This is a genomic window from Comamonas sp. NyZ500, from assembly GCF_016772095.1.
Classification (GTDB): Bacteria; Pseudomonadota; Gammaproteobacteria; order Burkholderiales; family Burkholderiaceae_C; genus Comamonas; species Comamonas thiooxydans.
Window position 1 is genome coordinate 56989 of sequence record NZ_JAEIJE010000015.1, and the last position, 55297, is coordinate 112285.

Sequence of the window (55297 nt, forward strand, 5' to 3'; positions counted from 1 at the left end):
CTGCTGTTCTGGAAGAACATCGCCGTGGTCGGGGGGCTACTTGGCTACGCCGCCCATGGGGCAGGCGCCTGGAGCGTGGACGGCCGCAAAGGCTGAAGCATGAGGCAGCGCAGGCTGAAAGTGCGCAAGCGGTCATAGCTTTGTTAAGCTAGCGCGCTCTCGAAAGACAAGGCCCGCCGGGTGTCAATCCGGCGGGCCTTTATTTGGCACAGATACAGGATGGCGCGGCGGATGGCTGCGCCGATGCAAGCAGGAAAGAAGAAATCATGAGCAATATCGTTGTGGTCTACCACTCAGGCTACGGCCATACCCAGCGCATGGCGCAATCCGTGGCCCAGGGCGCGGGCGCACAGTTGCTGGCCATCGACGCCGATGGCAATCTGCCCGAGGGCGGCTGGGAGCAACTGGCCGCGGCCGATGCCATCGTCTTCGGCGCGCCGACCTATATGGCTGCTCCGAGCTGGCAATTCAAGAAATTTGCCGATGCCTCGTCCAAGGCCTGGTTTGCCCAGGCCTGGAAGGACAAGCTGTTTGCCGGCTTTACCAACAGCGCGAGCGTGCAGGGCGACAAGCAGGTCACGCTCGATTATTTCTACCACCTGGCCATGCAGCATGGCGGCGTGTGGGTGGGACTGGGCCTGCTGCCTTCGAATACCAAGGCCGCCCAGCGCAACGATGTGAACTGGATGGGCAGTTTCTGCGGTGCCATGGCGCAGTCGCCCTCTGACTCATCGGCTGGCGAGATGGCCGGCGGTGACCTGGAAACCGCACGCCAGTTTGGCGAGCGCGTGGCCAAGGCCGCAGCACGCTGGGCCAGATAAGCGCTCAGCTCAGTTGGGTGCTATCCAATTCAAAGCGGCTAGCGCTAGTCCTGCATAGGTTTCAGTGATGAATGTTTCTGAAATTTAGCCTGAGTCAGCGCTAGCTGCTTAGTTTTTGATAGTGGCGTTGAGCACCATCTTGGCGCTGCTTACTCCGCGTCCTGTTCCATCAGATGCTTTTTGATGGGGCGGGGGTGAACCAGCTCGGTGCGCGACAGATCGGTGCCCAGCGAGTCGCGACCGTCAAAGACGAAGCAGCTGCCGTCGTAGAACTTGCCGTCGGTCTCCTCGAAATATTTGAGGATGCCGCCTTCGAGCTGGTAGACGTTTTCGATGCCTTCGTCCTGCATGAGGATGGCGGCCTTTTCGCAGCGGATGCCGCCAGTGCAATAGCTGACCACGGTCTTGCCGGCGAATTCGTCCTTGTGCTGGCGCAGTGCGGGCGGGAATTCGGTGAACTTGCTCAGGCGCCAGTCGATCGTGCCGGCAAACGCACCTTCGTCCACTTCGTAGTCGTTGCGCGTGTCCAGCGTCACCACCTCGCGGCCCTCGTCGTCATGGCCTTGCTCCAGCCAGCGGCGCAGCGTGGCCGGGCTGACCGATGGCGCACGGCCATGGGCGGGTCGAATGGCGGGATGATCCATGCGGATGATCTCGTTCTTGACCTTGACCAGCATTTTGCGAAAGGGCACGGTCTCGGACCAGCTTTCCTTGGGAGCCAGGTCGGCAAAACGCGGGTCTTGCTTCAGCTGGTCCACAAAGCTGCGCACGGCCTCGGCTGGGCCGGCAAGGAAAAAGTTGATGCCTTCTTCGGCCAGCAGCACCGTGCCCTTGAGGCTCAGGTCATGCGCACGCTCCAGCAGCGTCTGGCGCAGCTGGTCGGCGTCGGGCAGGGGCGTGAATTTGTAGCAGGAGATGTTGAGTATGTCGGCCACGTCGATATCCGGGGGGGCGGCCGCGCGGCTGCTGCATCGACGGTGATGCAGCTCAGACCGGGGCCGTCAGCTCTGCCTTGATTTTATTGGACAGCTGTGCCACTGCGAGGGATGCGGGTGCTCCGGGCATGGCCTGCAGCAGCAGCTGGCGGCGCATCACGGCCTCGCGCACGGCGGAGTCGACCGGAATATCGCCCCAGTGGGTCAGCTGCAGCGGCTGGCCGGACTCGGTGGTCACGAAGCGGTTGAGCACCTGCTGCAACTGGCCCGTGATGGCGCGGCCATCGCCGGGGCGTTGCGCCTGGTTGATGACCAGACGGATCTGCTGGCGCTTTTGCTGCAGGGCCAGCACCTTGATGGCGGCGTAGGCATCGGTCAGCGAAGTGGGCTCGGGCGTGGCCACGACCAGCACTTCGGTTGCCAGAGAGACGGAGAACAGCACCACATCCGAGATGCCGGCACCGGTGTCGAGCAGGATGATGTCGTAGCGCGGGCGCAGCAACTCCACCGTGCGCATGAACTGGGAACGAATCTCGGGGGTGAGGCGCGAGTACTCGATCATGCCCGAGCCTGCCAGCAGCACGGAATAGCCGCCCGGCGTGGTCAGAATGGCATCTTCCAGCGTGGAGCGACCCGTGAACACATCGTGCAGCGTGACCTTGGGGTAGAGATTGAGCACCACATCCAGATTGGCCAGGCCCAGGTCCGCGTCCAATACCAGCACGTTGAAGCCATGGCGCGTCAGCGCAGCAGCCAGATTGGCCGAGACGAAAGTCTTGCCGACACCGCCTTTGCCGCTGGTGACGGCAATGATGTGGGCCTGCTTGTTGCGGCCAGGCGCCCGCAGGGCATCTTCCATGGATATATGAGCGGGCAAAGTAGGGTGAGGGGCCAAGGTGTCCATCGTCTCAAGGCGTTATGACCTGGCTTGCGGCGTCGGTGTTTACGTCTGGTGCTGTATTGTCAGAGACATTTTCCTCTAACGAAGCGGCAGGCAAAGGGCTGAAAAGCAGGCTTTTTTCCTCGGCACTCACCGTACTGTCGGGCGGATCCTCCACGCAGACGCAGTTGCGTCCCGCCGATTTGGCCAGATAGAGCTGGCGATCGGCACGCTCGGTCCACAGTTGCGCCGTGCTGCGAATCCATTGCTGGGCGTAGACCCCGCCGATACTCACAGTGATCTTCAGCGACTGGCCAGAGGACAAAGCGATGGAGTTGCTTTCGATGGCCTGGCGCAAGCGCTCGGCGACCGCGCGGCCCTGATGCGCAGGGCACACCGGAAGCACTATGGCGAATTCTTCACCACCGAAGCGCGCCAGGGTGTCCATGGGGCGAATGATTTCGGACAGGGTCTGTGCCACGGATTGCAGCACCATATCGCCAGCAATATGACCGTGCTCGTCGTTGATCTGCTTGAAATGGTCGATGTCCAGCATCAGCAGCAGTGCGGTTTCTCCGGAGCGGGCCACGCGGTCGATTTCGCGCTCGATCACGGAGCGGAAATGGCGTCGGTTGGCCAGCCCCGTGAGGGGGTCGCGCAAAGACAGTGCGCACAAGCCATCAATGAGTGCTTGCAGGTAATGGGTGGGAGTGTCAGTGGGCAGACGGTTATCGCTACCGCCCGCGCGAGTCACCAGATTGTGTGCGGTGGCAAGGCGCAGATCGCGCAAAAACACGGATTGGTGGGGGGCGGATGAAGTCACGACAAACTATCAATGATGACCGTCAGTGTAGCAGCGACCCCTAGCTTTTTGTGGATGTAGGCTTTTCGTCAGCGTTGATCCGGGTCAGTTCTGTGGGGAAATTGCCAAGCGTTCGCAGAAAGTCGGCATCCGTGCGATAGAGCCTGATGGGGCTGCCTTCCTTGTGCAGCAGTCCGGCGCGTTCCAGTCTTTGCTCGGCCGGCAACTTCAATCCCACCACGTGCAGCAGACCGCCGCGCAATGCGACCAGGCGTTCCAGTCGGGCAAATGTTTCGACTCCGGTGATGTCTATGCTGTTGATGGACTGCATCAGCAGTGCCAGGTCTTTGGCCTGGGGCGTTTGCTGCAGGGCATCGGCCGCGTAGCGCTCAAGTGCCGTGGCCGTGGCAAAGTCCAGGTCTGCATCCATGCGCAGAGCCACGACTTCAGGTGCCAGGGGCGGCAATTGCCAAAGCAGGCGGCTGCGCAGGCTGCCGTCGGGATGCTCGCCGACCTCGATGATGCGCGGGTGCAGATGGTGATAGAGGTAGTAAGCCTGGCTGAGCATGATGCCCGCGAACACACCCCAGTACATGCGCGGGGCGGTGACGATGGTCAGCACCAGCGTGGCGACGCTGATGCAGGCTTCGACCTTGGAGATCCTGAAAAGCTTGAGAATCGCGCTGGGCTTGACCAGGTTGAGCACGGCGGTGATCACGATGGCAGCCAGCGTTGCCTGGGGCACATGGTAGAGCCAGGGAATGAACCAGAGCACGACCACGACCACCAGCAAAATGGAAAAGACGTTGGCATAGCCGGTCCTGGCACCTGCGAGCAGATTGACGGCAGAGCGTGAGAAAGATGCGCTGGTGGCAAAGCTGCCGAACAGGCCGGCGCTGATCTTGGACAGGCCCTGGGCGATCAAATCCTGGTTCTCGTTCCAGCGCGTGCCGGCCTGCTGATGCTCGACCTGGGCGCTCGAGGCAGTTTCCAGAAAGCTGACCAGGGAGATGACCAGCACGGGCATGACCAGGGCGCCGAACTGCTCCCAGTCCAGCATGCCGGGCCATTGGAAGCTGGGCAGTCCCGCAGGCAGGTGGCCGATCACGGCTCCGCCCGCATCGGCGAAGCCCGTGAGCCAGCTGATGAACCCGCTCAGACCGATGATGAAAATGGCCGAGGGAAAAGCAGGACGCCATTTCTTGGCCAACATCAGCAAGCCCATGCTGACCAGACCGTAGGCGATGGATTGGATGCTGAACAGATAGATGGACGGCGAATGCCAGACGGTGGACCAGTCAGCGCGCATGCCCAGCAGGGTGGGCAGCTGCGAAGCCAGAATCAGCAGCGCAGCAGCCTGGGTAAAACCTGCCAGTACCGGCGAGGTGACCAGATTGAGCAGCCAGCCCGCGCGTACCACGCCCAGACTCCATTGAACCAGGCCCGACAGAATGGCCATCCATGCAGCGAGCACCACCCACTGGGCCGAACCCGGTTCGGCCATGCCGGTCAGAGAGGCGCCGATCAGCAAGGCGCTCAGCGCCGTCGGCCCCACGCCCAGGCGGGGCGACGGACTGAAGAGGATGGCCACCGCAGCAGGAATGATGGAGGCATAGATGCCAGTAATCAGCGGCATGCCCGCCAGCGCGGCGTAAGCCACGCCCTGGGGCAGCAACATCAGGCCCACGGTCAAGCCGGCCCAGAACTCGCCGCGCAGCAGGCCGAAAGTCGGTTTGGGCCAATTAAGAAAGGGCAGCCATCGGGCCAGGGATTGCATGGAAGTCATGATTGCGGCGAACTAAATCGTCTGCAAGCTTAGTCGGGCTTTGTTGTGCAGGGATTAAAACAGGACGAGGCTGCGACCTTGGCCGAGCGGGACGCCTTGTTCCAAAGTGACTCGAGGCGTTGTTCGAACCGGGCCCGCATGGCAGCGATGGCGGCAAGGGTGTCGGCGGATGGCCGATGAGTCCGGAAGGGGTCGCCCGCCAGATCCGTGCCCTGCCATGCGACCGGGTGGGTCGTTGGCTGCTTGTGAATGATGTTCACGTTGAAATCGACTCGAAGACAGAAAAAACGACGCCAGCTGCTATGGTTTTCAATGCTGGCACCGTGTTTCATCCTAGCACGCAGCCCGCGCATATGCCGGGGTGCGCACCAGTTTCGGGGCGGCAGCGGCCATAAAAAAGAGAGGCTCATGGCCTCTCTTTGCACCTTGCGGTGCGGTGCGCGCGGTGGCTGAGCCACCTGTTGTCTATCAGTTGCCCAGGTTGCGAATCGCCTCGGGAGTGTACTGGCTGGGCTTGAGGTCGTCCTTGCCCAGAATCGGTGCCTTGGGGCGCTCCTGGACCAGATTCATGCTCACATAGGAGCCGGCATTCAGGTCATAGTAGAACGATGTGCCCGCATGCCATTTCTTGATGTCGTAGGCATAGTAGTAATTGATTTCACCGTGCTGCCACAACTGGCCGCGTGCGTCGTAGAAGTCGCCCGAGACGGCGTGACCGGTGTCTTCGTCGATGAACATCACACGCTTGGAGTACAGGTGACGGAAGCCGGGCTTGAGCTTGCCCTCCAGTACCCAGACGCGGCGCAGTTCATAGCGGGTGTAGGCAGGGTTGGGATGACCGGGCTTGAGCAGATCGGCGTATTTCATCTGCTGGTTGATGCGGAAGGTGTTCGCAGGAATGAACATCTCGCGCTTGCCGTGCATGGTCCACTCGTAGCGCTCGGAGCCGCCGTTGAACAGGCGCTCGGAGTCGATGGTCGCCTTGCCGCTGGTGCCGGGGGAGGGCTGGTCATAGCCGAACTCGGGCAGTTGGCGCACGCGGCGAGTGCCGGGATCGTAATTCCAGGCCAGGCGCTTGTCCGTGCCGAAGTTCATGGGCTCGATGGACAGAATCACTCCGCCTTTTTCGCGCTCGGGCAGGATGGAGAAATTGGTCACATAAGCGTATTTGCCTTCGTTGGGCTTGCCCAGATTTTCCTTGGAGTCATAACGACTGAGCTGGATATAGCTGGTGCGGCCCCAGGCGATATCGCCGCTTGCGCCCACCAGTGCCATGTCGCGTTCCACCTCTTCGGTGCTGGCGCGGCTGGGCATGAGGTTGTTCCATAGCAGTTCCAGGCCGGTCTTTGGAATGGGGAAGGGCAGAGCGCCCATGAAGCCCTTGACTCCATTGCCGTCGTTGACTACCTCGGCTTCCAGTGCATTGCGCTTGATGACGGCGCAGATGTCGTCGTCATAACGGAAGTCGCGGTGGCCCGGATAGACGGGAATGCGCATGGTGGTGGGGAACTTGGCGAGTAGCGCCTTCTGGCCGGCGCTGAGCTTGTCGCCATATTGCGCCATGTTGGCGGCCGTGATTTCGAACAGCGGCTTTTCGTTGGCGTAGATATCGGGCTGGAACTGTCCCACTGACTTGGTGAACTTCACGCCGGGAGGAACGCCCAGGATCTTGCCCGTGAATGGCGGGATGCTGCCGTCGGCATTGCCGGCTTTGATGGCGCCGGTGCAGGTCAGCTCCTTGCCCAGCTTGTCGGCTTCCGTGGCGGGAACCTTGGCACAGGCGGCTCCTGCGCTCAGCAAACCTATGCACAGCATCAGTGCTGTGCTCATCGTCTTTTGTTGCATTGCTCTTGTTTTCCTAGTGAAAAAACCTTGCAGGCCGTTGCCTGTGAGCATTTATTCTTCAGATATTTGTCATGACATGAATCGTCTGTTGGGACTAATCGACGGCATTCGAGGCAGTCCCAGGACGCAAAAAAGGCAGCGCCGTTGCCGGCGCTGCCTTGGGTGGGATCAAAAATGACTAGGTATTAACGCGAGCCGTTCAGATCCATTTCCGAGTATTTGACGATCTTGGTGCCTTTGACCCATTTGTAGCCAAACCAGATGACCAGGAAGAGAGGCAGGCCGATATAGGTGGCGATGGCACCGACCCAGTCGATCTGGTCCTTGATCAGGTTTTCATAGTTCTGGCCCAAGGTGATGATCAGGCACAGCACAAAGGCGAAGATGGGGCCGAAGGGGAAGGCCGCTGCCTTGTAAGGCAGCTGGTTCATATCGTAGTTCTGCACTTCGCAGCCCTTGCGGAAACGGTAGTGGCTGATGGCAATGCCCAGCCAGGCGACAAAGCCGCACATGCCGGACAGATTCAGCAGCCAGATGTAGACGACTTCGGGGCTGAAGATATTGGTCAGAAAGCACAGGGCGGCAATCACGGTGGTGGCGATCAATGCCAGCACGGGAACGCCACGCGTGTTGACCTGGGCAAACAGCTTGGGCGCCATGCCCTGCTTGGCCAGCGCATACAGCATGCGGGTGGAGGCATACATGCCGGAGTTGCCGGCCGACAGCACGGAGGTCAGCACCACGGCGTTCATCACGGCAGCGGCACCCAGCAGGCCGGCACGTTCGAACACCAGTGTGAAGGGGCTGACGGCGATATCGCCCAGATCGTTGCGCAGCAACTTGGGATCGGTATAGGGAATCAGCAGGCCGATGATGAGGATGGCAAAGACGTAGAACAGCAAAATGCGCCAGAACACCTTGCGCACGGCCTTGGGCACATTCTTGGCGGGATCTTCGGATTCGCCGGCAGCGATGCCGATCAGCTCCGTGCCCTGGAAGGAAAAGCCCACCACCATGGCCACGCCGATCAAGGCTGCAAAACCACCCGCAAACGGCGCGTCGCCTGTGCTCAGGTTGGCGATATTGCCCCAGATACCGTCAGGCGCGCCGCCTTGCAAAATACCGAAGATCATCAGCACGCCGATGGCGATGAAGACCAGCACCGTTGTGACCTTGATGGCGGCAAACCAGAACTCGGACTCGCCAAAGCCCTTGGCGGACAGTGCATTCAGGCCGAACATCAGTGCCAGAAACAGTGCACTCCACAGCACGCCGTTGGTGCCGGGGAACCAGTAGGCCATCACCAGCTGCGCCGCAACCAGGTCCACGGCAATGGTCACGGCCCAGTTGTACCAGTAGTTCCAGCCTAGGGCGAAGCCAAAGCCTTCATCCACGTACTTGGCGCCATAGGTGGCAAAAGAGCCGGAGACTGGCATGTGTGCAGCCATCTCGCCCAGACTGGTCATCAGGAAATAGACCATCAGGCCCACAATCATGTAGGCCAGCAATGCGCCGCCGGGGCCTGCTTGCGAGATGGTTGCGCCAGAGGCGACAAAAAGGCCGGTGCCGATGGAGCCGCCGATGGCGATCATCGACATATGTCGGGCCTTGAGGGAACGGTGCAAGCCACCGTTGTCAGTTTTTGCTTGGCTATCGCTCATGAGAGATATTGGTTTTTTGCGGATCATGAAGCCTTGGCGGTCCTGGCTGGTAAAAGCCTGGGCCCCATGCCCGTTTGTTGCGCCCTGATATCAGGAGTCCCCGGGTATCAACGCGGTCAGCGTGAACGGCGATGACATGCATCGTGCTCAGTGGCTTCCGATAGGGTGCAGATTGTGAGCGATTTGCGCATGAGCCGTACAGCGTGAGCTGTGGATTAGGGCAGCCATGGCTTGAATCGATATCTAAGTGTTTGATATTTCAGAATTAATGACTGGATCAGGAATTCCAAAAAATATCCTTAAATCTTCGTCAAATCGTCGACGAGAGCGGCTTCATACTTGGCGTGCATTCGGCATGGCTCTGTCTATTTGATTGTTTTATTGTCAATTTCGTCAAAAATAAATGCCGAAATGTCAATGTTGGTTGTCGATAGTTTCTATCTTGAGATGAAAAAAGCTGCCAGCCAATGGTTATCAAGGACTGGCAGCTTCTTTTTTGATAGTGAACTGTGTGCGGTCAGTCCGTCCGGCCTCCATCAGCTGAGCAGCAAGGCGTCATCCGCGAGCTTCTCGCCACGTACCTTCTCGAACATATGCAGCAGGTCGGGCACGTCCATTTTGGAGCGCTCTTCGCCGCTGACGTCCAGCACCACATTGCCCTGGTGCAGCATGACGGTACGCGTGCCCACATCCAGCGCCTGGCGCATGCTGTGCGTCACCATCATGGTGGTCAGATTGGCTTCCTGCACGATGCGTGCCGTCAGCTGCAGCACAAAGTCCGCGGTGCGCGGGTCAAGAGCGGCCGTGTGTTCGTCCAGCAGCAGAATGCGCGAAGGCTGCAGCGCCGCCATCAGCAGGCTCACGGCCTGGCGCTGTCCGCCCGAGAGCAGACCGATGCGGTCGGTCAGGCGATTTTCCAGACCCAGGCCCAGCGTGGCCAGACGGTCGCGGTACAGCTCGCGATTGCTGGCCTTCACTGCCTTGGACAGGCCGCGGAGGTTGCCGCGCTCGTGCGCCAGCGCCATGTTCTCTTCGATGGAAAGGTCTTCACAGGTGCCGGCCATGGGGTCCTGAAACACGCGGGCCACCTGCTTGGAGCGGGACCATACCGGCATGCGCGTCATGTCGATGCCGGCAATTTCGATCTTGCCCTTGTCCACGCTCTGGTCGCCCGAGACGCAGTTCAGAAATGTGGACTTGCCTGCGCCGTTGGAGCCGATGACGGTCACGAACTGACCGTCGGGGATGGACAACGACAGGCCGCGCAGGGCGCGGGTTTCGATCGGCGTGCCGGGATTGAAGGTGAGTTCGAGGTTTTGTGCGTTCAGCATGATGTATTCCGATCAGTCACTGAGGGCGCAGCATTTGTTAGTGCTGCAGTTCCTTGGCGAGAGGGCCAGCAAGGGCCGCCCCGCAGCAAAGGCCATCGTCCCCCTTGGGGGACGCGGCAAAGCCGCTCAGGGGGTTACTTTCTTTTCAGCTTCTTCTTGATTTGCGGAATCACCAGTGCGATGGTCACCAGCACTGCCGTCACCAGATTCAAGTCCTGTGCCTTGAGGCCGATGGCATCGATATTGAGGGCCGCAGCGATGAAGAAGCGGTAGACCACGGCGCCGAGCACCACGGCCAGCGTGGCCCAGATGATCTTGCGCGAGGGCAGGATGGTCTCGCCCACAATCACGGCCGCCAGACCGATGACGATGGTGCCGATGCCCATGGAGATGTCGGAGCCGCCCTGCGTCTGCACGAACAGCGCTCCGGCCAGCCCGACCAGGCCATTGGAAATTGCCATGCCCAGCAGAATCATGGCGCCGGTGTTGACGCCCTGGGCGCGGGCCATGCGGGCGTTGGAGCCCGTGGAGCGGATGGCCAGACCACGTTCGGTGGCAAAGAACCAGTCCAGAGCCAGCTTGGCCACGATGACGAAGCCCAGCATGATGAGAGGGCGCATCACATAGTCGTCAATGTTCGCCGGCTGCAGCATGGTGAACAGCGTGGGTTCGTTGATCAGCGGCACATTGGGGCCTCCCATGATGCGCAGGTTGACCGAGTACAGGCCGATCATCATCAGGATGGAGGCCAGCAGGTCCATGATCTTGAGCTTGACGTTGAGCCAGCCTGTGATGAAGCCCGCCACGGCACCGGCTGCCGTGCCGGCCAGCGTGGCCAGCCAGGGGTTGGTGCCCGTGGAAATCAGAATGGCGCACACCGCACCGCCAAGGGGAAAGCTGCCGTCGACCGTCAGATCGGGGAAACGCAGCAAGCGAAAGGAGATGAAGACGCCCAGCGCCACCAGGCTGAAGATCAGGCCAATTTCAATGGCACCGAGGATGGAAAATAGAGACATAGAGAGAGCGACAGGCGCGGCAAACGTCTAAAAAAATCGGCAGGGCCATGTTGCCACGGCACCTGCCGCTGTGCTGGCACCGCCTGAGAGCGGCAGTGCTGGCGACAGGGAGTGGATTACTTGACCACGGTAGCGGCGGACTTGATCAGCGCGTCGGACAGCTTCACGCCTTGCTTTTCAGCGGCGCCGGGGTTCACGAACAGTTCCATCTTGGTAGAGACTTCGGGCTTGATGTCGCCGGGCTTCTCGCCCTTGAGAATGCGCACCACCATGCGGCCGGTCTGCTCGCCCAGATCGCGGTAGTTGATGCCGTAGGCGGCCACGGCGCCGCGCTTGACGGAGTCGGTGTCAGAAGCCACCAGAGGAATCTTGGCGTCCTGGCCAACCTTGACCAGCGATTCATAGGCCGACACCACGTTGTTGTCGGTGTTGGTGTAGATCACGTCCACCTTGCCCACCAGCGAGCGTGCGGCGCTGGAGACGTCCACCGAGCGGGGAGCCGCAGCAGTCACCAGAGTCCAGCCCATCTTGGGCAGCAGGGCCTGCAGTTCCTTCACGACCACGGCGGAGTTGGCTTCACCGGGGTTGTAGACCATGCCGATGCGCTTGGCATTGGGCACGACCTGCTTGACCAGATCCATCTGCTTGTCCAGGGCCAGCAGGTCGGAAACGCCGGTCACATTGTTCTTGGAGGGTTCCCAGCTGGCGACCAGCTTGGCGGCCACGGGGTCGGTCACGGCAGAGAACACGACAGGCACGGTCTTGGTCGACGCGATCACGGCCTGGGCGGAAGGCGTGGCGATGGCGACGATGGCATCGGGCTTGTCACCCACGAACTTGCGCGCGATCTGGGCAGCCGTACCGGTATTGCCCTGTGCACTCTGGTACTGCCACTTCAGGGACTTGCCTTCTTCGTAGCCGGCTGCCTTCAGGGCATCCTTGACGCCGTCGCGCACCGCATCCAGGGCGGGGTGTTCAACAATGGCGGTCACGGCCACGGACTTGGTATCGGCGGCATAGGCACCCGACATGGCGGAAATTGCCAGGGCCAGTGCGCCCATGCGGGCCAAGGACAGCTGCTTCATGTGTATCTCCAGCGTTTGTTGTGTGTTGCAGGTGAATTAAGACGGCAGTGCGTGATGCGCGTCGCCTCGCGGCAAAGTCTACTGCACCGATCTGGCTGTCTTCGCGATTGAGATAACCTTGTTTATCCCTATACGATGATCGCGAAAAAATGGCATGAAAGCTGCGCAAAGCGCTAATTGGCAGGAGTTAGTGTGTGTGGAAGCAGGGCTATGGCGCGCAATATTGCGTTGAGTGGTGCCTGATTTTGGTTTTGTGCCGCATTTTTCCTGCGCCTGATGCGATATGGGCAGGCATATTGATGCAATTGCCTGTTTTTTGAACATGGCTCTTTCTGCGCCGTCAAGCGATCTTCAATGAGTGATTCGCGGCGATTGCGGTGGCATGCGTTTTTTCTGTGATGCTGCAAATTTGTGGACATTTGGCGGCCTGCGTTGCTAAAAACATTCAGCCCATGAAAAAAGCCTGCCCAGCAATGGCTGGCGCAGGCTTTGTGGCGCAGCATCCGGAGCAGCGGCTGCCGAATGCAATCGCGGACGTGTTACATGCCTGAGTAGTTGGGGCCGCCGCCGCCTTCGGGTGTCACCCAGACGATGTTCTGTGTCGGGTCCTTGATGTCGCAGGTCTTGCAGTGCACGCAGTTCTGTGCATTGATCTGCAGGCGCTGCTTGCCGGCATTGGCTTCGTCCTCGACGAATTCATAGACGCCTGCGGGGCAGTAGCGCTGCTCGGGACCGGCGAACTTGGTCAGGTTCACGTCGACAGGAACGCTGGCGTCCTTGAGGGTCAGGTGAGCTGGTTGGTTCTCTGCATGATTGGTGCTGCTGATGAACACGCTGGAGAGACGGTCGAAGGTCAGCTTGCCATCGGGCTTGGGATACTCGATGGGCGTGCAATCGGCCGCAGGCTTCAGATAGGCATGGTCGGGCTTGTTGCGATGCAGCGTCCAGGGGATGTTGCCGCGCAGAACGAACTGCTCCAGGCCGTTCATGATCGAGGCGGTGGTCAGGCCCTTCTTGAACCAGGCCTTGAAGTTGCGTGCCTTCCACAGCTCCTCATACAGCCAGCTGTTCTCGAACGCATAGGTGTAGGCGGTCAGTTCGTCGCTCTGGCGACCTGCGACGATGGCGGCGTAGGCAGCTTCTGCGGCCAGCATGCCGGTCTTGATCGCGGCATGGCTGCCCTTGATGCGGCTGACGTTGAGGAAGCCGGCTTCGCAGCCCACCAGCGCGCCGCCGGGGAAGACAAAGCGGGGCAGGCTGGAGATACCACCGGCCGTGATGGCACGGGCACCGTAGGAGATACGCTTGCCGGGCTTGATGCCATTGGCTTCGTCGCCTTCCAGGTAGTAGCGGATATTGGGATGGGTCTTCCAGCGCTGCATCTCCTCGAATGGAGACAGATAGGGGTTGGAGTAATCCAGGCCGGTGATGAAGCCCAGTGTGACCAAATTGTCTTCCAGGTGATAGAGGAAGGCACCGCCGTAGGTGTCGCTCTTCATGGGCCAGCCTGCGGTGTGCAGCACCATGCCGGGCTTGTGACGCTTGGGGTCGATTTCCCAGAGTTCCTTGATGCCCAGACCGTAAGTCTGCGGGTCGCGGTTGGCGTCCAGGGAGTACTTGGCGATGATCTGCTTGCCGAGGTGGCCGCGCGCACCTTCGGCAAAGATGGTGTACTTGCCGTGCAGCTCCATGCCCAGCTGGAAGTCGCCTGTGGGCTCGCCTTCCTTGCTGATGCCCATATTGCCGGTGGCCACGCCCTTGACGGAGCCGTCTTCGTTGTAGAGCACTTCGGCCGCGGTGAAGCCGGGGAAGATTTCCACACCCAGGGCTTCGGCCTGCTCTGCCAGCCACTTGGTGACAAAGCCCAGGCGCACGATGTAGTTGCCTTCGTTATGAAAGCACTTGGGCAGCAGCCAGTTGGGCGTGCGCAAGGAGCTCTTCTCGCCGAGGAAGACCATGGCGTCTTCGGTCACCGGCTGGTTCAGGGGAGCACCCTTTTCCTTCCAGTCGGGGATCAGCTCGGTCAGCGCGCGAGGATCCATGATGGCGCCAGACAGCGTGTGTGCGCCGGGCTCGGAGCCTTTTTCCAGCACGACTACGGAGACATCCTGACCTTTTTCGGCCGCCAGTTGCTTGAGGCGAATGGCAGTGGCCAGGCCACCGGGGCCACCGCCCACCACCACCACGTCATATTCCATGGCCTCTCGCGGGCCGTACTGGGCCAGGATCTCTTCGTTTGTCATCGGGAAAGTCTCGCTTGATATTGGATTGGGAAAACTGGCGTGCGCGGCCTTGGCAGGTGCGTCTGCAAAAACCGCGATGCGGGCGATTCTATGCTGACAGCCCGGCACGACCGTGCAGATTTGGCGACAGCGCATCAATCGGTGTTGCGGCAAAGTCCATAGGCTAGTGATCGCCCCAGGGCGTGCCATCCCTCAAAGAAACTAGAACAAGGTGGTGATGCAGTTGCAAATCTCGTTCAATCAGGAGACATACCGGCATGAAAATCGAGCTGCCAGAGCTGAAGAAGCAGGTCTATGAAACGCGCTTTCCCGTACGCTGGGGCGATATGGACGCCATGGGGCATGTGAACAACGCCCAGTACTTTCGCTATCTGGAAACTGCGCGCATCGACTGGATGCGCGGCATGGGCCTGAATCCGGACCCCGCGGGGCAGGGGCCGGTCATCGTCAACGCCTTTTGCAATTTCTATCAGCAGCTTGCGTATCCCGACGAGGTGCTGCTCAAGATGTTTGTCAGCGATCCCGCGCGCACCACCTTTGAGACCTGGGCCACCATGGAGCGTGTGGCGCAGCCGGGAGTCATCTGCGCCGCTGGCGGAGGCACGGTGATCTGGGTGGATTTCCCCCGGCAGAAAGCCGCTGCGCTGCCGGACTGGATACGTTCGGCAGTAACGGCCTGAGTCCTGTTCGGAATTCCGTACATCAATCCAGATGTCGTCCGGAAAACCGATTGCGGTTATGCAAAAAAGTATTTTGAATATAAGCAAATCAAAGACTTGGACGTGATTTTTTGGCTGGCACGGTATGTGCTTAAAGGACGGCACGCCGCTTCACTGCGGCTGACCAAGTGAGACTGGGGCTGGACCTTGCTGACGAAACCTCGGTTCCGTCGGCGGTCCGTCTCGGTTTGTTGTCGCTGCCGGAACCCGGTGCCTTCAAGGCCTGGATTGAGGCAGCGGCTCAAACAACGCATACCAAGATTCCAAGAAATGAAATCCAACCGCCTGACCATCATGGTTCTGCTGGCCATGGTTCTGGGTGTGGTTGTGGGCTATCTCGTCCACGCCAACGCCGCGACACCGGAGACAGCCAAAGACATTGCCGGCTATTTCGGCATTCTCACCGACGTATTTCTGCGCATGATCAAGATGATCATTGCGCCCCTGGTGTTTGCCACGCTGGTGGCGGGGCTGGCCAATATGGGCGATGCCGGCTCTGTGGGCCGCGTGGGTGGTCGTGCGCTGGGCTGGTTTATCGCGGCATCGTTCTGCTCGCTGTTTCTGGGTCTGGTTTTTGCCAATGTGTTGCAGCCCGGCCACGGCCTGACGGTGGAGCTTCCCACGAATGCCGAGAGCCTGGGTCTGAAGACCGGTGCGCTGAATTTCAAGGATTTCATCACCCATGTCTTCCCCAAGAACATCTTCGAGGCCATGGCCACCAATGAGGTGTTGCAGATCCTTGTGTTCGCGCTGTTCTTCGGTATCGCTCTGGGCTACCTGAACCATCAGAAAAAGCACATGCTGGTCGATCTGATGGAAGAGACCTCGCATGTCATGCTGCGCGTGACCGAGTACGTGATGCGCTTTGCGCCCGTGGGCGTGTTCGGCTCTGTCGCCGGCACCATTGCCACCCACGGACTGGGCATGCTGCTGGTGTTCGGCAAATTCCTGCTGGGCTTCTATATTGCGCTGGCCGCGCTGTGGGTGCTGCTCATCGGTGCCGGCTATCTGGTGCTGGGCAAGGATGTCTTCCGTCTGCTGTCGCTGATTCGCGGCCCGGTGCTGGTGGGCTTTTTCACGGCCAGCAGCGAATCCACGCTGCCCAAACTCATGGAACAGCTGGAAAAATTCGGCATCAAGCCACGTATCACAGGCTTTGTGCTGCCTCTGGGTTACTCGTTCAACCTCGATGGCTCCATGATCTACACCACCTTCCTGGCCATCTTCATCTCTCAGGCCTATGGCATCGAGATGTCGCTGACCGCGCAGCTGACCATGCTGCTGGTGCTGATGATCTCCAGCAAGGGCATTGCCGGCGTGCCTCGTGCTTCGCTCGTGGTGGTTGCCGCCGTGCTGCCCATGTTCGGTTTGCCGGAAGCGGGCATCCTGCTGATTCTGGGTATCGACCATTTCCTGGACATGGGCCGTACATTGACCAATGTGCTGGGTAATGCCATTGCCACGGCCGTGGTTGCCAAATGGGAAGGCGACGAAGAGCAGGAGTCGTGCGCAGATCTGGCTGTCGAGCCACAGCTGATGCCCGAGCCCATTCGCGCCCGAGCCTGATCGTCCCCTTGCCCGGATTCCTGTCCCCTGCGGTGTCGGGCGCTGCTACCATGGTTCGCACCATGTTAGCTTTCCTGCCTCCGCGCCTGCGTGCTGTTTTGCTGATCCTGCTCTGGCTGGCTGCAAGCAGCCTGGGGGGCTGGCTGGGCTATCAGGGCTTTGTCAAGATCGGTCTCGAGACCGTGGTGGCTGCCGGCAACAACCGCCTCGATCTCTATGCTGCCAGCCTGCGGCGCGAGATCGACAAATTTGCCTTTCTCCCCGATGTAGTGGCCCTGCAGCCCGAGATCCTGTCGCTGCTGCAATCGCCGGACGACGAAAGACTGCAGTCTCGCGCCAATCTCTATCTGGAGGAGTTGAGCCGTCGTGCGGGCACCCTCAGCGTCTACATGCTCGATCGCGACGGTCATGTGCTGGCTGCCAGCAATTGGCGTCGTGCCGACAGCTTTGTGGGCGAGAACCTCGGTTTCAGGCCCTATGTCCAGCAGGCATTGCGAGAAGGGCGCGGGCGCTACTTCGGCGTGGGCACCACGCGCGGCGAGCCCGGCTATTACCTGACCACTACCCTGGGGCAGGGCGAGATGCATGGCGTGGTGGTGGTCAAGGTCGGGCTGGCGCAGCTCGAGCAATCCTGGGCCAGCGCAGAGTCTCCGGTACTGGTCAGCGATGAAAATACCGTGGTCATTCTCAGCAACATGCCGGCCTGGCGCTTTGCCACTTTGCTGCCGCTGGATGAGGCAAGGCGTGCCGAGCTGGAAGCTTCGCAGAAATACAACCGCCTGAACCTGCGGCCTCTGGGCTGGCGTGGCATGAGCAGTGTCACGGGCGTCAGGCAGGTGAGCATTCCCGATGTCAAGGACGCTGCGGCAGACCAGAGCGCTGGCCGCTTTCTGGCCCAGTCCAGACCCATGGCCGGCACGCCCTGGCAGATTACCGTGCTCTCTCCCTTGAGTGTTGCACTGCAGTTGGCGGCCAGTCGCGCCTGGGTGACGGGGGTGTTGATTGCGTTGATGCTTTTGCTGGGAGCTTTGCTGTACCAGCGGCGCAGACATGTGCGTGAGCAACTGGCGGCCCAGCAAGCTCTGAAGCAGGCCAACGAGGTGCTGGAAAACAAGGTGCAGCAGCGCACAGCCGATCTGCAGAGTGCCAATGTGGCGCTGCAGCAGGAGGTGATGGAGCGCATGCAGGCCGAGACCACGCTGCGCGCGGCGCAGGACGAGTTGGTACAGGCGGGCAAACTGGCCGTCATCGGTCAGCTCTCCACGGAAGTGGCCCATGAGCTGAATCAGCCCCTGGCGGCCTTGCGGGCTCTGGCCGGCAACAGTCAGCGCTTTCTGGAACGCGGTCAGAGCGAGATGGTTCAAAGCAATCTGCAGCGCATGGCGGAGCTGACCGAGCGCATGGGGCGTATTACCGGGCAGTTGCGCAACTTTGCCCGCAAGTCCGCAGGCCGGCCCGAGCCGGTTGAACTGGCCAAGGTGGTCGATGGCGCTCTGTCCCTCATGGAGCCGCGCATTGCCCAAAGCGGCGTCATGATCGTGCGACAGCCCTCGGATCTCGAGCTGAGCGCCTGGTGCGATGCCAATCGCGTACAGCAGGTGTTGATCAATCTCTTGAGCAATGCGCTGGACGCCGTGCAGGGCGGCAATACGCGGTGCGTGGAAATTGCCTGCAACCGTTCCGGGGCCTGGGCGCAGATCACGGTGCGCGACCATGGTCCCGGACTCAGCGATCAGGCGCAAGCGCGACTGTTCGAGCCTTTCTTCACGACCAAGCCCGAGGGACTGGGCCTGGGTCTGGGCCTGCCTTTGTCGGCCGAGATCGCCCAGGCCGCAGGCGGCAGCCTGACGGGCGGCAACCATCCGGAAGGCGGGGCCATCTTCACGCTGAGCCTGCCCTTGGTGGATACTCGGCCGCTGTCCTGATTGCCTGCAGCCCATGAACCCTTCCCTCAAAGTCCTGATCGTTGAAGACGATGTCGATGTCGCCATGGCCTGCGAGCAGACCATGCGCCTCGAAGGTCTGGACTGCATCTGCGTGAGCAGTGCCGAGCAGGCGCAAAAGCACCTATCCCCGGATTTTGCCGGCATCGTGGTCAGCGACATCCGCTTGCCGCAGATGAGCGGCCTTGGGCTGCTGGCAGCCGCGCGCGTGCTGGACGCCGAACTTCCCGTGATTCTCATTACCGGGCACGGCGATATCTCCATGGCCGTGCAAGCCATGAAGGATGGCGCCGCCGATTTTCTGGAAAAGCCGTTTGCGCCCGAGCGCCTTGTGGAAGCCGTGCGCCGTGCGCTGGAGCGCCGTCGCCTGGTGCTGGAGGTGCGCAGCCTGCGCCAGCAGCTACAAAGTCGGGATGTGTTGCAGCACCAGTTGCTGGGGCGCTCGCTCCCCATGCAGCAGCTGCGCAGCACATTGCAAAGCCTTGCGGCCAGCGAGGCCGATGTGCTGATTTGGGGGGAAACGGGCACCGGCAAGGAAAGAGTCGCGCGCAGCCTGCATGAATCCAGCCGGCGCAAGAGCGGCAATTTTGTCGCCGTCAACTGCGGCGGCCTGCCGGAGACGCTGTTTGACAGCGAAATGTTCGGCAGCGAGGCTGGGGCCTTTACCGGCGCGGGCAAAAAGCGCATCGGCAAGATCGAACATGCCAGCGGCGGTACCTTGTTTCTCGACGAGATCGAAAGCATGCCCTTGCCCATGCAGGCCAAGCTGCTGCGCGTGCTGCAGGAAAGAGTGCTGGAGCGCCTGGGCTCGAATACGCTCATTCCCGTCGACTGCCGTGTGATTGCCGCAACCAAGGTCGATTTGCTGGAACTCAGCCGTCAGGGCCTGTTTCGCTCCGATCTTTACTACCGTCTCAATGTGGTCACCGTGAACCTGCCCCCGCTGCGCGAGCGCCGCGAGGATGTTGCGCTGCTGTTCGAGCATTTCGCGTTGCAGGCCGCCGCCCGCCACCAGCGCCCCGTGGCAGAGCTGACGCCGCAGCGCCTGCAGGCGCTGCTTGCCCACGACTGGCCAGGCAATGTGCGCGAGCTGCGCAACACGGCCGAGCGCATCACGCTGGGGCTGGATGCCGGCCTGTCCCCGTCCGGTACGGCGCCCGAGGCAGCGGCTTCGTTGGCGGCAACCATGGAGTCCATAGAGCGTTCCCTGATTTCCGAAGCCTTGCGCAACAACGAAGGCAGCCTGACACGCACGGCCCAGGCGCTGCACACCCCCAAGACAACGCTGCACGACAAGATTCGCAAGTACGGGCTGTGACCGGGCCGTGACCGAGCCATGAGCGCGGCAGAGCAGGCTCGCCGTTGCCAGGCTTGTGCTCCGGAGCGAAACCCGCGTCCCGCTACACTGAGGCATGCGTGAATTCAAGGTCATGGTCGTCGGTGCTTATGGCTTCTTCGGCAGCCGGCTGGTTGCCAGGCTGGCCAGGCAAAGCGGTTTGCACATCGTGGTGGCAGGGCGCTGTGCTTCTGCGGCGCAGGCGCTGGTTGAAAGTCTGGCCCCGGGCGCTTGCTCAAGCCTGAGCCAGGCGGTGCTGGACGTGATGGCGCCCGGTCTGGAGGACAGGCTCAAGATGCTGGAGGTGGATGCGCTCATTCACACCTCGGGCCCGTTTCAGGGGCAGGACTACCGCGTGGCCCTAGCCTGTGCCCATGCCGGCGTCCACTATGTGGATCTGGCCGATGGGCGTGACTTTGTCTGCGGCATCGATGTGCTCGATCCGCAGGCCAAAGCTGCGGGCGTGCTGTTGCTCAGCGGTGCCAGCTCGGTGCCTGCGCTGTCCTCGGCGGTCGTGGATGAGCTGGCTTCGGCTATGGCTCGCGTCAGCCGTATCGACATAGGCATCAGCCCGGGCAATCGTACGGATAGAGGCCTGTCCACCGTCGCTGCCATCCTCAGCTATTGTGGCAAGCCGCTGCCTGGCTCCGGGCAGCAAGCCGTGATTGGCTGGCTGCGCAGCTATGGGCATGACTATCCGGCCCCTGTTGGGCGGCGGCTGCTGTCGGCCTGCGATGTACCGGATCTCGCACTGCTACCGCTTCGCTATGAAGGCAGTCCGTCCATCAGCTTCGGTGCCGGGCTTGAGCTGTCGTTCTTGCAGCGCGGGATGAATGTCATGGCCTGGCTGGCTCACAGAGGGCTGGTGCAGGACTGGTCTGCACATGCGCGCAGGCTCAAGCGCATGGCGGACTGGTTCAGGAACTGGGGCAGCGATGCAGGGGCCATGCATGTCACGGTCAGTGGCCTGGATGCAAAGGCGCAAGCCTGCCAGCGCTGCTGGGTGCTTATGGCGGGCTCGGGCGACGGGCCTTATGTTCCCACGCTGGCCGCCAGTGCGCTGGCACGCAAGCTGGCTGCGGGCGTACCGCTGGAGCCCGGCGCCAGGTCTTGCATGGGGCTGCTGACGCTGCAGGACTTTGCAGTCGAAGCGCAGGGACTGGATATTCAGATGCGGGAGCTTGCCTGATGATGCAGAGCGCCTCTTTGTTTCAGCAGGCCATGGGCGATGAGTTCTGCAAGCTCGATGTCGCCCTGCAGCGCTTTCACGGCCTGCAGGGTGAGCATGAGCTTCAGGGCAGGGTGCAGACCGGCGCCCCCCGGACTCTGGCGGCCAAGCTGCTGGCGCTGGCTCTGGGCACGCCACGCGCCGCCAGCGAGGGGACGATTCATTTCGAACTGCAGGCCAGTCCCGAGGTGGAAACCTGGATTCGCATCTTCCCCTCGCAGCTCATGCGCTCAACCATGCAGTTGCACAATGGCTGCCTGATCGAGCGCCTTGGCCTGGCGCGACTGTGCTTTGCCTTGCAGGCGGTGGATGGACGGCTTCTCATGCGACTGCAGCGTCTGTATTTTCTGGGCTTCCCATGCCCGGGCTGGCTGGCACCGCGCATCGTGGCCGAAGAAACCGGAGCCGGGGAGCATATGCAATTTCATGTCGAAGCGGCCGTCCCCCTGATTGGTGTAGTGGCCAGTTATCGTGGCTATCTGTTGCTGCCCGAGGAAAAAGCATGATTGTGGTCTTTGATGCGCAATGTCTGTTGTGCAATGGCTGGGTGCAGTTCTTGCTCAAGCACGACAAGCAGGGCATTTTTCAGTTCGCCGCCATACAGGGCGAGGTCGGCGGCAAGCTGTTGGCCGATGCAGGCTTGCGCATGGAAGGTCTGCAGACCCTGCTGCTGGTGGACGGCCAGCGCTCCTGGCAGCACACGGATGCCATCCTGCGCGTGCTGCACGCACTGGGCTGGCCCTGGCGACTGACGGCAGTGATCAGGTTGATACCCGCTGCATTGCGCGATGCGCTCTACCGCATGATTGCCAGAAACCGCTATCACTGGTTTGGCAAAAGCGAGCAGTGCATGATGCCGGACCCTGCTGTGGCTGCCCGCTTTCTGGACTGAATTTCGGATGAAAACCGGTATCGCTCAGCGAATATGGAGATCAATGCGATTGATGGATACTCAATCAGGCATGCTCTGCCGGCATGGGCGGAATATTCAATAGGGCTTGGTACTGTTTCTGCAGATCGCCAAAGCGTTGCAGCGTCGGCAGCACAGCTTGCATATTCAACGCCTTGTGCAGCAGCGGCAACTGCTGCATGCCGAGATTGTTCAATGACTGGCTTGGCTCGTGAAAGCAGGCTTCGCCTTTTTCATCTTCGTAGTACAACTGCTCCAGTTCGCGCCAGCCCACGTAGTAGCCGTAGTCAAAGAACTCCTGAAAGTTCTCGGCAATCACCCAGCTCAATTCGTTCACGCAGGGCAGGGTCATGACGATGGGGCTGACGTTACCGGGCAGGCGCTCATCGACCAGATAGCTGTAATGAACGCTGTCGCAGCCCGTGGTCGCAAACGTCATCACATTGCGCGGCGTGCACCAACCGATGTAACTCGGTACGGGGGGTATCTCCAGCCACAGGCCGCAGTCCCCAAAAACGGCTTCGGGCGACAGGCCGAACTTCGGGCCTATGGCTGCAGCCGCGTCGTACAAAGTCTGCAGTGGTGCGGGAACCTGAAAGGACCGAATTGCATTGCGCATTGCAGCATATTAGCAACGCCGGTTAGGCGGCCCGGCGCTTACTCATTAGAATACGTCGCTTATCAGTCCTTCTTGATGCTGCTGCTCGAAGGTGCGTTGCATCTCCCAGATTCGGAGATGCGCTGTTGCGTACCTGTTTTTCTCAGCATCATGCCGCACTCTTCCGGGAAGCTTTCCCGACTGCAAAAAGCCCTGTCACGTCAGGGCATCCAGGTCTCCTACCGAGACAATATCTATCAAATCCATAACGAGCAGGCAGCAGCCACCATTTTGCTGCCCGGCAGCCTGCCGTTGGAGCACAAAGCCGTTAGTCAATTGCTGGACTTCGCCTCGGTTGCCGACCCGCAAGGCCATGGCGCGGTCTGCAAAGCCTGTGCCACGCCGGACTTTCACCCCGGCAGCATTGCGCCCGTGGGGGCGGTGGTGGCCACGTCGCCAGACTTCGTGATTCCTGCGGCCATCGGCACGGACATCAACTGCGGCATACGCCTGCTGAGCACGGGCCTGACGCAGGCGCAGGCCGAGCTGCACAAAAGCACCATCGTGCAGCGGCTGACCCGCGTCATCTTGCAGAACGGGCGCGATGTACCCGTGCGCAGCGTAGGCTTCAAGGCGCTGTTTGATGAGGGCCCAGAGGCCTTTATTGAACAGTTGCCTGACGTGGGTCTATGGCAAGGTGTGAACCGCGACCGGCTGCAGGCCGAACTGGCCGAGTGCGTGGGCCTGCAAGGCTTTGCGGGCCGGAGTCGCTACGCGCCTGAAGCCCTGTTGCAGGCGCGCGAGCTGCTGCGCCCGCCATCTGCTGCCGACCTGGGAAGCGGTAACCACTTTCTGGAGTTCTGCGTGGTCGATGAAATCTACGATCGTCATGCCGCCTATGCTGCGGGGCTCAAGAAGGGCGATGTCACGGTGATGATCCACACCGGCTCTCGCGATGTCGGCTTTTATGTCGGTCGCCGCTGGATGGACCTGGCCAGGCAGCAATGGCCGCAAGGTATCAAACACCCTCAGCATGGTCTGTATGGCCTGAGCGGCGTGCTGGCGCAGGACTATCTGCAAGCGATGGGCGTGGCTGCGCGCTATGCGTGGTTCAACCGCATGGCGCTGGCGGAGCTGGTGCGCAAAGAGCTGGCAGGCATTGCCGCGCCCGATGCATCGCGCCTGATTGTGGATGTGCCCCACAATGTGGTGATGACCGAGGGCGAGTTCAATGTGCACCGCAAGGGCTCCACTCCCGCGCATGACGGCCAGTGGGCGCTGATTCCGGGATCGATGGGTGATTACTCCTTTCTCGTCAAAGGTCTGGGCCATGAAGACTGGCTGCGGTCCTGCAGCCACGGAGCGGGCCGCCAGGTGCGCAGACAGGACACGCGGCGCATGAAGCAGCCGCTGGTCGAATCCGTCTGGCAATGCATCACCTTGCGTGAAGAGCGACTGATCGAAGAAGCGCCCAGTGCCTACAAACCCGTAGGGCCGGTGCTGCAGGCGCAGGAAGAGGCGGGGCTGATCCGTGCGAGTGTGCGGTTGAAGCCTTGGTTGACTTTCAAGGCCTGATGTTGAAGCTGCAGCCAGCGCCTGATGGCCAAGTGCTGGCAGCAAGGCTGTTCGACTATTCGGGCGTTCGAGGAAGATGCAGCGCAATCGATACGTGGCAGGCAATCAGATCACTGCTTAAAACCCGTCACGCCATGGAGATGGCTGTCTCGATTTGCTGCAATTTCACATCTTGCAGCTGCATGGCTTGTGCTTGTATCGCATGCACCGCTCTGGTCGCACTCTGTAATGCCCGGTGCGCCGGCTTATAGTGCAGCTAGCAGTGCCGGTAACGAATTCGTTCACGAACCAGAGTCAGCGACCGTGTGAGATGCCGCAGTCACCTTTCGATCAATACTCGCTGCTGCAGGTCGCTTATGCCTGTGGCCACATGAGCCAACCATGAACATGACCGCCAGCTTTACTCTCGTTCCCGCCGACTTCGTTCGCCTGCAGAAAATGGTTTCGCGGCGCTGGCATCAGAAGGCAGGGATGCTTTCCTGGCCGTTCCTCTTGAGGGTTGTGGTGTGGCTCTGCATTGGCCTCGCTGGTGCAGCCTACGCGCGACTGATGTGTGAGTTTCCCGAGATCTCCCGCCCGCTGGGAGTGGTTGCCTGCCTTTTGGTCGTCGCTTTGATCGCCGTCGTGACGATGCCATACCTGTCACAGGCATCCATGCGCAAGCTCATGCTCCTGCCGGATGGAGCGTTTCTGTCGCCACAAACGGTCACGCTCTCGTCGGACGCCATCAGGGTAGCCTCGGTTCGAGGAGACACGATACTGCCGTGGTCAGGAGTGCTGGCGCTTGCCGAAGATGACGTGAACTACTATCTGTTCATCGACGCTATGCAGGCCCTGGTACTGCCTAAGGCAGCCATTGCCCCCATGGCTGCAGAGTTCGAGCAGTTCACGCGCCATCTCAGGGCCTCTGCGATTTAAGTCTTTGTTCTTGCAGATGCTTGCGCAGTCATGACGGCAACCCGAGGCACAGGGGCCAGGCTTGCTCGCGTCCAATACCATCTGGCCCTTGTAACGGCCTGCTGCTAATTTCCTGGCGTCTGCTTCTGCTCTTGAAGCGTCAGGGCCTCGCGTCGCTGGATTTCATCCACCAGTGCCTTGAACTGGCGTTTCAGCAACTGGCGCAGCACTGGCTTCCCGACCAGCGGCGGGATGGCGAAAGCCGGGACCAGGCGAGCGCTGTAAGCCAAGCGTACCCGGCCGTCGGCTTGGGGTTCCAGGGTATAGCTGCCGTCCATCTGTTTGAGATTGCCGCCTATTGCATGTGCGGCAATGCGCTGCTGCGGCCATTCGGTCACGGCCAGTCTGACCTCGATTGCCTGGCGAAAAAACAGAAACCCCAGACTGCCTTTTTGCTCCAGCAGCACCTGGTTGCCATCGCGTTGCAGCACGCGCGAACTTTGCATATCCGGCACAAAGTCGGCCAGATGCTCGTAGTCGGAAATCACGCTCCAGGCCGTAGCCAGCCGGACTTGCATGACGGCCGAGGCGTTCACGGTCATGGCCTCATTGTGCTCGGCAGTCTCTATGCGCAGCTCTTGTGCCGAAACCTGCAAACCGCCGCAGAACAGGGTCAGAGCTGCGCCGCAGGCACCGACAAGCCCTGTTCTCATGACAGGGATTCCTGCTTCAAAGGTGGAGCGGCGCGTACTTCGAAGTTCAACTCGAGCCTGTCGCGGACCTGGATTGCACCGCCCAGGATGGACAAAGGCGTGATGCCAAAACTCGATTGATCGATGCTCAGCGAGCCGCTGATATGGAATTCGCTCGGCGTCCTCCTGATTCGGGCCGGTACGCTCAGGCTGCGTGTGACGCCGTGAAGAGTGAGTTCCAGGGCCAGCAATACATCGCCGTCCGCTTCGGGGGAGGCATGTGCCTGGATCAGTGCAAATGGATGGACCGAGGTTTGCAGCAGCTTGTTCAGCATATTGGCACGGGTCGCTTCAATATCGGCTGCGCTGGGCTGGGTGTCCAGAGCCGCCTTGGCGCGCAGAGCGGGTTCGTCGACCGATAGCCTGTCCAGCGCCACATAGAGATCGGCCCGGCCAAGCCGGGGGGCCACATAGCCTTGTAGCTCATGGCTGGCAATCACATGGTCGTGCCCCAGTCTGGCCAGAGCGCCAGCGCGTCGAACGGTGATCGAGACCAGGGAATGCGATGAATCGATCTGAAGCACCGACTGGCCCCGTGCAGCAGCATCGGCATAGAAGGCCGCAGGAAAGTCCGCAGGCCTTGCCGTCGGGGCGGGAGGCTGGGCTGGCTCGATGCCTGGTTGCGAGCAGCCTGTGATCAGAGCCAGCAGGAGTGCAATCAGCTGTCTGCGCAATGTCATGGCAACTCGCGCAGCTGGATGCGAAATTTCACTGTCACGGCGTCTCCCACGGCATTGCTGCTCTTCCACTCTCCTGTGCCGATATCAAATATCGAGCGATGGGTAACGAATTCGCCTTCCATGCGGCGCTCCTCGGGCTTCCAGCTGAACGGCAGCACAAGCGGCTGCCTGCGGCCTTTCAGCAGCAGGGTGCCGCGTGCCCGATAACCGGCTGCGCCGGGGGCGTCAAGAATCTCCCTGGCATCAAAGACTGCCTCGGGATAACGCACAAAGTCAAACCAGTCCTTGCCGGCAATGGCCTGGTTGATGTCCGGGTTGGCCATGTCGGCGCTGCTGATGCGAATGCTGACATTGAGCCTGTTGCTGTCTGGCTTTTGAGGGTCGAAGTCAAAGCGAACCCGGAAGTCTTTGAACACGCCGGTGACCGGTGTTTGCTCGAAAGTGGCGGTGAATTCCAGTCTGTTGTCGCCACCGGGCTTGAGCTCCCACGAGGTGGCATGAGCTGCAGTGGCGCAGAGCGTGGCGAGCAGGGCGGCGAGGCAGCAAACGGTATTGCGCATCTGGATGACCTCCGGCAAACAGCGTTTTGCCGGGTTGGCCGCTGCTCTGTGAGGGATGATGCGTCATTCCCGTGCAAGCTGCATCGATTGCAGCCCACGAGTTACTGCTTGTTGCTTCAGGCTTTTTTCTCGCGCGGCACCCGGCCCATCAGATAGAACTCGGGATTGGGTTGCATGCCCGCGAAGCTGGCCATCCGGTTGGACAGTCCGAAGAAGGCGGTAATGGCCGCAATGTCCCAGATATCCTCGTCGTCAAAACCGTGAGGGTACAAGGCTTCGTAGTCGGCATCGTCGATTTCGGCACTGTGCAGACAGACCTTCATGGCAAAGTCCAGCATGGCCCGCTCGCGCGGGCTGATGTCGGCCTTGCGGTAATTGACCGCCACCTGGTCGGCGATCAGCGGCTTTTTCTCATAGATGCGCAAGATGGCGCCATGAGCCACCACGCAATACAGGCACTGATTGGCAGCGCTGGTGGCGGTGACGATCATTTCGCGCTCGCCCTTGCTGAGACTGCCGTCTTCCTTGAGCATCAGCGCATCGTGGTAGGCAAAGAAGGCGCGCCACTCGGCCGGCCGGCGAGCAAAGGCCAGAAAAACATTGGGAATAAAGCCCGACTTTTGCTGTACCTCGGCGATGCGCTGCCTGATGTCTTCAGGCAGGCTGTTCAGATCGGGAAAGGGGTAGCGGCTTTTCATGGTGCCTGTCTCCTTTGGAGTTTTGCTGATATGTACCAACCATGACAAGCATGGCACGGGTGGGCGCTCCAAAGCTGTCGTTTGCGTTGCAGATGCTGCTATTGCGGCATTGGGCCTGTCAGGCTTTGCCTGTCAGATGCTGGCATCCATCAGATTCGACGTGGCCGGTGTGCCGGTGGCGATCAGCAGCAGGCCCAGGACAAGCAGCACGCAGCCCAGGCTGCGATCTACCCAGGGACGTATGGCTTGAACCTTGGGCTGGAGCACCGGGGCCGAGAAGAAACAGGCTACCAGCGCAAACCACAGCACGTGGGCCATGGCGACGAAAAGGCCGTAGGCCAACTGGGTGGGCATGGGCACGGCAGGGCCGACGATTTGCATGAACAGGCTGAGGATGAAGAGCGCTGTCTTGGGATTGAGTGCATTGGTCAGAAAGCCCAGGACAAAAAGCGAGCGGCCTGGCGCATGGCCTTTGCGTGCATTGCGCTGGCCGGGTTCGGCGCTGGATCGGGAATCTGGCCGATCGTCATTTGCACGGCTGGCGCCGCGCCAGAGACAAATTCCCAGCCACACCAGATAGGCTGCGCCCGCATATTTGAGCAGCTTGAAAAGCCAGGGCAGTCCTTGCAGGACCATACCCAGTCCCAGCAGGGTGTAGGCCACATGGATCAGAACGCCACAGCCGATGCCCAGCGCCACCCAGAGACCCGCACGGCGCGATTCCATCAGGCTGGTGCGGGTGACCATGGCGAAATCGGCGCCGGGGCTGATGACGGCGAGAGAGGTAACGAGAATCACGGTGGGCCAGGCGTTCATACTGTGTATTGCTTGAGTTCAAATATCAGTTTGTGAGATGGCGCTGTTGCACGAGAATGGCAAACAGCGCTCTACAGCTAAGAACTCTAGGGCGGTCAAAGTTTTTTGAATAACGATGATTTCTCAAGAAAATAGTGATTCAAACTCACATATTTCTGCTGGCGGTCCACCACGAATGCCTTCGCTGGTCGCTTTACGCTGTTTTGAAGCGGCAGCGCGGCTGGAGAGCTTCAGCCGCGCTGCCGATGAGCTGCACCTGACCCATGGAGCCATCAGCCGCGCGGTGCGCTCGGTGGAGGAAGAGTTGGGGGCGCAGCTGTTTGAGCGCCGCAATCGCCGTGTCTTTCTCAATGCTGCGGGGAGGCTGTTGTTCGACGGAGTGCATGCCGGTCTGGGCCAGATGGCACGTGCTGCCGAGGCGGTGCGGCAGCAGGTGGCAGGCAGGCCGCTGCTGCTGTCCTGCGAGCCCACGTTGCTGATGCGCTGGCTGATTCCGCGCTGGGGCGACTTCCAGGCGCGCTACCCGCAGCACACTGTGCATCTGGTTGCGGGCGGTGGCAGCGTGGAATGGGGGCGCGGCATCGATCTGGCCATTCGGCGCAACGACTTTGACTGGGGGCCCAATGTCCAAATGCAGCCCTTGTGCGCAGAGCACATGGGGCCGGTCTGCCATCCGGACAGTCTGGCGCAGTTCTTTGCGTTGCAGCCCGATGGCGGCCTTGTGCTTCGTGGCGATGCAACGCTCTTGCATAGCAAGACGCGTCCCAAGGCCTGGGAGGATTGGTGGACAACCCAGCCAGATCAGCCTCCCACCCAGATCCGGCAGGCGCAAGCAGGCGGTGATCTGGTGCTTGAGCATTTCTACCTGAGCTTGCAGGCCGCAGCAGCGGGCCTGGGTGTAGCCATGGGCCCGCAACTGCTGGTGGAGGACGATATCGCCGCCGGCCGGCTGGTGGCGCCGCTGGGCTTTGTACCCGATGGCTCGCAATACTGTCTGCTGGCCGTACAGAGTTGGGAGGCGGGCTCGGTGCAGCAGCTTCTGGTCGACTGGATTCAGCAGCAGATGCAAGGCTGAACGCAGACGGATATCCCACGCGGTTCAGCGCGGTCTGAGCGTCTCTTGCTTTGCAGCACAGTTGCCAGCAATCTTCTCTCCATTGAACAGCTTGCGTGCAAACAGGCGCGAGTTGGGGAAGGAGCTGTTGACGGCCTGCGAATGGTCCATGCCCGGGTAGGTGTGGGCTTCAACCACCGTGCCGGCTTCGCAGCTTTGCTCGGCCAGGTCCTGCTGAAATTTGGTCGGTGCGTCCCTGTCCGCGCCTCCTATGCCAAAGAACACGGGCGTGGCGATCTTCAGCGTGGGAAACTGGCCTTTGCTGAAAGGTTGAGCGTAATAGCTCATGAAGTCCGACTTGAAGGTGTTGCTCCAGCTTAACTGCTCTTTTTTCACCACATCGAACATCTGTTGCACACAGGTGGTTTCTGCGGCTTTCATGGCGTCAAGGCCTTTTTCGCTCAGCACCTGTTCGGCTGGCAAGCGCGGCTTGGACTGGTTGGCTACCGCCGCGATGTAAAGAATGTAGGCAATGGACGGGTCCGTGCTTTCCTGCTCGGCAGGGCTTGAGCGGTAGGCGATCTTGCCGTCCTTGCTGGGCCTGCCGGAGTGGGGTGTACCGGTGGCGATCGTGCCCAGAATCTTCAGCTCCGGGGCGTAGTCTGGGGCAAAGCCAGCAGTCGCAAATGCGGCAGCCGCCCCCTGGGACTGGCCCACGATGACTATCTTGTTGCCGAGTGGAAGCTCTTTGGTGTTGAGCGTCGCGCGCAGCGAGTCCAGCGTGGCATAGGCCGCAGCGCGGCTGTGCAGATAGGCATGAGGGCCGGGCGTTCCCAGGCCCTGGTAGTCGGTTGCGACAATGGCATAGCCCTCCTTGAGCCAGTTGTTGAGATATTGCGCATCGCGCTCCGAGCGTGGGTTGCGGGAGGGGGCGCAGCTGTCGCCGATGCCTACGGTGCCGTGCGCCCAGGCTATTACCGGCCAGCCACCGGCAGGCGGCAGCCCCTTGGGCAGAAAGATGACTCCCGAGGTCGTGAGCTGAGACGCCTGGTCGTTGCCTGCGGCCGTTCCATCGGTTGATGAGTACCAGATGGCATAGGCCTTGTCGGCATCTGCCAGGCTGAAGGCCGGGGCTAGCGGCTCGATAGCCAGCATTTGTCCCGCAGAGCCTGTCGTCATTTTGGAAGACGCCTGGGTCTGCGCGAAGCCAGTCGGCCAGCTGGACAGAGTCAGCGTGCTCAGGGTGGCTATGGCTGCGGCGCGTCGCAGTCCTGTGGGTACGAGGGGCATAGTAGTCTCCATTTGTTGTGCGGCGGCCTCCAAGGGAGTGCCTGAGACCAGTTTGCAGCGGGACTTTCGCCGGCTGAATCGTCCAAATGGAGTGGGTGTAAACACAGTGGCAGCCAGCTTATTGGCTGACAATGCGGTCTGTTGAAAAGCAATGGATACGCGATGAGCAACGACGCACAAACCACCGACTGGGCTGCCTGGAGCCGTGAGGCCGTTGAAATGATGCAGGCCCGCAATGCAGAATGGCCGCTGGAATTTGGCTTGCAGGGCAGCCCCAGCTACCGCTGGGATCTGGACCGCGCCCTGCTGGCGCTGGAAGCTCCGCTGCATGAGGTGATCGCTACGGTCTGCCTTGTGGGCACCAGCAGCGAGCAGGACGGCAGTTTTGTCTGGAGCTGGGCCAACGAAGCCATTCCCAAGCAGCATGGCCAAGCGCTGGAAGTCGTGCATGAGTTCGGCCGACAGAACCAGCTGGCATTGCTGACCACGGCCCGGATTCCCGGCGGCCGTCCAGAGGCCATGGAGTGCATGTGTATTGCTGCCCGCCTGCAGCGTGCCGTAGGCACCTTTATCGACCAGCAGGGCGATGTAACTCTGTATTTCACCTTGCTGCACCTGCAGGTGGCGGTCGAGCAGCAGCAGCCGGCCAATTGAAAGCCGCGTACAGGATTGTTGACAGAATGCGGGCGGGGTCGCCTATAGACTGACACCCTCAAAAATCTGAAAAGGTCACCCCATGAAAACGATGTTTGCTTTGGCCGCAGCCATGTTTGTGCTGAGCGGCTGCGCTGTCTATGACAGCCGTGGCGGATACTACGACGATGGCTACAAAAAGCCTCACCCCCACGGCTGCCCACCGGGCCAGGCCAAGAAAGGCAATTGCTGAAATTGCCCGCTCGGAAACCCGCCCAAAGCGGGTTTTTCTTTGCTATCTACAGCTCGTCCGGCTTGAGCCAGCCAATGCGGCCCTGACCGTTTTCATTGAGTGCGCTGACAAATTCGGCGGCGTCGGGCTCAGGCATCTGCAGCTTGAAGCTCACCAGACTGCCGTGATTGACCTCCAGCAGTTCGGCACCCGCCGCATCGGCCATGCGCCGCACCAGGCCCTCCAGCGGATAGGGAGCCGTGCATTGCAGGATCTGCATGCGCTGAATGGCGACTTTTTCGGCCTGCAGCAAGGCCTGTGCCACGGCGTCGGTATAGGCGCGCACCAGTCCGCCTGCACCGAGCTTGACGCCACCAAAATAGCGCACCACGGTGGCCAGCACGCCCTCCAGATCCTGATGGCGCAGCACGTCCAGCATGGGGCGACCGGCCGTGCCACTGGGCTCGCCATCATCCACGGCCGCCGATTGACCGCCCGCCAGCAAGGCCCAGCAGACATGGGCGGCGCCCGGGTGCTCGCGCCAGAGTGCATCCACCACGGCCTGCGCGTTGGAGCGGTCCGTCATCGGCTGAACGCAGCCGATGAAGCGGCTTTTCTTGATGATCAGTTCACTGGAGACGGGAGCACGAAGAGTCTGAGGCATAGCGGCGGCAGCATAACCGCAAAGTCGGGGCCGAGCAGCGTTGCGGTACATGGGCCGGGTAGCGGCAGTTGTGACCTATCCATGACATGACGACGCGGCTTGTGGGGATTGCTCGACAGTGTCCTTAAGCCAATTCCTACAATTTCGGCAAGCCTCGAGCCTTAAGCTTTGCGCAAAGGAGGCCGTCATGAACAATCCGCATCCACAGTCCCTGAGCGAACATACTTTTGGCCGCGAGCATTTCACGCCGCCTCCGCTGGCGCAGGAGCTGGCAGAGCCCCAGGCCCTGCAGGCTGCGGCACCCGAAGATGAATGGGAGTTGCTGCAGCGCATACGCAATGTGGGCGAGTGGTAGGCCCGGCCGCACTTTCTGTCTCAAGCCAGACCGGCTGCTACTGAAAGGGAGAGTCGGTTTTTCCTGTCCGCGGACACGATACAGCGGCGAGAATCGCAGCCCATGACTGCTAGCTCTGCGCCGTTTCCCGATTCTTCGCACTGGATGCTGCTGCCGGCTGCCGCACAGGCAGCGCAACTGCCCGTGGCCCTGGCCGATGTGACGGCCATGATGGAAAGAGTGGGGCGCAGCAGCAGCGACGCCGTGGCCGAGCAGATCCTGCAACTGTTGGGGCGCCATGTGCCGCTGGCCCAATGCACGATCTTCTCCTTCCAGGGCATGGCCAGGCCTCGTGTGGTGGGCATGGGCGACAGGGCGCGCACGGGGGCGCTGCCCATGATTTCCCAGGATTACAGCGAGCGCTTCTATCCGCTCGATGGTTCGCAGCGCGTGATGCAGGCTGAGCTGGCGCGCCTTGCCAGGGACCCGCATGCCAGGCCGCGCGTCTGGCTGCATCGCCAGGGGCCGCACGATGTACAGCACCCCGAGTACCGCCATGTCTGCTATGAGCTGCCGCGCATTGCCGAGCGGCTGTCGCTGCTGATGCTGCAGGAAAACGCGCGCTGGCTTTCCGTGAACCTGTATCGAGGCGAGGAGCATGGCTGCTTCGACGCCGCAGCCATTGCCCGGATCGAGGCCTTTGCACCCCTGGTCATGCAGGCCATGCGTCTGCATTACGCGGGGCAGACGCTGCAGGACGACCTGGTCGGGCTGGTGCTGGCGCGACTGGCAAGGCGCTTCGAGCAGCTGACGCCGCGCGACCTCGACGTGGTGCGGGCACTGGCCCAGGGCCTGGATGCCGATGCGCTGGCGCAGCGCCTGGGCATTACCGTCAGCAGCGCGCGCACCTATGTCAAACGCGTCTGCGCCAAGCTGGGCGTGCAGGGGCAGCGCGAGCTGTTTGCGCTGCTGATGGAGCCCGCTGAAGCTGTCGATGGTCAACTTTGATAGCTGCTTGGGGTTGACCTGTAAAGGCGGGAGGCTGATTCGACTTGAATATCGGTTGCCGGTCGGCATTGTCTCCATCTGGTGACATCGGCCTTGAGCTGCTTTTCTACACTGCATCTCAAGCCAGACCGAAAGGGGATGAAAGCGCACCGGTTTGACCACGACAGCGCCCCCAGGAGACAAGAACATGCACCAGCCATTTGCCGAGCCACGCCGCTCCATCTACTACCAGTACCAGGTTCATCAGCCCTGGCTTGCGTCCCGGAATCCGGGCGAGCAAAGCCACCCCATCGTCATCGTCGGCACCGGCCCCGTGGGCCTGACCACGGCGCTGGAGATTGCCCGCCACGGCCAGCGCTGCGTGGTGCTCGAATCCGAATTGCAGGTGTCCGAAGGCAGCCGTGCCATTGTGTTCACGCGGCGTTCCATGGAAATCCTGCAGCAGGTGGGCGTGGCCCAGCGCGTGACGGAGACCGGACTGCCCTGGTGCTACGGCAACAGCATTTACCGCGGCCAGCGCGTGTTTCGCATGGAGAACGCGCGGGCGGATGACGATCGCTTCTTTCCCATGATCAATCTGCAGCAGCAGTACCTGGAGGAATATCTGGTCGATGCAGTGCAGGCCAACCCGCTGATCGAGCTGCGCTGGGGCAACCGCGTGAACAAGGTCGAGCAAAAGGGCGAGCAGGTTTTGGTGGAGGTGGATACCCCGGAAGGCAGCTACGAGCTGCGGGCCGACTGGCTGGTGGCCTGCGACGGCGCGCGTTCGGGGATTCGCACGGCCATGAATCTGTTGATGGAGGGCGCTTCCTACGAGGGCCGCTTCGTGATTGCCGATATCCGCATCGACCTGCCTTTGCCCACCGAACGTCTCGCATTCTTCGATCCCACATGGAACCCGGGCAACACCATCCTCATGCACCGCGAGCCGCACGGCATCTGGCGTGTGGACTACCAGCTGCCTGCCGGCGAAGATCCCGAGGATGCGCTCAGGCCCGAGTCGCTGAAGGCGCGCATCGATGCGCAGCTGGAGATGATAGGCTTTGGCGGCACGCCCTGGGAGATGGACTGGAGCTCCGTCTACTCGGCCCGCGCGCTGACCCTGCCCGACTATGTGCATGGCCGTGTGATCTTTGCGGGCGATGCAGCCCATATGCTGCCCATCTTCGGCGTGCGCGGCGCCAACACCGGTTTTCAGGATGCTCAGGGCCTGGGCTGGCGTCTGGCACTCGTCGCCAAGGGCGCGGCCAGCGCAGCGCTGCTGCAAAGCTATAGCAGCGAGCGCGTGGGTGCGGCCCGCGAGATTGTGGAAGAGGCCGGCAAGAGCACACGTTTCATGGCGCCGCCAAGCAGAGGTTTCAGGCTGCTGCGCGATGCCGTGCTGTCTCTGTCGCTGAGCCAGCCCTTTGTCGGCCCGCTCTATCACTGGCGCACCTCGCGCCCGCATGAGTACGGCAGCTCGCCACTCAACAGCATGGGTGACGACAACCTGCTGTTCAAGGCCGGCCCCGGCCATGGCGCGCCGCCTCTCAACGTGCGCTTTGCGCCGGACAGCTATTTGCTCGACCATCTGGGCGGCGGCTTCGATCTGCTGTATTTCACGAGCGGCCAGGCGATTCCCGCTGAACTGCAAGCGGTCGCGGCCGGGGTCAGAGCTCGCGGTGTTGCCGTGCGCCTGATCGCCGTCAGCAGCCACGCTTCAGGCATTGTCGAAGGTTCCGATCTGGTACTTGATGACACCGAAGGCCGCTGCCGCGCCCGCTACGGCGTGATGGCCGACGGCGCCGCCTATCTGCTGCGCCCCGATCAGCATGTCTGTGCGCGCTGGATGGCGCTGGACGCCAATCGTTTGCAAGCCGCATTCAAGGCGGCCCTGCCAGCCTGAGGAGAGATTCAAATGACCCAAACCACTCTTGATATCGCCGGTCTGGAGACCGTGTACGACCAGCTGGCTGTCGCCATCGATGCCGTGGGCGCCGAAAAGTCCGAGCTGCTGCTGGTCAAGCTGGCGCTGCTGGCCGCCAATCGGCTCGGTGATGCCCGCCAGTTTGGCGAAATGATTGTGGCGGCCCAGCAAGATCTGTAAGCAAAAGGCTTGTCCGTGGCGGTCAGCCCGACCCGCTCAGGCTCGTTCCTGGCGGGTTCTCGGCGTGCTGACTCTCGGATTCCATAGCGGATAATCTTTGCCTATCAATAGTTTGAGATGGATTTTCCACAAGTCGATATGGCTTGATATCCGACAAGGCCGTGCCACGGAATCCAGGCAGACTGGAGTCATTGCCACTGTAGGAGGATTGGTCCATGAGATTGCGTCCCAGCACCTTGCTGCTATCTGCAGCCCTGAGCCTGAGTGGATTGAGTGCGGCTCCGGCCCTGGCCAAGTCGGCTGCCGAATGGCTGGCCTTGACAGGTGCCGTGCAGATCGGCTTGAGCCAGGCCGTCGAAAAAGCCCAGGCCGTTGCTCCCGGAAAAGCGATCGATGTCGAGCTGGAAGAGGGTAAGAAAGGCGCTGCGCCTTATTACTCGGTCACCCTGATCTCGCCCGTGAATGAGGAAATCAAGCTGCGCGTGAATGCCAACACGGGCGATGCCGCAGTGGAGGAGAACAAGGGGCGAGCCGAGGGCAAGCATGCCAAGCGCCTGGCCGATGCCCGGATCACGCTGGTACAGGCCGTCGATGCAGCTGTTGCCGCCTTGCCCGGCAAGCCGCTGGAGGCCCAGCTGGATTCGGACTGGGGCAAGACCAGCTACAAGGTCAAGATGCTGCGCGCCGATCAGACGGTCATGAAGCTCAGGCTTGATCCTGCCTCCGGCGCTGTGACGAGGCAGGAAAAGGACTGAGTCGACGCGTTATCTGGATTCTGGTGCTATTAAGAAGTGAGTGCCTGGCGCTTGTATTTCAATGATTTAAGGTGTGTTATGCATCGAATTTCAATGAAGGAAAGCGCTGGATGCTATGAAGTTCAGAGTTCAACCCTGTTTCTGCAAGACCTTGCTCGTGCAAGGCTGAGGGCGGAAAAGTACACTGACGGGTTGTTTCTCCGAATAGGCCATGAGGCCATATAAAGCCCATCCACATGAACGCCCCGGTTGATGTTTCCTTTTTCCACCGCGATGCCAAGCCGCTGACCAGCTACAAGCCGTACTGGGCCAAGCGCTTCGGTCCGGCGCCGTTCCTGCCCATGAGCCGTGCGGAGATGGATCAGCTCGGCTGGGACAGCTGCGACATCATTCTGGTCACGGGCGATGCCTATGTGGATCACCCCAGCTTCGGCATGGCCGTCATCGGCCGTGTGCTGGAGGCGCAAGGCTTTCGCGTGGGCATCATCGCCCAGCCCGACTGGACCAGCGCCGAGGCCTTCAAGGCCTTGGGCAAGCCCAATCTGTTCTGGGGCGTGACGGCCGGCAACATGGACTCGATGATCAACCGTTACACGGCTGATCGCAAGATTCGCAGCGACGATGCCTATACCCCCGGCGATGTGGCCGGCAAGCGCCCCGACCGCGCGGCCATCGTTTACAGCCAGCGCTGCCGCGAGGCCTACAAGGATGTGCCCATCGTGCTGGGCGGCATCGAGGGCTCGCTGCGTCGCATTGCCCACTACGACTACTGGAGCGACAAGGTGCGTCGCTCCATCGTGGTGGACAGCAAGTGCGACATCCTGCTCTACGGCAATGCAGAACGTGCCCTGGTCGAAGTGGCGCACCGCATCGCGGCGCGCGAGCCGATCGAGCAGATCACCGATGTGCGCGGCACTTCGTTCTTTCGCCGCGCTTCGGAGGAGGGCTGGTTCGAGGTCGATTCCACCACGGTGGACGAGCCCGGCGAGGTCGAGCCCCATATCAACCCCTATATGACGACCAGCGAGCAGGCCGAGGCCCAGGGCCAGAGCTGCTCCAAGGAAGATGCTGCGAAATCGGAAGCGGACGGCCCCAATGACGGCGCATCGGTAGCCAAGGTCCAGCCCATACAGTTCGTGCCCAATCTTTCGCTGCGCAGCAAGTCCAAGCTGCCTGCGCGCGAGCGCACCGTGCTGCGTCTGCCCAGCTACGAAGAGGTCAAGAGCGATCCGATTCTCTATGCCCACGCCAATCGTGTGCTGCACCTGGAAACCAACCCCGGCAATGCCCGTGCGCTGGTACAGGCTCACGGCGAGGGGACCACGGCCCGCGATGTGTGGATGAATCCGCCGCCCATTCCTCTCACAACGGCCGAAATGGACTGGGTCTTCGGCCTGCCGTATGCGCGCAGCCCGCATCCTGTCTATGCCGACGAAAGCGGCAGCCATGAGGGCGCCACCAAGATTCCGGCCTGGGAGATGATTCGCACCTCGGTGAACATCATGCGCGGCTGTTTCGGCGGCTGCACCTTCTGCTCCATCACCGAGCACGAGGGCCGCATCATCCAGAGCCGTTCCGAAGACTCCATCATCCAGGAGCTCGAAGAGATCCGCGACAAGGTCAAGGGCTTTACCGGCACGATCTCCGACCTGGGCGGGCCCACGGCCAATATGTACCGCCTGGGCTGCAAGAGCCCGCAGATCGAAGCGGCCTGTCGCAAGCCCAGCTGTGTCTTCCCCGGCATCTGCCAGAACCTGCACACCGACCACGGTCCGCTGATCAAGATCTACCGCCGCGCGCGCAAGCTGCCCGGCATCAAGAAGATTCTGATCGGTTCCGGCCTGCGCTACGACCTGGCGGTGAAGTCGCCAGAGTACGTCAAGGAGCTGGTCCAGCACCATGTGGGCGGCTATCTCAAGATCGCGCCCGAGCACACCGAGCAAGGTCCGCTGACCAAGATGATGAAGCCGGGCATCGGCAGCTATGACAAGTTCAAGCAGCTGTTCGAGAAGTTCAGCGAAGAGGCCGGCAAGAAGCAGTTTCTGATTCCCTATTTCATCGCCGCCCACCCGGGCACCAGCGATGAGGACATGATGAATCTGGCCATCTGGCTCAAGAAGAACGGCTTCCGTGCCGATCAGGTGCAGACCTTCTACCCGAGCCCCATGGCCACGGCCACGGCCATGTACCACAGCGGCCGCAACACGCTGACCAAGGTGCGCCGCCAGATGCGCGACGAGGCCGAGGAGCGCGTGGACATCGTGCGCGGTGAAAAGCGCCGCCGTCTGCACAAGGCTTTCCTGCGCTATCACGACCCGAACAACTGGCCGCTGCTGCGCGAGGCGCTCAAGACCATGGGGCGCGCCGATCTGATCGGCAACGGCAAGCAGCACCTGATCCCGACCTTCCAGCCCCTGGTCGACGGCAGCTATCAGAGTGCACGAAAGAAGAACAGCACCTCGTCCAAGGTGGGGGGCGGAATTGGTTACACCACCAACAAGGACGGCAAGGCCGTGGCCGTGCGACGCCGCAGCGAAGAGGCGAGCCTGGAGCCCAAGGGCGATGTGCGCTTCCGCAGCAGCCAGCCTCAACCGGGCAAGCTGCTGACCCAGCATACCGGCCTGCCGCCGCGCGCGGGTGTGACTGGCAAGGCCAAGCCCGGTTTCAAAACTGCGGCAAGGCCCGCCAAGCCAGCGGGCCAGGGTTCGCGCAAGCCGCGCTGATGGCTGAAGCCTGACTGCCGCCGACAAAAAAACGACGCTTGATGCGTCGTTTTTTTGTATTGGCGTGCGCTGCTGTCAGCCCATGGCCAGAGCCCCGCACCACTGCGGCAGCTGGTTTTCCTGCGTGGGGGCAAAGTATTCGCTGGTCATGGGTTTGGGGCGGGCGATGGCGTAGCCCTGCACATAATCCACGCCCATGGTCATGAGTTCCTCGGCAATCTCGCGGCTCTCGACAAACTCGGCAATGGTCTTTTTGCCCAGTGTCTGGCCGATGCGATTGATCATCTCCACCATGGCGTGGTCTCCCTTGTCCTTGAGCATGTCACGCACAAAGCCGCCGTCGATCTTGAGATAGTCGACGGGCAACTGCTTCAGATAGGTCAGCGACGACATGCCGACGCCGAAGTCGTCCAGGGCAAAACGGCAACCCAGGGCGCGCAGCGACTGAATCAGCCGTGTGGCATTGCTGAGGTTGCCAATGGCGCTGGTTTCGGTGATTTCGAAACATAGCTTTTGCGGCGCAATTGCGTGCTGCTGCAACTGCTCCTTCACAAATTCCAGCAGGCCGTCGTCATCCAGGCTGGGACCGGAGAGGTTGATGGCGCAGGTTTCCACCAGCTTGGCGTGTCCGGGCTGCTGCGCCAGTGTCTGCAGGGCCCTGGTGATCACCCAGCGGTCAAGCGATGGCATCAGGCCGTAGCGCTCGGCTGCGGGTATGAAATGTCCGGGGGCCAGGATCTGGCCGTTTTCATCGCGCAGGCGCAGCAGGACTTCGAAGTGCATGCCGCCGTGACGGCTGTGCTTGCGAGCCTGTAGCGGTGCGATGCTCTGGGCATAGAGGCAGAAGCGGTCTTCGTCCAGTGCGGTACGAATGCGTGTGGCCCATTCCATCTCGCTGACATAGCGGCTGTAGATTCCGTCCTCGGCCTTGTAGAAAAAGACCTTGTTGCGCCCGCGCTCCTTGGCCTGATAGCAGGCCATATCGACCATGCGCAGCAGATCGGAGGCATTGACCGCATCACCGGGAACATGCACGGCACCGATGGAAAAACCGGTGCGCAATATCTTCTCTCCCCAGGTGGTTTGCAGTTGCTGGGCTGCCAGGCGCAGCTTCTCGGCAATGCTCGCGACGTTGGAAGGAGGGCAGTTCTCCAGCAGCACGGCAAACTCGTCACCGCCCATGCGCGCCAGGCAATCGGTTTCGCGCAGATTGGCCTGCAACATGCGAGAGACTTCACACAGCACCTCATCGCCAGCGGCATGGCCGCTGGTTTCGTTGATGAGCTTGAACTGGTCCAGGTCGATGTAGAGAAGAGCGTAGGGCTTGACCTGGTGCAGACCCTGGGTCAGCATTTTTTGCAGCCGTCGCTCGAATTCCCCGCGATTTTCCAGCCCCGTCAGCGTGTCGTGGCGTGCATTCCAGGAGATCTGGTCCATGTACTGCTGCTCGCGCGACACATCGCGCAGCACGAAGACCGCCCCTGATGCCTGGCCATCGCGCTGCATGGCGGAGCCCAGCACCTTGACTGGCACGATGCTGTGGTCGGTGCGGCGAACCCAGTGCGTTTGCTCGTCACGCACGACGGTGGTCTCCCTGGTGTCATTGACAAGCTGAGCGAGCAGGCCTTCGCTGGTGATGGAGGCGTCCATGGTGTAGAACTGCAACACCTGCTTGATGGGCTTGTCCAGATAGCTTTGCTTTTGCAGACCCAGCAGGCCTATGGCGGCGGGGTTGACATAGTTGACCATGCCCTTGGCATTGGTGGTGATGACCGCATCGCTGAGTGCTGCCAGCGTGGTCTCCGCGCGCTCTTTTTCGCTGTTGAGGCCTTCTTGAACCTGCTCTCGCAGCAGGATCAGGCGCCAGGTATTCCAGATCCACAGGCTCACCAGGCCAATGGCCAGGGCGCCGTTGAGGGCGAGCAGCAGCCAGACGATGTTGCGCGAGCTTTGGCCCAGAGAGTCGCTGAAGGCTCTGGTCAGGGCCGTCACGCCCTGGTTGATCAGGTCGATCTCGCGCTTCCAGGTGGCAATGTTTTCGCGGCTGATGTTGCCGACCTCGTATCCTTGCCGGATTTCCTGGGCCAGTGTGTCGAGTTGATTCAGGTATTCGTCACCCATCTTCCAGTACGCGACGGGTTCCTGCACCCAGCTGAAATAGCGGAATGTACGCAGCAGCCAGATGAGGGAGCTGACATCATCGGGGTGGTTCTGGCCTTGCTCTATGCCTTTGCGCGCCAGGTCCAGGCGCAGGGGCTTGTCGTAGAGGGCAATACGTGCCTCGGCATCGCCACGCGGTACCTGCAAGGCCCGCTGATAATGGGCGAAGTCGATCGGGTTGCCTTCATCCGCGTAGCGGGAAAGCGAGTAAATCGCATCTTTCTGGGCCTTGGACCAGAGACTTTCTCCGTTGACAAAAGCTCGCACGGCGGAGAGCAGATAGAGGCTGCAGCTGGCGCTGAGCATCAGGATCAGTGCCAGGAGCGCAAAAGCCCAGACGCGCTGCAGCAATTGTTGAGACTTCAGTGTGGGGCTCAAAGATGCCTTCATGACGCCTCATCCAGTAAATTGACTGTAAATGCATGAGTCAGGGCATCAACAAGGCAGACTGGTATGAAACTGCCAGAAGGCAATGTGCCTGCTGACGATCAGAACACCGTCACGATGCCCGCTCTCATGGCTTGACCTTTCACGGTATTGCGTAGGAGGTATGTCAGATCACACGCAATTTGTATTTATTGGTAATTTTTGGCCTGTAGAAGTGAACCCGGCGTCGGACAACTTCCTCTGTCCCCCCAAGACAGAGCGGTGTTTTCTGTGAGAAAGTGGGTAACCAATCTGGCCGATTCAGAGCAGGTCCATGCAGTGCACCTGCGGCTGGTCCAGCACGCCGGCCCTGCGGTCGGCAAAGAAGCGCTCCAGGGTGAGCTTGACGGTGCGAAACGCGATTTCTTCCCAGGGGATGTCTGCCTCGGCGAACAACTGGGCCTCCATTGTCTCGGGGCCGGGGTAGAACTGCGTGCTTCTGAGGCGGGCCAGATAGAAGAGATGGACCTGTCCTACCTGGGGCACGTTGATGAGACTGAACAGCCTGCCCAGCTCGATGTCGGCTCCGGCTTCCTCGTCAGTTTCGCGCTGGGCTCCGCGGCTGGTGGTTTCGGCCAGCTCCATGAAGCCTGCAGGCAGCGTCCATTTGCCGCGGCGCGGCTCGATATTGCGCTTGCACAGCAGCACGCGCCCGTCGTCCATCACGGGCAGGGTGCCGACCACATTGAGCGGGTTTTCATAGTGGATGGTGTGGCAGGCCGGGCAAACGGCACGCTCGCGCGTATCCCCATCGTCAGGAACGCGGTAGGTGACTGCGGTGCCGCAATTGCGGCAGAACTTGATGGGGCTGCGAAAAATCATCCCGCAACTATAAGCAAATCAGGCCGCTAGCGCAGGTACAACATGCGCAAACAGCTATGAAAAAGGGAGTCACACCTTGCGGTGCGACTCCCGGAGTACCTGGCCGGCGCAAACTGCCTGTGCGCCAGGGATTCTTAAGCGATCTGGATCTTGACGGATTCAAGTCCGGTGACTGCGCCTTCCAGCACATCGCCCTTGACCACGGCGGCCACGCCCTCGGGGGTGCCGGTCATGATCAGGTCGCCGGGCTGCAGCTCCCAGGCGCTGGAGAGATGCTCAATGGTTTCGGCGATATTCCAGATCAGCTTGTGGATGTGGCTGCGCTGGCGATAGTCACCATTGACCTGCAGCGAAATCTCGGCGTTGACGATGTCTCCCGCCCGATCGGCTGGCGTGATGGGGCCTATGGGGGCGGATTGCTCGAAAGCCTTGCCGATACACCAGGGGCGGCCTTGCTTCTTCATGTCGTTTTGCAGGTCGCGACGTGTCATGTCCAGACCCACGGCATAGCCGTAGATGTACTGCAGTGCATCGGCTGCCTTGATGTTCTTGCCGGCCTTGCCGATGGCAACGACCAGCTCGATTTCATGGTGCAGATTCTGGGTCAGCGTGGGATAGGCCACGGTGGTGGTGCTGCCGGCTTCCACTGCCACGGTCGCGTCCGCAGGCTTCATGAAGAAGAACGGCGGCTCGCGGCCGGTAAAGCCCATTTCCTTGGCGTGATCCTCATAGTTGCGGCCCACGCAGTAGATGCGGTGAATGGGAAAGCGCTCGCCGCGGCCCACAACAGGTAGGCTGGCAACGGCAGGGGGATTGAACACGTAACTCATGAAGTCCTCGGCAGGAACACGCGCTGAAATCAGCAATGGTTGATGTGGCAAGCAGTGTGCCACGATGCAGGCCCGGAGACGGCGTGGCAGATGACGGCTTTTACGTATTCCGGCCCTAGGGAAAATGCCAGTCCGCGCGGCTCGCGCTATGCTGCTCACATCATGAAGCTGCATACCTATTTCCGTTCTTCCGCCTCTTATCGTGTGCGCATTGCGCTGCAACTCAAGGGGCTGTCCTATGACTCCGTGCCCGTGCATCTGGTGCGCGGCGAACAAAAGGCTGTGGCCTATGCCTCCCATGTGGGTGACGCGCTGGTGCCCGCACTGGTGACGGACGAGGGGCACTGGCTCACGCAGTCCATGGCCATCATCGAATATCTCGATGAGACCCATGCTGAAACACCATTGCTGCCCAGGGATGCACTGGGCCGTGCCCATGTGCGCGCATTGGCGCAGATGGTGGCTTGCGAGATCCATCCGCTCAACAACCTGCGCGTGCTCAAGTACCTGGTGCACCAAATGGGGGCCAGCGACGAGGCCAAGAATGGCTGGTATGCGCACTGGGTGCGCTCCGGCCTGGAAGCCTTCGAGCGTCAGCTGGCGCTGCTGGATGCCGAACGCAAGGCCATGGGCCTGGCGCCGTCGACGTTTTGCTGGGGTGACGCGCCCACGCTGGCCGAATGCTGCCTGGTCCCGCAGATCTACAACGCCCAGCGCTTCAATGTGAATCTCGAGGCTCTGCCGCGCCTGATGGACGTGGTCGAGCGATGCAACGCCTTGCCGGCTTTCCAGCATGCCCATCCTTCGGCCTGTCCAGATGCTGAGTGAAGAGGGCGTCATGAGCGAGACCTATAGGCCGGGTCCACCGGACCTCTGGCCTGACTCCTGGCTGGTCCCCGACTGGCCGGCTCTGCCCGGCGTGCATGCCATCTGCACCTCGCGCGAGGGGGGCGTCAGCCAGGCACCCTGGGGCAGCATGAACCTGGGCGACCACGTGAGCGACAACCCCGCTCACGTGCGCCACAACCGTGAACTGTTCAATGCGGCGCTGCAGGCCCGCACCCCTGGTGCCTGCACGGCGTTCTTGCAGCAGGTACATGGTGTGGAGGTGCTGACGCTGGACGCAGGCAATGTGGCCGAGTCCAATGGTGCAGCCTTCGATGCCTGCGTGACCGACGATGCAGGCGTGGTCTGTACCGTCATGGTGGCAGACTGTCTGCCCGTGTTGCTGGCCCATGATTCGGGGCTGGTCGTGGGCGCGGCCCATGCGGGCTGGCGCGGTCTGGCCGGCATGCCGCCCGGTAGAAAGCCGTCTGACGGGCCCTTGCCCGGCGGTGTGCTGGAGACACTTTTCGAGACTTTCTGTCGCAAGGTGCAGATGCAGCCATCGCTTTCAGCGGGCGAAACGGAGCGTTCCCGGATTGCCGCGCACACCCAGGCCTGGCTGGGCCCATGTATAGGCCCCGATTCCTTCGAGGTGGGGGCCGAGGTACGCGATATCTTTGTGGCCCATGACCCTGATGCTGCGCGGCATTTTGTGCCGGTAGCGGGCAGTGAGGGCAAATATCTGGCCGATCTGGCTCAGCTGGCACGCCAGAGGCTTGCTGCATTGGGCATTGCTGCAATCTTCGGCAACGATGGCAGTCTGCCCTGGTGCACGGTCAGCAATGCATCACGTTTCTTCTCGCACCGGCGCGACGCCGCCCGTCTGGGCGGCAGCGGGCGGCTGGCTGCCAGCATCTGGCGCGACGCCTGAGCCGGGGCTGGGGAGCGCGTGTTCTGCAGCTAGCGCTTCCTGTTCCTGCCGGGCTTTGAGGCGGCGCTTTCTGGCTGGCGTGCCCAGTATGTAGAGCACGATGGAAAGCGGCAGCAGACCATAGAGCACAAAGGTGAAAAATGCACCCAGCAGGGTGCCGCCGGGGCTGGCGGCCTCGGCGATCGTCATCATCACGACAACGTACATCCAGGCGATGGCAATGAGGTACATGGTGTTTCTGTAATGAGCCAGAAAGCATGCTGGCTCCGGGTTGTTTTGTGTCAAAACAGCTTCATAACGGCAAAATGAGGCCGCTTCTTGTCGGAACTGCCTGGCACATAGGTGACAATGCCGCCGTGTGAGCCGTATTGCAGATTCCGCAAGCGTCCCCAGACCCTGAGATCGCCGGTCGCTTGCCTTGACTAGGATGTAAGCATGAATTTTGACCCGAGCTGGGGCCAGGCTGGCCAATCCATTCAACAATTCTGGCAGGAGCAGTGGAGCAAGAGCCTCCAGACGCTTCAGCAGATGCAGTCCGGTGCTCCCATGGGGCTCAGCGCCATGCCAGGTCTGGGGGCCGCACCCAACCCTTGGGCTGGAATCATGGATGCCATGCAATCGGCAATGCCCCAGATGGCTACGGGTTCGGCTCAAGCGGTGCAGTTCGATGCAGCCAAACTGCAGGGGCTGCAGCAGGAATACCTGCAGTCGGTGCAGTCTTTGGCAGATGGAAAACAGATTCAGGCCCTGCTGTCCAGGGACAAGCGCTTTGCCAAGCCAGAGTGGAGCGCCAATCCCGTTGCATCGATGGCCGCAGCCAACTACCTGCTGGGCAGTCGCATGCTGACCGGTATGGCCGAGGCGGTGCAGGGCGATGAGAAAACACGCAATCGCGTGCGCTTTGCGGTCGAGCAATGGGTGGCAGCCATGGCGCCCAGCAATTTTCTGGCGCTGAACGCCGATGCGCTCAACAAGGTTGTTGAAACCAAGGGCGAGAGCCTGGCTCAGGGCATTGCCAATCTGCTGGCCGACATGCGCCAGGGTCATGTCTCCATGACCGACGAAAGCCTGTTCACCGTGGGCAAGAACGTGGCGACCACCGAAGGCGCGGTGGTTTTCGAGAACGAGCTGTTCCAGCTCATCGAATACAAGCCGCTGACTGCCAAGGTATTCGAGAAACCTTTTCTGATGGTGCCGCCCTGCATCAACAAGTTCTACATTCTGGACTTGCAGCCGGACAATTCCGTGATTCGCTATGCCGTCAGCCAGGGGCACCGCACCTTCGTGGTCAGTTGGCGCAATCCCGATGAAAGCCAGGCGCACAAGAGCTGGGATGACTACATCGAAGATGGCGTGCTCAAGGCTGTGAGCACGGTTCAGGATATCTGCGAGGCGCCGCAGATCAATGTGCTGGGTTTCTGCGTGGGCGGCACCATGCTCTCCACTGCGATGGCAGTGCTGGCTGCACGCCATGCCCGCGAGCATGGACAGCCGCAAGCTGCCAAGCCCCGCAGCCGCGCTGCGGCTGCAAAGACAGGCAGCAAAACTGCTGCGGCCAAGGTGGAGGCCCACGCTTTTCCCGTAGCCAGCATGACGCTGCTGACCACGCTGATCGACTTCCGCGACACAGGCATTCTGGACATCTTCATCGATGAAAACATGGTGCGCCTGCGCGAGATGCAAATGGGCAAAGGCGGGCTGATGAAGGGCCAGGACATGGCATCCACCTTCAGTTTTCTGCGCCCGAACGATCTGGTCTGGAACTATGTGGTGGGCAACTACCTCAAGGGCGAGACACCGCCGCCATTCGATCTGCTTTACTGGAACAGCGACTCAACCAATCTTCCCGGCCCGTTCTACGCCTGGTATCTGCGCAATCTCTACCTCGAGAACAATCTGATCAAGCCCGGCGTGCTGACCGTGTGCGGCGAGAAGATCGACATGAGTCAGCTCAAGATGCCGGTCTATATCTACGGCTCGCGCGAGGACCACATCGTTCCTGTCGCTGCGGCCTATGCCTCGTCGCAGGTACTGGGCGGTGAGCGTCGTTTCGTGATGGGTGCCTCCGGCCATATCGCCGGCGTCATCAACCCGCCGGCCAAGAACAAGCGCAGCCACTGGCTGCGTGAGGATGGCGAGTTTCCCGAGGCGTTCAACGATTGGCTGGCCGAGGCCACGGAGTATCCGGGCAGTTGGTGGACGGACTGGAGTGCCTGGCTGGGCAGCCATGCAGGCAAGCAGCTCGCGGCTCCCAAGAGCTATGGCCGGGCACGTGCCTATGAAGCCATCGAAGATGCTCCGGGTCGCTACGTTCTGTCAAAAGCCTGAGCGAGGCCTGAGGCACAATCAGTTCCATATTGCGGTGCAGCAAACAAGGCTCGCATCGTGATAGGAAGCGGCGGGTGGCACGATGAACAGGATGCAACCCGCACGCATGCATCACTTGTAAGAAACCTAGAAAGGTTCGTCAGCAATGGAAGACATCGTTATCGTTTCCGCCGTGCGTACGGCGGTCGGCAAGTTCGGCGGCTCTCTGGCCAAGATTCCTGCAACCCAGCTGGGTGCGACCGTGATTTCCGAGGCTCTGGCTCGTGCCAAGGTGGGCAAGGACCAGGTCGGTGAAGTCATCATGGGCCAGGTGTTGACGGCGGCGGCCGGTCAGAATCCTGCGCGTCAGGCCATGATGGCGGCCGGCATTGCCAAGGAGACACCTGCGCTGACGATCAATGCCGTCTGCGGCTCCGGCCTTAAGGCGGTGATGCTGGCAGCTCAGGCCGTGGCAACGGGAGACAGCGAAATCGTGGTTGCCGGAGGCCAGGAAAACATGAGCCTGTCGCCCCATGCCGTGCCCAATTCGCGTGACGGCCAGCGCATGGGTGACTGGAAGATGGTGGACACCATGATCGTGGACGGTCTGTGGGATGTCTACAACCAATACCACATGGGCATCACTGCCGAGAACGTGGCCAAGGAAAAGAACGTCAGCCGCGCGCAGCAGGATGCGCTGGCGCTGGCCAGCCAGCAAAAGGCTGCGGCCGCGCAGGATGCTGGCAAGTTCAAGGACGAAATCGTTCCCGTGAGCATTCCCCAGCGCAAGGGTGACCCCATCGTGTTCGACAGTGACGAATACGTCAACCGCAAGACCAATGCCGATGTGCTGGCCACCCTCAAGCCCGCTTTCGACAAGGCAGGTTCGGTGACGGCCGGCAATGCCTCGGGTCTGAACGACGGCGCCGCCGCCGTGGTGGTGATGACGGCGGCCAAGGCCAAGGCGCTGGGCCTCAAGCCTCTGGCCAAGATCGTGTCTTACGCCACCAGCGGCCTGGCCCCAGAGGTCATGGGTCTGGGTCCTGTCTATGCCACGCGCAAGGCGCTGGATCGCGCCGGCTGGAAGGCTGCCGATGTGGACCTGTTCGAACTCAACGAAGCCTTTGCCGCACAGGCTTGCGCGGTGAATCAGGATCTGGGCATTGACACCGCCAAGGTCAACGTCAACGGCGGTGCCATTGCCATCGGTCACCCCATTGGTGCATCGGGCTGCCGCATTCTGGTGACGCTGCTGCATGAAATGCAGCGCAGCGGTGCCAAGAAGGGCCTGGCCGGTCTGTGCATCGGCGGTGGCATGGGTGTTGCTATGGCTGTGGAAGCCTGCTGAGGCTTCAGGATTGCAGACTGCTCCGGTGCTCCTGAAGACCGGCGCAGTCTGGGAAGCCCGCTGATGCCAGCCTCCCATCGACCCTAGGGAAGATCACGAGGTAAACCAAGGCGAAAGCGGGTTCATTCGGACCTACTCGATTGCATACTGGCATGGCCAGCGTGCAGGGTGTGTGGCGTTCAAAACGATAAGCAATTTCTAAGAATTCTTATCGTTGATAGTGTGATCGTGAAATAACCATTGATTGACAGGAGAGATGAATGGGTCAGAAAGTAGCGTACGTCACGGGGGGCATGGGCGGTATCGGTACCGCAATCTGCCAGCGTTTGCATAAGGATGGCTTCAAGGTGATCGCGGGTTGCGGACCATCGCGCGACTACCGCAAGTGGCTGGACGAGCAGGCGCAATTGGGTTACACGTTTTATGCCTCGGTTGGCAATGTGGGGGATTGGGAATCCACCGTCGAAGCCTTCAACCAGACCAAGGCAGAGCACGGCAACATCGATGTGCTGGTGAACAACGCGGGTATCACCCGCGACCGCATGTTCGTCAAGATGACACCGGACGACTGGAAGTCGGTCATCGAAACCAACCTCAACTCGATGTTCAACGTCACCAAGCAGGTGGTGGCAGACATGGTGGAAAAAGGCTGGGGCCGAATCATCAACATCAGCTCGGTCAACGGCGCCAAGGGCCAGGCTGGCCAGACCAACTACTCGGCCGCCAAGGCGGGCATGCATGGTTTCACCATGGCGCTGGCTCAAGAGCTGGCTGCCAAGGGAGTGACCGTGAATACAGTCAGCCCCGGTTACATCGGCACCGATATGGTCAAGGCCATTCGTCCCGATGTGCTCGAAAAGATCGTGGCGGGCGTGCCCGTCAAGCGTCTGGGCGAGCCTGCGGAGATCGCCTCCATCATCTCCTGGCTGGCTTCGGAAGAGGGCAGCTATTCCACAGGTGCGGACTTTGCGGTCAACGGCGGCCTGCATATGCACTAAGCCTTTTCAGGCATTCAGCAAAAAAGGAGCTCAGGCTCCTTTTTTCATGCCCTTCGTTTTGCACTGTGCGCTGCGACCGGAAAACTCGGTTCAGCAAATGACAAAACCCGCAGAGATCATTCATGCGGGTTTTGAGGAATGGGGGGCCACTTCAGAGAGTGGCACGGGGCAGTAAGGCTTGTGGGTTCTTTGGCCTAGCAGTGCCGACTGCCCGGGCACCTGGCTGCAACACACTGTGCTTTGGTCTGCACAGTGTTGCGCGGCGAGCGCTTAGCGCTTGCGATCGCGTTCGTCTTCGGGCCAGATGGACATGATGTTCGTGGTTTGCATGGGAATCTCTCCTGTATGTCTGTTTAACGTCTGACGGATTCAGCTCGTTGACAGCTTTTTGGAAATTTTTACCTGTTCTTTTATCCAGTGATAATCAGGCTGCAAATGCGGGGGCACGCTTGCGATCACGTTCGTCCCAGGGCCAAGCCATCAGAGACATAGCTGCTGCGGCCTGTGCGGGCTGGGCTTTGGCGGTGTCGGTAACAGTGGTGGTCATTGCAGTTCACTCCTTTGAGTGGTTCAACGCCTGGTCTGAACTGCAGGTTGACAAGAAGCTGAATCAACAGCGCAAGAAAATGCAACTCGCGTTTGCTGATGTTTTCAGCAGCCGGTATGCATGTGCAAAATGAATAGCGCCCTGCCAAAGCTGGTCAATGGCAGGGCTTTTCCTGGGCTTAGCAGGTTTCGGTGACCAGGGCTTCAATCTGCTCCGAAAGCTCCAGCCAGCGCTCTTCCAGTTGATCGATTTCAGCGTTGACGGCACTCAGCTGCTTGCCCGCTTCCACGATATCGCCACCGGATAGTCCGGGCGTGGCCAGCTTTTCTTCCAGCGCGCCGCGCTGGGCATTGAGCTTGGGCAGCGTCTTGTCGATCTGTTCCAGCTCTTTCTTGAAAGGCTTGGTCTTTTCGGCCAGTTGCTGGCGAGCTGCAGCAGCCAGGCGACGGGCTTCCTTGGGGTCACCCACGTCAGTGAATGATTCTGTTTTCAGAGCGTCCAGCGCTTTTGTAGCAGGCGCTTCAGGCGTATTTGGCTTGAGCTCTACCGGAGTTTGCACCGCTGGCGCGCTGTTGGCCTGCTGTTCGGCATTGCGTGCTTCTTCGCGCAAGCGCTTGGACTCTTCGAGCAGATAACGCTGGTAGTCGTCCAGGTCGCCATCGAACGGGCCGACAACGCCGCGGCCCACCATCCAGAAGTCTTCACATACGGCGCGAAGCAGGTGACGGTCGTGGGAGACCAGCATCACGGTGCCGTCGAAGTCGTTTAGCGCCATGGCCAGCGCTTCGCGCGTGGCCAGATCCAGGTGGTTGGTAGGCTCGTCCAGCAGCAGCAGATTGGGGCGTTGCCAGACGATCATGGCCAGTACCAGACGGGCTTTTTCGCCACCGCTCATGCTGCCCACAGACTGCTTGACCATGTCGCCGCTGAAGTTGAAGGTGCCCAGCCAGTTGCGCAAGTCCTGTTCGCGGCTGGCGGCGGGTGCGGCAGCGCCGAGTTCCCTGGCCAGACGGGTCATATGCTCCAGCGGGTTCTCGCCGGGACGCAGCACGTCGAGTTCCTGTTGGGCAAAGTAGCCGATATTGAGGCCCTTGCCTTCGGTGACGGTGCCGGCCAGCGCCTTCATCTCGCGGGCGATGGTCTTGACCAGGGTCGACTTGCCCTGGCCGTTGGCCCCGAGAATACCGATGCGCTGGCCTGCCAGCACGGAGCGGTTGACGCCCCGCAGGATGGTGGTCTGCCTGCCGTCTTCGTCCTCATAGCCGAAGCTGGCATCGGTAATCGCCAGCATGGGGTTGGGCAGATTGGCGGGTTCCTTGAATTCAAAGGTGAACTCGGCTTCGGCCAGCACCGGCCCGACCTTTTCCATGCGCTCGAGCTGCTTGACCCGGCTTTGTGCCTGCTTGGCCTTGCTGGCCTTGGCCTTGAAGCGGTCAATGAACTTCTGCAGATGGGCCATTTTTTCCTGCTGCTTGGCGAAGCTGGCCGCCTGCAGCTCCAGCTGCTGGGCACGCAGTTCCTCAAAGCGCGAGTAATTGCCGCCGTAGCGGTTGATCTGCCCGCCCTGAATCTGCAGTGTGACGTTGGTGATGGCGTCCAGGAATTCGCGGTCGTGGCTGATGACGATCATCGTGCCGCTATAGCGCTTTAGCCAGGCTTCCAGCCAGACCAGGGCATCCAGGTCCAGGTGGTTGGTGGGTTCGTCCAGCAGCAGCAGGTCGCTGGGGGCCATCAGTGCACGGGCCAGCTGCAGACGCATGCGCCAGCCGCCCGAAAAGCTGTTGACCGGGTGATCCAGCTCGGAGACCTTGAAGCCAAGACCCAGAATCAGGGCTTGCGCGCGCGATTCAGCATCATGTGCACCGGCATCGGCCAGATCCACATAGGCCTGGGCGATCTCCATACCATCGCCAGAGGCTTCGGCGGCAGCCAACTGGGCGTTCAGCTCGGCCAGGCGCGTGTCGCCATCCAGAACAAACTGGGTGGCTGATTCGTCGGTTTCCGGCATGTGCTGGGCTACCTGTGCCATGCGCCACTGAGGAGGGATGAAAAAATCACCGCCGTCTTCGCTGATGCTGCCATTGAGCAGGGCGAACAGGCTGGACTTGCCTGCACCGTTACGGCCGACAAGGCCGACGGACTCTCCCGGGTTGATGGTGGTGCTGACTTGGTCGAGCAGGACTTTGGTGCCGCGGCGCAGCGTGATGTTCTTGAGACTGATCATGACTGGGGTCGATTATCCGCGAATGCCCTCAGGCTCAGGAGCTTGAGGGAATGAGCAGGGCGGTAGCGATGCCCCGGTTGTGGCAGGTCTGTCCGAGCTTTCATATGGCCTGAAGACCTATGTTCTCCATCATCGTTTCGGTGAATTTCAGTTCATGCTCACACGCTTGGGGCCTGGGTGCAGACTCCAGCACGGTGCTGAAATAGCGAAGTCTGCGAAGATCCATGGTCGCAACTCAAAAAATCAGCTTGAAGGTCGGTATGAAAGCCTGTAGAAGGCTATTTGAAGAATTGTTAGTCTCCTGTAATGTCGGTGTAATCTGACATGGCGTAAGGGCCAAATGTCGACAAGATGGCATATCTCTAAGTCTGAAGTCCGACAGATTAAGTATGTCGGTCCTACAACTGATGCAGCAAAACCTGTCCCTCTCTTCACATTCAACCACCCCGAGCAGAAACGGCTCTGCCCACTGGCGCATTGAAGACATTGACTTCTCTGCCATCGATCGCAGTGCCATAGAGCACAACCAGGATCTGTTCTTCCTGCTGATGAGCGCCTCGTTCATCGAAACCGGCTCGGATACCTATGCGGCCAACCTGGCCGAGCATTACGCTGCCTGGCCCGAGATCGCGGTCTGGCTCAAGGATCAATGGGAGTCCGAAGAACTGCAGCACGGACGCGCACTACGGGCCTATGTGGAAGCCGTGTGGCCGGAGTTTCCCTGGCAGCAAGCCTACGACAGCTTTTTCGCCGAATATTCGCAGCTGTGCACCATGGAGGAGCTCTACCCCGACCCGCGCCTGGAAATGGTGGCGCGCTGCGTGGTGGAAACCAGCACCACGGCCTATTACCACACCTTGCGCGAACTCAGCGACGAGCCGGTTCTGAGCGAGTTGCTGGGCAATATCCGTAACGACGAGGTCAACCACTTCAAGCACTTCCTCAAGTACTTCAAGGAGCTGCAGCAGCAGTCGCCTGTGGGCCGCACGCGCATTGCCAAGGCACTGTATGGCCGCCTCAAGGAGTTGCGAGAGAGCGATTCGGATATCGCGCTGCGTCATGTCTGGGCGCACAAGGGTCCTTATTTCTCCGATAGCAGCACTCGCTTCGAAGACATGGCCCAGCGCATTTACGAGCTGGTCAGCCGTCGCCTGCCTGCCGATCTGGCCGTGCGCATGCTGCTCAAGCCCATGCTGCTGCCAGCACGCGTGGAGGGCATGGTGCGCACACCCATCTCCAAGCTGGCAACACGCATGATGTCGTACTGAGTCTTGCATGCATCCAGCACGCCGCAGCGCATGGCGGAACTGCTGGGCACGGCGGGCTTCGAGATGGAAGAGGATCCGGGGCCTGCGCAGCTCAATGCCCGCTTCTTTGCAGGCAGGCGCGATGGCCTGCAGATTGCGGGTGGCGGTTCTCGCTATCCGAGTGCGGTAAAGCGTGCTTGAGCGCTTGTTCAAAGGCCTGAATAGAGAAAAAGGCACAAGGCTTTGAGAAGCCTGTGCCTTGGATGCGCGACGAAGAACTTACAGTTGCAAGGCGGCGGTATTGCCCTCGGACCAGTGGCGCAGCGCCTCTTCGGTAATCAGCAGCACCTGCTCGTCACCCGAGCTGGTGTCGAGCCAGAACACGGGCAGGTCGGGGAAGGCTGCCTCGAAGTACGGCTTTTCATTGCCTATCTCCAGTACCACCACGGCGTCCTTGCTCAGGCGCGCGGGCAGGTCCTCGAGCAGTCGGCGGATGAAGTCCATGCCGTCGGCGCCGCCGGCTAGGGCCAGCTCGGGCTCGGCCTGGTACTCGGCAGGCAGCTTGCCCATGCTGTCGGAGTTCACGTAGGGCGGGTTGCACAGCACCAGATCCCAGGGGCCGGGCACCTGGCTCATGCCGTTGCTTTCCAGCAGCGTCACGCGATCCTGCAGCCCGTGCTTGTCCACATTGATGCGGGCGACGGCCAGGGCATCGGTCGAGATATCAGCACCCGTCACCCGGACTTCGGGATAGGCCATGGCGGCAAGGCAGGCCAGAGAGCCGTTGCCGGTGCATAGGTCGAGCACCTGCACGGTCTTGTCGGACAGCCAGCCGTCGATGCTGCCATCGGCCAGCAGCTCGGCGATAAAGCTGCGCGGCACGATGGAGCGCTCGTCGATGTAGAAGGGCACTCCTACAAGCCAGGCCTCGTTCGTCAGATAGGCTGCGGGCTTGCGGCTGCGTATGCGCTCTTCAAAAAGAGTAGCTATCTGAGCTTGTGTATCAAGAGATACAGGCTGACTTGCTACAGATTCAGGAGCACCGGGTGTGAGTTCACTGTCCAGTGGCAGGCCCAGCTTCCAGAGCACCAGCCAGGCCGCTTCGTCCTCGGCCGTGGCCGTGCCATGGCCAAAAGCCACGCCGGCAGCTGTGAGAGCCCGAGCGCCGCT

The 55297-nt window shown here is 60.9% G+C and carries 54 protein-coding genes (2 of these 54 running past the window's edge); 28 read left to right on the forward strand and 26 right to left on the reverse strand.

Annotated elements, in window-relative coordinates; all coding sequences use genetic code 11:
- Together JAO85_RS19350 and JAO85_RS19355 are read left to right on the forward strand one after the other, a co-directional pair.
- On the forward strand, window positions 1-96 hold the end of the coding sequence (locus JAO85_RS19350; protein WP_012838442.1) for a DoxX family protein. Its footprint begins 312 nt before the window's first position; 96 of the gene's 408 nt are visible here — the last part of the coding sequence; its start codon lies beyond the left edge, outside the window; its stop codon occupies window positions 94-96.
- Window positions 97-266: 170 nt separating this feature from the next.
- Window positions 267-821, forward strand: coding sequence for a flavodoxin family protein (locus tag JAO85_RS19355; RefSeq protein ID WP_034355547.1), 555 nt, complete (start codon window positions 267-269; stop codon window positions 819-821).
- Between the two features lie 149 nt (window positions 822-970).
- Here the strand turns inward: JAO85_RS19355 and JAO85_RS19360 are convergent, their stop codons facing one another.
- The 10 genes from JAO85_RS19360 to JAO85_RS19405 form a co-directional block, all read right to left on the reverse strand.
- Window positions 971-1756 carry a sulfurtransferase gene (locus tag JAO85_RS19360; protein ID WP_202788792.1) on the reverse strand — a complete coding sequence of 262 codons (786 nt, stop codon included), beginning with the start codon at window positions 1754-1756 and terminating at the stop codon, window positions 971-973.
- 52 nt (window positions 1757-1808) lie between these two features.
- A complete protein-coding gene (locus JAO85_RS19365; RefSeq protein WP_042438298.1) occupies window positions 1809-2660 on the reverse strand; it encodes a MinD/ParA family protein in 852 nt (283 codons plus the stop codon).
- Window positions 2661-2664: 4 nt separating this feature from the next.
- Window positions 2665-3459 (reverse strand): GGDEF domain-containing protein, encoded by a 795-nt coding sequence (locus tag JAO85_RS19370; protein ID WP_052057607.1) that lies wholly within the window; start codon window positions 3457-3459, stop codon window positions 2665-2667.
- Between the two features lie 40 nt (window positions 3460-3499).
- A complete protein-coding gene (locus JAO85_RS19375) occupies window positions 3500-5215 on the reverse strand; it encodes a SulP family inorganic anion transporter (protein WP_202788816.1) in 1716 nt (571 codons plus the stop codon).
- A gap of 38 nt (window positions 5216-5253) precedes the next feature.
- A complete protein-coding gene (locus tag JAO85_RS19380) occupies window positions 5254-5634 on the reverse strand; it encodes a hypothetical protein (RefSeq protein WP_164091599.1) in 381 nt (126 codons plus the stop codon).
- Window positions 5635-5692: 58 nt separating this feature from the next.
- The gene (locus tag JAO85_RS19385; RefSeq protein WP_039050779.1) at window positions 5693-7069 is read right to left on the reverse strand and encodes a DUF1329 domain-containing protein; all 1377 of its coding nucleotides are present in this window, start codon (window positions 7067-7069) and stop codon (window positions 5693-5695) included.
- 185 nt (window positions 7070-7254) lie between these two features.
- The gene (locus JAO85_RS19390; RefSeq protein WP_003064899.1) at window positions 7255-8667 is read right to left on the reverse strand and encodes an amino acid permease; all 1413 of its coding nucleotides are present in this window, start codon (window positions 8665-8667) and stop codon (window positions 7255-7257) included.
- A gap of 599 nt (window positions 8668-9266) precedes the next feature.
- Entirely contained in the window at window positions 9267-10061 is a 795-nt protein-coding gene (locus tag JAO85_RS19395) for an ABC transporter ATP-binding protein (protein ID WP_003064901.1), read from the reverse strand.
- Between the two features lie 134 nt (window positions 10062-10195).
- Complete coding sequence (locus tag JAO85_RS19400; RefSeq protein ID WP_012838434.1) at window positions 10196-11077, reverse strand: ABC transporter permease; 882 nt, start codon at window positions 11075-11077, stop codon at window positions 10196-10198.
- 116 nt (window positions 11078-11193) lie between these two features.
- Window positions 11194-12162, reverse strand: a complete 969-nt coding sequence (locus tag JAO85_RS19405) for an ABC transporter substrate-binding protein (RefSeq protein ID WP_039050780.1) — start codon at window positions 12160-12162, stop codon at window positions 11194-11196.
- Window positions 12163-12557: 395 nt separating this feature from the next.
- Here JAO85_RS19405 and JAO85_RS19410 point away from each other — a divergent pair, with 395 nt between their 5' ends.
- A complete protein-coding gene (locus tag JAO85_RS19410; RefSeq protein WP_202788793.1) occupies window positions 12558-12713 on the forward strand; it encodes a hypothetical protein in 156 nt (51 codons plus the stop codon).
- Here JAO85_RS19410 and JAO85_RS19415 read toward each other — a convergent pair.
- The gene (locus JAO85_RS19415) at window positions 12702-14405 is read right to left on the reverse strand and encodes an electron transfer flavoprotein-ubiquinone oxidoreductase (protein WP_034355525.1); all 1704 of its coding nucleotides are present in this window, start codon (window positions 14403-14405) and stop codon (window positions 12702-12704) included. The two genes, JAO85_RS19410 and JAO85_RS19415, sit on opposite strands and share 12 nt — an antisense overlap.
- Before the next feature lie 257 nt (window positions 14406-14662).
- On the opposite strand from JAO85_RS19415, the gene JAO85_RS19420 reads away from it, so the two are divergent.
- The 7 genes from JAO85_RS19420 to JAO85_RS19450 all read left to right on the forward strand — a co-directional run bounded on the left by JAO85_RS19420 (window position 14663) and on the right by JAO85_RS19450 (window position 22089).
- Window positions 14663-15085 carry a thioesterase family protein gene (locus tag JAO85_RS19420; protein WP_012838431.1) on the forward strand — a complete coding sequence of 141 codons (423 nt, stop codon included), beginning with the start codon at window positions 14663-14665 and terminating at the stop codon, window positions 15083-15085.
- Between the two features lie 309 nt (window positions 15086-15394).
- Window positions 15395-16690, forward strand: coding sequence for a dicarboxylate/amino acid:cation symporter (locus tag JAO85_RS19425; protein WP_039050781.1), 1296 nt, complete (start codon window positions 15395-15397; stop codon window positions 16688-16690).
- A 62-nt stretch (window positions 16691-16752) separates the two neighbouring features.
- Window positions 16753-18615, forward strand: a complete 1863-nt coding sequence (locus JAO85_RS19430; RefSeq protein ID WP_237734917.1) for an ATP-binding protein — start codon at window positions 16753-16755, stop codon at window positions 18613-18615.
- 13 nt (window positions 18616-18628) lie between these two features.
- Entirely contained in the window at window positions 18629-19951 is a 1323-nt protein-coding gene (locus tag JAO85_RS19435) for a sigma-54 dependent transcriptional regulator (protein WP_202788795.1), read from the forward strand.
- A 94-nt stretch (window positions 19952-20045) separates the two neighbouring features.
- Window positions 20046-21158 carry a saccharopine dehydrogenase family protein gene (locus JAO85_RS19440; RefSeq protein ID WP_202788796.1) on the forward strand — a complete coding sequence of 371 codons (1113 nt, stop codon included), beginning with the start codon at window positions 20046-20048 and terminating at the stop codon, window positions 21156-21158.
- Window positions 21158-21703 carry a DUF4166 domain-containing protein gene (locus tag JAO85_RS19445; RefSeq protein WP_087864563.1) on the forward strand — a complete coding sequence of 182 codons (546 nt, stop codon included), beginning with the start codon at window positions 21158-21160 and terminating at the stop codon, window positions 21701-21703. The genes JAO85_RS19440 and JAO85_RS19445 overlap by 1 nt, the downstream gene beginning before the upstream one ends.
- A complete protein-coding gene (locus JAO85_RS19450; protein ID WP_202788797.1) occupies window positions 21700-22089 on the forward strand; it encodes a thiol-disulfide oxidoreductase DCC family protein in 390 nt (129 codons plus the stop codon). Before JAO85_RS19445 ends, JAO85_RS19450 begins: the two co-directional genes overlap by 4 nt.
- A gap of 64 nt (window positions 22090-22153) precedes the next feature.
- Here the strand turns inward: JAO85_RS19450 and JAO85_RS19455 are convergent, their stop codons facing one another.
- Window positions 22154-22726, reverse strand: a complete 573-nt coding sequence (locus JAO85_RS19455) for a hypothetical protein (RefSeq protein ID WP_202788798.1) — start codon at window positions 22724-22726, stop codon at window positions 22154-22156.
- 75 nt (window positions 22727-22801) lie between these two features.
- Between JAO85_RS19455 and JAO85_RS19460 the strand changes: the two genes are divergently transcribed.
- Window positions 22802-24280: an RtcB family protein gene (locus tag JAO85_RS19460; RefSeq protein ID WP_202788799.1), complete on the forward strand. Its 1479-nt coding sequence runs from the start codon at window positions 22802-22804 to the stop codon at window positions 24278-24280.
- A 381-nt stretch (window positions 24281-24661) separates the two neighbouring features.
- Complete coding sequence (locus tag JAO85_RS19465; RefSeq protein ID WP_202788800.1) at window positions 24662-25198, forward strand: YcxB family protein; 537 nt, start codon at window positions 24662-24664, stop codon at window positions 25196-25198.
- A 104-nt stretch (window positions 25199-25302) separates the two neighbouring features.
- Here JAO85_RS19465 and JAO85_RS19470 read toward each other — a convergent pair whose 3' ends face one another.
- The 5 genes from JAO85_RS19470 to JAO85_RS19490 form a co-directional block, all read right to left on the reverse strand.
- On the reverse strand, window positions 25303-25890 hold the full coding sequence (locus JAO85_RS19470; RefSeq protein WP_054075630.1) for an SRPBCC family protein: 588 nt from the start codon (window positions 25888-25890) through the stop codon (window positions 25303-25305).
- Window positions 25887-26609, reverse strand: a complete 723-nt coding sequence (locus tag JAO85_RS19475) for a YceI family protein (RefSeq protein WP_054075631.1) — start codon at window positions 26607-26609, stop codon at window positions 25887-25889. Before JAO85_RS19475 ends, JAO85_RS19470 begins: the two co-directional genes overlap by 4 nt.
- Window positions 26606-27169, reverse strand: a complete 564-nt coding sequence (locus JAO85_RS19480; protein ID WP_039050811.1) for a YceI family protein — start codon at window positions 27167-27169, stop codon at window positions 26606-26608. The genes JAO85_RS19475 and JAO85_RS19480 overlap by 4 nt, the downstream gene beginning before the upstream one ends.
- 116 nt (window positions 27170-27285) lie before the next feature.
- Window positions 27286-27867: a peroxidase-related enzyme gene (locus tag JAO85_RS19485; RefSeq protein ID WP_012838418.1), complete on the reverse strand. Its 582-nt coding sequence runs from the start codon at window positions 27865-27867 to the stop codon at window positions 27286-27288.
- Window positions 27868-27999: 132 nt separating this feature from the next.
- Window positions 28000-28683 (reverse strand): LysE family translocator, encoded by a 684-nt coding sequence (locus tag JAO85_RS19490; RefSeq protein WP_054075632.1) that lies wholly within the window; start codon window positions 28681-28683, stop codon window positions 28000-28002.
- Between the two features lie 175 nt (window positions 28684-28858).
- Between JAO85_RS19490 and JAO85_RS19495 the strand changes: the two genes are divergently transcribed.
- Complete coding sequence (locus JAO85_RS19495) at window positions 28859-29758, forward strand: LysR substrate-binding domain-containing protein (RefSeq protein WP_054075633.1); 900 nt, start codon at window positions 28859-28861, stop codon at window positions 29756-29758.
- Window positions 29759-29782: 24 nt separating this feature from the next.
- On the opposite strand, the gene JAO85_RS19500 is transcribed toward JAO85_RS19495, so the two are convergent.
- Window positions 29783-31027: an alpha/beta fold hydrolase gene (locus JAO85_RS19500; RefSeq protein WP_202788801.1), complete on the reverse strand. Its 1245-nt coding sequence runs from the start codon at window positions 31025-31027 to the stop codon at window positions 29783-29785.
- 162 nt (window positions 31028-31189) lie between these two features.
- Here JAO85_RS19500 and JAO85_RS19505 point away from each other — a divergent pair, with 162 nt between their 5' ends.
- Both JAO85_RS19505 and JAO85_RS19510 read left to right on the forward strand, forming a co-directional pair.
- On the forward strand, window positions 31190-31681 hold the full coding sequence (locus tag JAO85_RS19505; protein WP_012838414.1) for a DUF6882 domain-containing protein: 492 nt from the start codon (window positions 31190-31192) through the stop codon (window positions 31679-31681).
- An 82-nt stretch (window positions 31682-31763) separates the two neighbouring features.
- Complete coding sequence (locus JAO85_RS19510) at window positions 31764-31913, forward strand: hypothetical protein (protein WP_003064948.1); 150 nt, start codon at window positions 31764-31766, stop codon at window positions 31911-31913.
- A gap of 46 nt (window positions 31914-31959) precedes the next feature.
- Here JAO85_RS19510 and JAO85_RS19515 read toward each other — a convergent pair whose 3' ends face one another.
- A complete protein-coding gene (locus JAO85_RS19515) occupies window positions 31960-32556 on the reverse strand; it encodes a YigZ family protein (protein ID WP_202788802.1) in 597 nt (198 codons plus the stop codon).
- Between the two features lie 187 nt (window positions 32557-32743).
- Between JAO85_RS19515 and JAO85_RS19520 the strand changes: the two genes are divergently transcribed.
- The 6 genes from JAO85_RS19520 to JAO85_RS19545 all read left to right on the forward strand — a co-directional run bounded on the left by JAO85_RS19520 (window position 32744) and on the right by JAO85_RS19545 (window position 39462).
- Window positions 32744-32911 carry a hypothetical protein gene (locus JAO85_RS19520; RefSeq protein ID WP_003064951.1) on the forward strand — a complete coding sequence of 56 codons (168 nt, stop codon included), beginning with the start codon at window positions 32744-32746 and terminating at the stop codon, window positions 32909-32911.
- A 102-nt stretch (window positions 32912-33013) separates the two neighbouring features.
- Window positions 33014-33898: a helix-turn-helix transcriptional regulator gene (locus tag JAO85_RS19525; protein ID WP_003064953.1), complete on the forward strand. Its 885-nt coding sequence runs from the start codon at window positions 33014-33016 to the stop codon at window positions 33896-33898.
- A 187-nt stretch (window positions 33899-34085) separates the two neighbouring features.
- Window positions 34086-35783 carry an FAD-dependent monooxygenase gene (locus JAO85_RS19530; protein WP_054075636.1) on the forward strand — a complete coding sequence of 566 codons (1698 nt, stop codon included), beginning with the start codon at window positions 34086-34088 and terminating at the stop codon, window positions 35781-35783.
- A gap of 12 nt (window positions 35784-35795) precedes the next feature.
- Window positions 35796-35984, forward strand: coding sequence for a DUF2783 domain-containing protein (locus tag JAO85_RS19535; RefSeq protein ID WP_012838412.1), 189 nt, complete (start codon window positions 35796-35798; stop codon window positions 35982-35984).
- Between the two features lie 215 nt (window positions 35985-36199).
- Window positions 36200-36739, forward strand: a complete 540-nt coding sequence (locus JAO85_RS19540; protein ID WP_202788803.1) for a PepSY domain-containing protein — start codon at window positions 36200-36202, stop codon at window positions 36737-36739.
- Between the two features lie 236 nt (window positions 36740-36975).
- Window positions 36976-39462: a YgiQ family radical SAM protein gene (locus JAO85_RS19545; RefSeq protein ID WP_202788804.1), complete on the forward strand. Its 2487-nt coding sequence runs from the start codon at window positions 36976-36978 to the stop codon at window positions 39460-39462.
- Between the two features lie 75 nt (window positions 39463-39537).
- Here the strand turns inward: JAO85_RS19545 and JAO85_RS19550 are convergent, their stop codons facing one another.
- The 3 genes from JAO85_RS19550 to JAO85_RS19560 all read right to left on the reverse strand — a co-directional run bounded on the left by JAO85_RS19550 (window position 39538) and on the right by JAO85_RS19560 (window position 43700).
- On the reverse strand, window positions 39538-42012 hold the full coding sequence (locus tag JAO85_RS19550) for a bifunctional diguanylate cyclase/phosphodiesterase (protein ID WP_202788805.1): 2475 nt from the start codon (window positions 42010-42012) through the stop codon (window positions 39538-39540).
- Window positions 42013-42309: 297 nt separating this feature from the next.
- Complete coding sequence (locus tag JAO85_RS19555) at window positions 42310-42870, reverse strand: NUDIX hydrolase (protein ID WP_054075640.1); 561 nt, start codon at window positions 42868-42870, stop codon at window positions 42310-42312.
- A gap of 134 nt (window positions 42871-43004) precedes the next feature.
- Window positions 43005-43700: a fumarylacetoacetate hydrolase family protein gene (locus JAO85_RS19560; protein WP_202788806.1), complete on the reverse strand. Its 696-nt coding sequence runs from the start codon at window positions 43698-43700 to the stop codon at window positions 43005-43007.
- Between the two features lie 162 nt (window positions 43701-43862).
- On the opposite strand from JAO85_RS19560, the gene maiA reads away from it, so the two are divergent.
- On the forward strand, window positions 43863-44528 hold the full coding sequence (gene maiA / locus JAO85_RS19565) for a maleylacetoacetate isomerase (RefSeq protein ID WP_202788817.1): 666 nt from the start codon (window positions 43863-43865) through the stop codon (window positions 44526-44528).
- A 10-nt stretch (window positions 44529-44538) separates the two neighbouring features.
- Window positions 44539-45456 (forward strand): polyphenol oxidase family protein, encoded by a 918-nt coding sequence (locus JAO85_RS19570; protein WP_202788807.1) that lies wholly within the window; start codon window positions 44539-44541, stop codon window positions 45454-45456.
- Here JAO85_RS19570 and JAO85_RS19575 read toward each other — a convergent pair.
- Window positions 45373-45687, reverse strand: a complete 315-nt coding sequence (locus tag JAO85_RS19575; protein ID WP_039050799.1) for a hypothetical protein — start codon at window positions 45685-45687, stop codon at window positions 45373-45375. The two genes, JAO85_RS19570 and JAO85_RS19575, sit on opposite strands and share 84 nt — an antisense overlap.
- Before the next feature lie 204 nt (window positions 45688-45891).
- Between JAO85_RS19575 and JAO85_RS19580 the strand changes: the two genes are divergently transcribed.
- The 3 genes from JAO85_RS19580 to phbB all read left to right on the forward strand — a co-directional run bounded on the left by JAO85_RS19580 (window position 45892) and on the right by phbB (window position 50109).
- Complete coding sequence (locus JAO85_RS19580; protein WP_012838404.1) at window positions 45892-47784, forward strand: alpha/beta hydrolase; 1893 nt, start codon at window positions 45892-45894, stop codon at window positions 47782-47784.
- Window positions 47785-47929: 145 nt separating this feature from the next.
- Window positions 47930-49111, forward strand: a complete 1182-nt coding sequence (locus tag JAO85_RS19585) for an acetyl-CoA C-acetyltransferase (RefSeq protein WP_003064978.1) — start codon at window positions 47930-47932, stop codon at window positions 49109-49111.
- Window positions 49112-49371: 260 nt separating this feature from the next.
- Window positions 49372-50109, forward strand: a complete 738-nt coding sequence (phbB, locus tag JAO85_RS19590) for an acetoacetyl-CoA reductase (RefSeq protein ID WP_003064980.1) — start codon at window positions 49372-49374, stop codon at window positions 50107-50109.
- Between the two features lie 424 nt (window positions 50110-50533).
- Here phbB and JAO85_RS25740 read toward each other — a convergent pair whose 3' ends face one another.
- Together JAO85_RS25740 and JAO85_RS19595 are read right to left on the reverse strand one after the other, a co-directional pair.
- Window positions 50534-50656: a hypothetical protein gene (locus JAO85_RS25740; RefSeq protein ID WP_003064982.1), complete on the reverse strand. Its 123-nt coding sequence runs from the start codon at window positions 50654-50656 to the stop codon at window positions 50534-50536.
- A gap of 178 nt (window positions 50657-50834) precedes the next feature.
- A complete protein-coding gene (locus JAO85_RS19595) occupies window positions 50835-52880 on the reverse strand; it encodes an ABC-F family ATP-binding cassette domain-containing protein (RefSeq protein WP_202788808.1) in 2046 nt (681 codons plus the stop codon).
- A 407-nt stretch (window positions 52881-53287) separates the two neighbouring features.
- Here JAO85_RS19595 and JAO85_RS19600 point away from each other — a divergent pair, with 407 nt between their 5' ends.
- Together JAO85_RS19600 and JAO85_RS19605 are read left to right on the forward strand one after the other, a co-directional pair.
- On the forward strand, window positions 53288-54148 hold the full coding sequence (locus JAO85_RS19600; protein ID WP_202788818.1) for a ferritin-like domain-containing protein: 861 nt from the start codon (window positions 53288-53290) through the stop codon (window positions 54146-54148).
- A 3-nt stretch (window positions 54149-54151) separates the two neighbouring features.
- Window positions 54152-54328, forward strand: coding sequence for a hypothetical protein (locus tag JAO85_RS19605; RefSeq protein WP_202788809.1), 177 nt, complete (start codon window positions 54152-54154; stop codon window positions 54326-54328).
- A gap of 78 nt (window positions 54329-54406) precedes the next feature.
- Here the strand turns inward: JAO85_RS19605 and prmB are convergent, their stop codons facing one another.
- Window positions 54407-55297, reverse strand: partial view of a 50S ribosomal protein L3 N(5)-glutamine methyltransferase gene (gene prmB, locus JAO85_RS19610; RefSeq protein ID WP_202788810.1) — the 3' portion only. It continues 57 nt past the right edge of the window; 891 of the gene's 948 nt are visible here — the last part of the coding sequence; its start codon lies beyond the right edge, outside the window — the gene reads right to left on this strand; its stop codon occupies window positions 54407-54409.

Excerpts from the sequence above, each read along its gene's own strand:
- JAO85_RS19550 (WP_202788805.1), bottom strand. The coding sequence starts at position 42,012 with ATGAAGGCATCTTTGAGCCCCACACTGAAGTCTCAACAATTGCTGCAG.
- JAO85_RS19555 (WP_054075640.1), bottom strand. The coding sequence starts at position 42,870 with ATGATTTTTCGCAGCCCCATCAAGTTCTGCCGCAATTGCGGCACCGCA.
- JAO85_RS19475 (WP_054075631.1), bottom strand. The coding sequence starts at position 26,609 with ATGACATTGCGCAGACAGCTGATTGCACTCCTGCTGGCTCTGATCACA.
- JAO85_RS19470 (WP_054075630.1), bottom strand. The coding sequence starts at position 25,890 with ATGAGAACAGGGCTTGTCGGTGCCTGCGGCGCAGCTCTGACCCTGTTC.
- JAO85_RS19445 (WP_087864563.1), top strand. The coding sequence starts at position 21,158 with ATGATGCAGAGCGCCTCTTTGTTTCAGCAGGCCATGGGCGATGAGTTC.
- JAO85_RS19405 (WP_039050780.1), bottom strand. The coding sequence starts at position 12,162 with ATGAAGCAGCTGTCCTTGGCCCGCATGGGCGCACTGGCCCTGGCAATT.
- JAO85_RS19415 (WP_034355525.1), bottom strand. The coding sequence starts at position 14,405 with ATGACAAACGAAGAGATCCTGGCCCAGTACGGCCCGCGAGAGGCCATG.
- JAO85_RS19575 (WP_039050799.1), bottom strand. The coding sequence starts at position 45,687 with ATGTACCTCATTGCCATCGCCTGGATGTACGTTGTCGTGATGATGACG.
- JAO85_RS19430 (WP_237734917.1), top strand. The coding sequence starts at position 16,753 with ATGTTAGCTTTCCTGCCTCCGCGCCTGCGTGCTGTTTTGCTGATCCTG.
- JAO85_RS19465 (WP_202788800.1), top strand. The coding sequence starts at position 24,662 with ATGAACATGACCGCCAGCTTTACTCTCGTTCCCGCCGACTTCGTTCGC.
- JAO85_RS19580 (WP_012838404.1), top strand. The coding sequence starts at position 45,892 with ATGAATTTTGACCCGAGCTGGGGCCAGGCTGGCCAATCCATTCAACAA.
- JAO85_RS19365 (WP_042438298.1), bottom strand. The coding sequence starts at position 2,660 with ATGGACACCTTGGCCCCTCACCCTACTTTGCCCGCTCATATATCCATG.
- JAO85_RS25740 (WP_003064982.1), bottom strand. The coding sequence starts at position 50,656 with ATGACCACCACTGTTACCGACACCGCCAAAGCCCAGCCCGCACAGGCC.
- maiA (WP_202788817.1), top strand. The coding sequence starts at position 43,863 with ATGAAGCTGCATACCTATTTCCGTTCTTCCGCCTCTTATCGTGTGCGC.
- JAO85_RS19450 (WP_202788797.1), top strand. The coding sequence starts at position 21,700 with ATGATTGTGGTCTTTGATGCGCAATGTCTGTTGTGCAATGGCTGGGTG.
- JAO85_RS19495 (WP_054075633.1), top strand. The coding sequence starts at position 28,859 with ATGCCTTCGCTGGTCGCTTTACGCTGTTTTGAAGCGGCAGCGCGGCTG.
- JAO85_RS19600 (WP_202788818.1), top strand. The coding sequence starts at position 53,288 with ATGCAGCAAAACCTGTCCCTCTCTTCACATTCAACCACCCCGAGCAGA.
- JAO85_RS19390 (WP_003064899.1), bottom strand. The coding sequence starts at position 8,667 with ATGTCGATGATCGCCATCGGCGGCTCCATCGGCACCGGCCTTTTTGTC.
- JAO85_RS19585 (WP_003064978.1), top strand. The coding sequence starts at position 47,930 with ATGGAAGACATCGTTATCGTTTCCGCCGTGCGTACGGCGGTCGGCAAG.
- JAO85_RS19500 (WP_202788801.1), bottom strand. The coding sequence starts at position 31,027 with ATGCCCCTCGTACCCACAGGACTGCGACGCGCCGCAGCCATAGCCACC.
- JAO85_RS19385 (WP_039050779.1), bottom strand. The coding sequence starts at position 7,069 with ATGCAACAAAAGACGATGAGCACAGCACTGATGCTGTGCATAGGTTTG.
- JAO85_RS19535 (WP_012838412.1), top strand. The coding sequence starts at position 35,796 with ATGACCCAAACCACTCTTGATATCGCCGGTCTGGAGACCGTGTACGAC.
- JAO85_RS19455 (WP_202788798.1), bottom strand. The coding sequence starts at position 22,726 with ATGCGCAATGCAATTCGGTCCTTTCAGGTTCCCGCACCACTGCAGACT.
- JAO85_RS19355 (WP_034355547.1), top strand. The coding sequence starts at position 267 with ATGAGCAATATCGTTGTGGTCTACCACTCAGGCTACGGCCATACCCAG.
- JAO85_RS19525 (WP_003064953.1), top strand. The coding sequence starts at position 33,014 with ATGACTGCTAGCTCTGCGCCGTTTCCCGATTCTTCGCACTGGATGCTG.
- JAO85_RS19510 (WP_003064948.1), top strand. The coding sequence starts at position 31,764 with ATGAAAACGATGTTTGCTTTGGCCGCAGCCATGTTTGTGCTGAGCGGC.
- JAO85_RS19515 (WP_202788802.1), bottom strand. The coding sequence starts at position 32,556 with ATGCCTCAGACTCTTCGTGCTCCCGTCTCCAGTGAACTGATCATCAAG.
- JAO85_RS19520 (WP_003064951.1), top strand. The coding sequence starts at position 32,744 with ATGAACAATCCGCATCCACAGTCCCTGAGCGAACATACTTTTGGCCGC.
- JAO85_RS19480 (WP_039050811.1), bottom strand. The coding sequence starts at position 27,169 with ATGCGCAATACCGTTTGCTGCCTCGCCGCCCTGCTCGCCACGCTCTGC.
- JAO85_RS19560 (WP_202788806.1), bottom strand. The coding sequence starts at position 43,700 with ATGAGTTACGTGTTCAATCCCCCTGCCGTTGCCAGCCTACCTGTTGTG.
- JAO85_RS19400 (WP_012838434.1), bottom strand. The coding sequence starts at position 11,077 with ATGTCTCTATTTTCCATCCTCGGTGCCATTGAAATTGGCCTGATCTTC.
- JAO85_RS19380 (WP_164091599.1), bottom strand. The coding sequence starts at position 5,634 with ATGAGCCTCTCTTTTTTATGGCCGCTGCCGCCCCGAAACTGGTGCGCA.
- JAO85_RS19490 (WP_054075632.1), bottom strand. The coding sequence starts at position 28,683 with ATGAACGCCTGGCCCACCGTGATTCTCGTTACCTCTCTCGCCGTCATC.
- JAO85_RS19595 (WP_202788808.1), bottom strand. The coding sequence starts at position 52,880 with ATGATCAGTCTCAAGAACATCACGCTGCGCCGCGGCACCAAAGTCCTG.
- JAO85_RS19545 (WP_202788804.1), top strand. The coding sequence starts at position 36,976 with ATGAACGCCCCGGTTGATGTTTCCTTTTTCCACCGCGATGCCAAGCCG.
- JAO85_RS19460 (WP_202788799.1), top strand. The coding sequence starts at position 22,802 with ATGCTGCTGCTCGAAGGTGCGTTGCATCTCCCAGATTCGGAGATGCGC.
- JAO85_RS19395 (WP_003064901.1), bottom strand. The coding sequence starts at position 10,061 with ATGCTGAACGCACAAAACCTCGAACTCACCTTCAATCCCGGCACGCCG.
- JAO85_RS19530 (WP_054075636.1), top strand. The coding sequence starts at position 34,086 with ATGCACCAGCCATTTGCCGAGCCACGCCGCTCCATCTACTACCAGTAC.
- JAO85_RS19420 (WP_012838431.1), top strand. The coding sequence starts at position 14,663 with ATGAAAATCGAGCTGCCAGAGCTGAAGAAGCAGGTCTATGAAACGCGC.
- JAO85_RS19375 (WP_202788816.1), bottom strand. The coding sequence starts at position 5,215 with ATGCAATCCCTGGCCCGATGGCTGCCCTTTCTTAATTGGCCCAAACCG.
- JAO85_RS19435 (WP_202788795.1), top strand. The coding sequence starts at position 18,629 with ATGAACCCTTCCCTCAAAGTCCTGATCGTTGAAGACGATGTCGATGTC.
- JAO85_RS19440 (WP_202788796.1), top strand. The coding sequence starts at position 20,046 with ATGCGTGAATTCAAGGTCATGGTCGTCGGTGCTTATGGCTTCTTCGGC.
- JAO85_RS19425 (WP_039050781.1), top strand. The coding sequence starts at position 15,395 with ATGAAATCCAACCGCCTGACCATCATGGTTCTGCTGGCCATGGTTCTG.
- JAO85_RS19505 (WP_012838414.1), top strand. The coding sequence starts at position 31,190 with ATGAGCAACGACGCACAAACCACCGACTGGGCTGCCTGGAGCCGTGAG.
- JAO85_RS19540 (WP_202788803.1), top strand. The coding sequence starts at position 36,200 with ATGAGATTGCGTCCCAGCACCTTGCTGCTATCTGCAGCCCTGAGCCTG.
- JAO85_RS19570 (WP_202788807.1), top strand. The coding sequence starts at position 44,539 with ATGAGCGAGACCTATAGGCCGGGTCCACCGGACCTCTGGCCTGACTCC.
- JAO85_RS19485 (WP_012838418.1), bottom strand. The coding sequence starts at position 27,867 with ATGAAAAGCCGCTACCCCTTTCCCGATCTGAACAGCCTGCCTGAAGAC.
- phbB (WP_003064980.1), top strand. The coding sequence starts at position 49,372 with ATGGGTCAGAAAGTAGCGTACGTCACGGGGGGCATGGGCGGTATCGGT.